Origin of the sequence: Cellulomonas sp. ACRRI (assembly GCF_022346185.1) — a bacterium.
Classification (GTDB): Bacteria; Actinomycetota; Actinomycetes; order Actinomycetales; family Cellulomonadaceae; genus Cellulomonas.
On record NZ_JAKRMS010000019.1, the window covers coordinates 1 to 43,208 of the forward strand.

At 75.7% G+C, this 43,208-nt stretch carries 38 protein-coding genes; 8 read left to right on the forward strand and 30 right to left on the reverse strand.

All coding sequences use genetic code 11. The annotated features are described in order from the left end of the window. Positions 1 to 883: translation initiation factor IF-3 (gene infC / locus MHY85_RS05980; protein ID WP_239194157.1), on the reverse strand; the 883-nt coding region annotated here is incomplete at its 3' end. Between the two features lie 352 nt (positions 884 to 1,235). Between infC and MHY85_RS05985 the strand changes: the two genes are divergently transcribed. The 3 genes from MHY85_RS05985 to MHY85_RS05995 all read left to right on the forward strand — a co-directional run bounded on the left by MHY85_RS05985 (position 1,236) and on the right by MHY85_RS05995 (position 3,925). Then, entirely contained in the window at positions 1,236 to 1,742 is a 507-nt protein-coding gene (locus tag MHY85_RS05985; RefSeq protein ID WP_239194159.1) for a Fur family transcriptional regulator, read from the forward strand. Positions 1,743 to 1,883: 141 nt separating this feature from the next. Further along, the gene (locus MHY85_RS05990; RefSeq protein ID WP_239194161.1) at positions 1,884 to 3,386 is read left to right on the forward strand and encodes a catalase; all 1,503 of its coding nucleotides are present in this window, start codon (positions 1,884 to 1,886) and stop codon (positions 3,384 to 3,386) included. Positions 3,387 to 3,568: 182 nt separating this feature from the next. Continuing rightward, positions 3,569 to 3,925 (forward strand): DUF1844 domain-containing protein, encoded by a 357-nt coding sequence (locus tag MHY85_RS05995; RefSeq protein ID WP_239194163.1) that lies wholly within the window; start codon positions 3,569 to 3,571, stop codon positions 3,923 to 3,925. A 120-nt stretch (positions 3,926 to 4,045) separates the two neighbouring features. On the opposite strand, the gene MHY85_RS06000 is transcribed toward MHY85_RS05995, so the two are convergent. Then, positions 4,046 to 5,347: an MFS transporter gene (locus tag MHY85_RS06000; protein ID WP_308191324.1), complete on the reverse strand. Its 1,302-nt coding sequence runs from the start codon at positions 5,345 to 5,347 to the stop codon at positions 4,046 to 4,048. Between the two features lie 137 nt (positions 5,348 to 5,484). On the opposite strand from MHY85_RS06000, the gene MHY85_RS06005 reads away from it, so the two are divergent. The 3 genes from MHY85_RS06005 (at position 5,485) to MHY85_RS06015 (ending at position 7,745) form a co-directional block, all read left to right on the forward strand. Continuing rightward, positions 5,485 to 6,192 (forward strand): hypothetical protein, encoded by a 708-nt coding sequence (locus tag MHY85_RS06005; protein WP_239194165.1) that lies wholly within the window; start codon positions 5,485 to 5,487, stop codon positions 6,190 to 6,192. Further along, positions 6,189 to 6,929, forward strand: coding sequence for a S1C family serine protease (locus MHY85_RS06010; protein WP_239194167.1), 741 nt, complete (start codon positions 6,189 to 6,191; stop codon positions 6,927 to 6,929). The genes MHY85_RS06005 and MHY85_RS06010 overlap by 4 nt, the downstream gene beginning before the upstream one ends. Positions 6,930 to 7,001: 72 nt before the next feature. Then, positions 7,002 to 7,745, forward strand: a complete 744-nt coding sequence (locus MHY85_RS06015) for a hypothetical protein (protein ID WP_239194169.1) — start codon at positions 7,002 to 7,004, stop codon at positions 7,743 to 7,745. 270 nt (positions 7,746 to 8,015) lie between these two features. Here MHY85_RS06015 and MHY85_RS06020 read toward each other — a convergent pair whose 3' ends face one another. The 6 genes from MHY85_RS06020 to MHY85_RS06045 form a co-directional block, all read right to left on the reverse strand. After that, positions 8,016 to 8,897 (reverse strand): SseB family protein, encoded by an 882-nt coding sequence (locus tag MHY85_RS06020; protein WP_239194171.1) that lies wholly within the window; start codon positions 8,895 to 8,897, stop codon positions 8,016 to 8,018. Further along, the gene (gene priA / locus MHY85_RS06025; RefSeq protein WP_239194173.1) at positions 8,894 to 9,634 is read right to left on the reverse strand and encodes a bifunctional 1-(5-phosphoribosyl)-5-((5-phosphoribosylamino)methylideneamino)imidazole-4-carboxamide isomerase/phosphoribosylanthranilate isomerase PriA; all 741 of its coding nucleotides are present in this window, start codon (positions 9,632 to 9,634) and stop codon (positions 8,894 to 8,896) included. Before priA ends, MHY85_RS06020 begins: the two co-directional genes overlap by 4 nt. 60 nt (positions 9,635 to 9,694) lie before the next feature. Further along, positions 9,695 to 10,342 carry an imidazole glycerol phosphate synthase subunit HisH gene (gene hisH, locus MHY85_RS06030; protein WP_239194175.1) on the reverse strand — a complete coding sequence of 216 codons (648 nt, stop codon included), beginning with the start codon at positions 10,340 to 10,342 and terminating at the stop codon, positions 9,695 to 9,697. Positions 10,343 to 10,445: 103 nt separating this feature from the next. Then, positions 10,446 to 11,069, reverse strand: a complete 624-nt coding sequence (locus tag MHY85_RS06035) for a hypothetical protein (protein ID WP_239194177.1) — start codon at positions 11,067 to 11,069, stop codon at positions 10,446 to 10,448. Further along, positions 11,066 to 11,680, reverse strand: coding sequence for an imidazoleglycerol-phosphate dehydratase HisB (gene hisB / locus MHY85_RS06040; RefSeq protein ID WP_166940715.1), 615 nt, complete (start codon positions 11,678 to 11,680; stop codon positions 11,066 to 11,068). Before hisB ends, MHY85_RS06035 begins: the two co-directional genes overlap by 4 nt. Further along, positions 11,677 to 12,807 carry a histidinol-phosphate transaminase gene (locus tag MHY85_RS06045; protein WP_239194179.1) on the reverse strand — a complete coding sequence of 377 codons (1,131 nt, stop codon included), beginning with the start codon at positions 12,805 to 12,807 and terminating at the stop codon, positions 11,677 to 11,679. Before MHY85_RS06045 ends, hisB begins: the two co-directional genes overlap by 4 nt. Before the next feature lie 101 nt (positions 12,808 to 12,908). Between MHY85_RS06045 and MHY85_RS06050 the strand changes: the two genes are divergently transcribed. Beyond that, positions 12,909 to 15,098: a RecQ family ATP-dependent DNA helicase gene (locus MHY85_RS06050; protein WP_239194181.1), complete on the forward strand. Its 2,190-nt coding sequence runs from the start codon at positions 12,909 to 12,911 to the stop codon at positions 15,096 to 15,098. 124 nt (positions 15,099 to 15,222) lie between these two features. Here MHY85_RS06050 and MHY85_RS06055 read toward each other — a convergent pair whose 3' ends face one another. Both MHY85_RS06055 and hisD read right to left on the reverse strand, forming a co-directional pair. Next, the gene (locus tag MHY85_RS06055) at positions 15,223 to 15,897 is read right to left on the reverse strand and encodes an HAD family hydrolase (RefSeq protein WP_239194183.1); all 675 of its coding nucleotides are present in this window, start codon (positions 15,895 to 15,897) and stop codon (positions 15,223 to 15,225) included. Between the two features lie 11 nt (positions 15,898 to 15,908). Further along, positions 15,909 to 17,231, reverse strand: coding sequence for a histidinol dehydrogenase (gene hisD / locus MHY85_RS06060; RefSeq protein ID WP_239194185.1), 1,323 nt, complete (start codon positions 17,229 to 17,231; stop codon positions 15,909 to 15,911). Between the two features lie 64 nt (positions 17,232 to 17,295). Here hisD and MHY85_RS06065 point away from each other — a divergent pair, with 64 nt between their 5' ends. Further along, complete coding sequence (locus MHY85_RS06065; protein WP_239194187.1) at positions 17,296 to 17,514, forward strand: RNA-binding S4 domain-containing protein; 219 nt, start codon at positions 17,296 to 17,298, stop codon at positions 17,512 to 17,514. Between the two features lie 133 nt (positions 17,515 to 17,647). On the opposite strand, the gene MHY85_RS06070 is transcribed toward MHY85_RS06065, so the two are convergent. The 20 genes from MHY85_RS06070 to rsmH all read right to left on the reverse strand — a co-directional run bounded on the left by MHY85_RS06070 (position 17,648) and on the right by rsmH (position 43,160). Further along, positions 17,648 to 18,490 (reverse strand): metalloregulator ArsR/SmtB family transcription factor, encoded by an 843-nt coding sequence (locus MHY85_RS06070; RefSeq protein WP_239194189.1) that lies wholly within the window; start codon positions 18,488 to 18,490, stop codon positions 17,648 to 17,650. Between the two features lie 168 nt (positions 18,491 to 18,658). Further along, positions 18,659 to 22,237, reverse strand: a complete 3,579-nt coding sequence (gene dnaE, locus MHY85_RS06075) for a DNA polymerase III subunit alpha (RefSeq protein ID WP_239194191.1) — start codon at positions 22,235 to 22,237, stop codon at positions 18,659 to 18,661. A 76-nt stretch (positions 22,238 to 22,313) separates the two neighbouring features. Continuing rightward, complete coding sequence (locus tag MHY85_RS06080; RefSeq protein ID WP_239194193.1) at positions 22,314 to 23,249, reverse strand: RluA family pseudouridine synthase; 936 nt, start codon at positions 23,247 to 23,249, stop codon at positions 22,314 to 22,316. Beyond that, on the reverse strand, positions 23,242 to 23,961 hold the full coding sequence (locus MHY85_RS06085) for a signal peptidase II (protein ID WP_239194195.1): 720 nt from the start codon (positions 23,959 to 23,961) through the stop codon (positions 23,242 to 23,244). The genes MHY85_RS06080 and MHY85_RS06085 overlap by 8 nt, the downstream gene beginning before the upstream one ends. A 95-nt stretch (positions 23,962 to 24,056) precedes the next feature. After that, complete coding sequence (locus tag MHY85_RS06090) at positions 24,057 to 24,509, reverse strand: TraR/DksA family transcriptional regulator (RefSeq protein WP_374233003.1); 453 nt, start codon at positions 24,507 to 24,509, stop codon at positions 24,057 to 24,059. A 124-nt stretch (positions 24,510 to 24,633) separates the two neighbouring features. Beyond that, complete coding sequence (locus tag MHY85_RS06095; protein ID WP_147793779.1) at positions 24,634 to 25,290, reverse strand: DivIVA domain-containing protein; 657 nt, start codon at positions 25,288 to 25,290, stop codon at positions 24,634 to 24,636. A 157-nt stretch (positions 25,291 to 25,447) separates the two neighbouring features. Then, positions 25,448 to 25,738: a YggT family protein gene (locus MHY85_RS06100; RefSeq protein WP_239194197.1), complete on the reverse strand. Its 291-nt coding sequence runs from the start codon at positions 25,736 to 25,738 to the stop codon at positions 25,448 to 25,450. 24 nt (positions 25,739 to 25,762) lie between these two features. Then, positions 25,763 to 26,248, reverse strand: coding sequence for a cell division protein SepF (locus MHY85_RS06105; protein ID WP_147793781.1), 486 nt, complete (start codon positions 26,246 to 26,248; stop codon positions 25,763 to 25,765). A gap of 123 nt (positions 26,249 to 26,371) precedes the next feature. After that, entirely contained in the window at positions 26,372 to 27,133 is a 762-nt protein-coding gene (gene pgeF / locus MHY85_RS06110; protein ID WP_239194199.1) for a peptidoglycan editing factor PgeF, read from the reverse strand. 4 nt (positions 27,134 to 27,137) lie between these two features. Beyond that, positions 27,138 to 28,391 (reverse strand): cell division protein FtsZ, encoded by a 1,254-nt coding sequence (ftsZ, locus tag MHY85_RS06115; RefSeq protein WP_158373190.1) that lies wholly within the window; start codon positions 28,389 to 28,391, stop codon positions 27,138 to 27,140. A gap of 141 nt (positions 28,392 to 28,532) precedes the next feature. Then, complete coding sequence (locus MHY85_RS06120; RefSeq protein ID WP_239194201.1) at positions 28,533 to 29,396, reverse strand: FtsQ-type POTRA domain-containing protein; 864 nt, start codon at positions 29,394 to 29,396, stop codon at positions 28,533 to 28,535. Between the two features lie 242 nt (positions 29,397 to 29,638). Then, complete coding sequence (gene murC / locus MHY85_RS21750) at positions 29,639 to 32,716, reverse strand: UDP-N-acetylmuramate--L-alanine ligase (protein ID WP_308191325.1); 3,078 nt, start codon at positions 32,714 to 32,716, stop codon at positions 29,639 to 29,641. Between the two features lie 105 nt (positions 32,717 to 32,821). Further along, positions 32,822 to 34,054, reverse strand: coding sequence for a putative lipid II flippase FtsW (ftsW, locus tag MHY85_RS06135; RefSeq protein ID WP_239194203.1), 1,233 nt, complete (start codon positions 34,052 to 34,054; stop codon positions 32,822 to 32,824). An 11-nt stretch (positions 34,055 to 34,065) separates the two neighbouring features. After that, positions 34,066 to 35,517: a UDP-N-acetylmuramoyl-L-alanine--D-glutamate ligase gene (gene murD / locus MHY85_RS06140; RefSeq protein ID WP_239194205.1), complete on the reverse strand. Its 1,452-nt coding sequence runs from the start codon at positions 35,515 to 35,517 to the stop codon at positions 34,066 to 34,068. Between the two features lie 2 nt (positions 35,518 to 35,519). Beyond that, positions 35,520 to 36,596 (reverse strand): phospho-N-acetylmuramoyl-pentapeptide-transferase, encoded by a 1,077-nt coding sequence (mraY, locus tag MHY85_RS06145; protein ID WP_239194207.1) that lies wholly within the window; start codon positions 36,594 to 36,596, stop codon positions 35,520 to 35,522. Further along, complete coding sequence (murF, locus tag MHY85_RS06150) at positions 36,593 to 38,080, reverse strand: UDP-N-acetylmuramoyl-tripeptide--D-alanyl-D-alanine ligase (protein ID WP_239194217.1); 1,488 nt, start codon at positions 38,078 to 38,080, stop codon at positions 36,593 to 36,595. The genes mraY and murF overlap by 4 nt, the downstream gene beginning before the upstream one ends. After that, positions 38,077 to 39,687: a UDP-N-acetylmuramoyl-L-alanyl-D-glutamate--2,6-diaminopimelate ligase gene (locus MHY85_RS06155; RefSeq protein ID WP_239194219.1), complete on the reverse strand. Its 1,611-nt coding sequence runs from the start codon at positions 39,685 to 39,687 to the stop codon at positions 38,077 to 38,079. The genes murF and MHY85_RS06155 overlap by 4 nt, the downstream gene beginning before the upstream one ends. Before the next feature lie 94 nt (positions 39,688 to 39,781). After that, entirely contained in the window at positions 39,782 to 41,512 is a 1,731-nt protein-coding gene (locus MHY85_RS06160) for a penicillin-binding protein 2 (RefSeq protein WP_239194221.1), read from the reverse strand. A gap of 134 nt (positions 41,513 to 41,646) precedes the next feature. Beyond that, on the reverse strand, positions 41,647 to 42,057 hold the full coding sequence (locus MHY85_RS06165; RefSeq protein ID WP_239194223.1) for a hypothetical protein: 411 nt from the start codon (positions 42,055 to 42,057) through the stop codon (positions 41,647 to 41,649). Beyond that, entirely contained in the window at positions 42,054 to 43,160 is a 1,107-nt protein-coding gene (rsmH, locus tag MHY85_RS06170; RefSeq protein ID WP_239194224.1) for a 16S rRNA (cytosine(1402)-N(4))-methyltransferase RsmH, read from the reverse strand. The genes MHY85_RS06165 and rsmH overlap by 4 nt, the downstream gene beginning before the upstream one ends. Positions 43,161 to 43,208 lie beyond the last annotated feature (48 nt).

Genomic DNA, 43,208 nt, shown 5'->3' on the forward strand with positions numbered 1-43,208 from the left:
GCGTCGCCGTGGACCCGGCGGCGGGGCCGGGCGTCGGGCGGGGCGTCGAGGTCGGCCGCGAGGCCGGCTTCGGGGCGGTGGCGGGCTTCGGCGCGGCGGCCGCGCCCCGGCTGGCCGCGGGACGCGGAGCCGTCGCCGGCTTCGGCGCGGTCTGCGGGCGCGGAGCAGCGGCCGGGGCCGGAGCAGCGGCCGGGGCGGCGGCAGCCGGAGCGGCGGCCTCCACCAGGGCGTCCGTCTCCGTCTCCTCGACCTCGGGGGCCTCGGGTCGCGGCTCGCGCTGGGCGCGGGCACGGCGCTGCTCGTTCTTCTGCTCGGCCTTCTTCTTGGTCGGGCCGAGCACCATGATCATGTTGCGGCCGTCCTGCTTCGGCATGCTCTCGATGAAGCCGAGCTCCTCGACGTCAGCGGCGAGCCGCTGCAGCAGGCGCACGCCCATCTCCGGGCGCGACTGCTCGCGGCCGCGGAACATGATCATGACCTTGACCTTGTCGCCCGCCGACAGGAACCGCTCGACGTGGCCCTTCTTGGTGCCGTAGTCGTGCGGGTCGATCTTGAGGCGGAAGCGGATCTCCTTGAGAACCGTGTTGCTCTGGTTCCGCCGGGCCTCGCGGGCCTTCATGTCTGCTTCGTACTTGAACTTGCCGTAGTCCATGATCTTGCAGACGGGCGGGCGGGCGTCCGGCGCGACCTCCACGAGGTCGAGGTCGGCGTCCTGGGCCAGGCGCAGCGCGTCCTCCACGCGGACGATGCCGACCTGCTCGCCGTTCGGGCCGACCAGGCGGACCTCGGCGACGCGGATCCGATCGTTGATGCGGGGCTCGCTGATGTGGTGCTCCTCGAAGTCGAAGGGGGTGACCTCCAGGAACGAGGAAGGCCCTCGCACCTGGGCACAGGTGGAGGGCCGACACGATCCACGGCACCCGTCGGAACGGTGCGCCGTCGGGCCACGGTCCCCGCGAGGGGCTCGTGACCTGGACCGATGACCTGGACCCTGCTGCCGGCGGACCGGGCGGTCGGGACTCAGGTGGGAGTGGCCTCCACTTGTGCACCCGGGCCGTCGTCGCCCCCGCGGTGAGGCGGTGACACACGTCGACCCAGGCCAGTCGTGAATGACTCTACCAGAACACCGGGGGCCGGCTCACTGTTCCCCGGGTCACCCGCGGACCGCGCACCCGACGTGACATTCCGTCAGATCCCTGCTTGAACAGTTCCAGAAAACATGTCAGGGTGGCGGCATGCCCGTCGACCAGCACGCACCCGCCGCCGGCGGCGCGACGAGCGCCGGCCACCCGCACCCCGCGGTCGGCCACGCCGACCGCGCGACCGACCCCGCGGAGCTCCTGCGCACCCGCGGGCTGCGGGTCACCGCGCCGCGGCTCGCCGTGCTCGGCGCCGTCGGCGACCTGCCGCACGCGGACGCCGAGGCCGTGCTCCGGCGGGCCCGCGAGGCGGTGCCGACGGTCTCGGTGCAGGCGGTCTACGACGTCCTGCACGCGCTGACCGACGTGGGCATCCTGCGGCGCATCGAGCCGGCCGGGCACCCGGCGCGGTACGAGCGCCGGGTGGGCGACAACCACCACCACGTGGTGTGCCGCTCCTGCGGCGCGGTCGACGACGTCGACTGCGTCATCGGCGAGGCGCCCTGCCTCGTCCCGAGCTCGACGTCCGGCTTCACCGTCGAGACCGCCGAGGTCACCTTCTGGGGCCTGTGCCCCGACTGCCGCAGCCGCGCGACCGACTGACCGCAGCCCCGGGGCGAGCCGCCGCCCCGGCCCGACTCCCCCGCACCACCGACCACCCACGACTCCCGGTCGGGCGACCCCGCCCGACCGGTCCCCGGCACGCCCTCGACCGGCCTGCCGACGACCCGGAAGGACACCCCCGTGACCCAGGTCCACCCGACGACCACCAACTCCGGCGCCCCCGTGGCGTCCGACGCCCACTCGCAGTCGGTCGGCGCCGACGGCCCGATCGTCCTGCACGACCACTACCTGGTCGAGAAGCTCGCGCAGTTCAACCGCGAGCGGGTCCCGGAGCGGGTCGTGCACGCCAAGGGCGGCGGCGCCTTCGGCACCTTCACCACCACCGGCGACGTGAGCCGCTACACCCGCGCCGCGCTGTTCCAGCCGGGCGTCGAGACCGAGATGCTGGCGCGGTTCTCCTCCGTCGCCGGCGAGCACGGCTCCCCCGACACCTGGCGCGACCCGCGCGGCTTCGCGCTGAAGTTCTACACGTCCGAGGGCAACTACGACCTCGTCGGGAACAACACCCCGGTGTTCTTCCTGCGCGACGGCATCAAGTTCCCCGACTTCATCCGCTCGCAGAAGCGCCTGCCGGGCTCGAACCTGCGCGACAACGACATGCAGTGGGACTTCTGGTCGCTGTCCCCCGAGTCGGCGCACCAGGTCACCTGGCTCATGGGCGACCGCGGCCTCCCACGCTCCTGGCGGACGATGGACGGCTTCGGCTCGCACACCTACCAGTGGATCAACGCGGCCGGCGAGCGGTTCTGGGTCAAGTACCACTTCAAGACCCAGCAGGGCATCGACAACCTGACCGCCGACGAGGCCGCGCAGCTCGCCGGCTCGGACGCCGACCACCACATCCGCGACCTGTTCGAGCACATCGCCGACGGCGAGTTCCCCCGCTGGACCCTGTCGGTGCAGGTCATGCCGTACGAGGACGCGAAGGCCTACCGGTTCAACCCGTTCGACCTGACGAAGGTCTGGCCGCACGCCGACTACCCGCTGATCGAGGTCGGCGTGATGGAGCTCAACCGCAACCCGGAGAACTACTTCGCGCAGATCGAGCAGGCGACCTTCGCGCCGAGCAACTTCGTGCCGGGCATCGCGACCAGCCCGGACAAGATGCTGCTCGCGCGGATCTTCTCCTACGCGGACGCCCACCGGTACCGCGTCGGCACCAACCACGCGCAGCTCCCGGTGAACGCGCCGAAGTCCGAGGTGCACTCGTACTCCAAGGACGGCGCGGCGCGCTACCACTTCAACGCGCCCGAGGTCCCGGTCTACGCGCCGAACTCGGTCGGCGGTCCGGCGGCCGACCCGGCCCGCGCCGCGGAGTCGGCCGGGTGGGAGGCGGACGGCGAGCTCGTGCGCGCCGCCGCGACCCTGCACCCCGAGGACGACGACTGGGGTCAGGCCGGCACCCTGTACCGCGAGGTGTTCGACGACGCCGCGCGCGCCCGGTTCCTCGAGACCATCACCGGCCACGTCGGTGCGGTGAAGAGCGACGTCATCCGCGCCCGCGCGATCCAGTACTGGACCAACGTCGACGCCGGCCTCGGCGCCGCGCTGGCCGCCGCGCTGCAGGGCACGGCGCCGGTCGAGAACGGCGAGCCCGCCACCGCCAGCACGCCCGTCGCCTGATCCGTCGCGGGTCGGGCGGTTCCCCCCACCGCCCGACCCGCGACCGCACCACCCGCGGCGCGGCCGGCACTCGCTCCGGCCGCGCCGCCACCTTCGGGGTGGCGGCCCGCCCGGCAGGTCGCACGCCCCCGTGGGCGCCCCGCTCGTCGTCCGTCCGGCCGCGCGGTGAGAGGATCGGCGGCATGAGCGAGACCCCCGACCCCACGACCGCCACCCGCGACATCGCCGACGTGGCCGCGGTCGAGGTCATCACGACCGCCGCCGTGCACCTGATGAGCGCCGCCGCCGTCAAGTGCGGCCTGTCCCCCGACACCGACGAGCACGCCGGCAGCGACTTCCTCGACCTGGACGAGGCCCGCAAGCTGATCACCGCACTGGCCGCGCTGGTCACCGCGTCGGCCCCGGACATCGGCAACCAGCACGCCCGCTCGCTGCGGGACGGCCTGCGCTCCCTGCAGCTCGCGTTCCGCGAGGCCAGCCCCTTCCCCGACGCCCCCGGCGAGGGCCCGGGCGAGAAGTTCACCGGCTACGTCTCCTGACCCCGCGCACCCCCGCACGCCTTCCCACGCCGAGTCTCCGGTCCGCGCCCGTCCCGTGATCACGGGCCGCAGACGCGAACCGGAGACTCGGTGCCGCGCGCCGGCGCGCGGTGCGGGGCGTCAGCGGGCGGTCGGCTCCGGGGTCGGGCGCGCCGGGACGTCGTCGGCGCCCGCGGGGGCCGGCGTCGGGACCACGCCCTCGGGCGCCGTGCCCGGGGCCGCGCCGGTCACGACCGGCACGCGGCCGGCGACCCGTCGCCTCGCCAGGGCCAGCACCGCCAGGCCGAGCACCGACAGCAGCAGCCCGACGCCGCCCGCGGCCGCGAAGCCGCCGCCGGGGCCGGTCGAGTCGATCACCGCGCCGACGACGGGGGCGCCCAGCGCCGCGCCGACCGTGTTCGCCGTGCCGCTCCAGCCCATGATCTCGCCGCGCCGGTGCTCGGGGACCATCCGGACCAGCGACGCGTTGATCGCGGACAGGCTCGCGGCGCACGGCAGGCCCGCGACGACCACCGCGAGCGCCAGCTGCCACTGCGTCTGGGCGAACGCGGCGGGCAGCGTCGCCGCGCCGAGCAGCGCCACCAGCGCGAGCGGGTGCAGCTCCCGCTTCTGCGCGCCGTACACCAGCCCGCCGAGGACGGACCCGACGCACCACAGCGCGATCATCCAGCCGACCGCGGTCTCCCGGTCCCAGCCCTCGAGCGCGGCCACGATGCCCACGTCCGTGCCGTTGAGGATGAGCGCGGCGGCGGAGGCGGCGGCCAGGACCACGAGCAGCCCGGGCGTCAGCAGCCTCGGCCGTCGGCCGCCCTCGGCAGCGGCGGCGGCCGACGTGCCCTCGGGCGACCGCGTCGGCGGGTTGAACCACATCAGCAGCAGGCCCGCCGCCACCGTCGCCACGCCCACGAGGGTCAGCGCCGCGGTCGTCGAGACCTGGGTCGCCACCAGCACCCCGAGCGTCGGCGCGAGCATGAACGTCATCTCGGTGCCCACGGAGTCGAGGGCGTAGGCGGTGCGCTGCTGCTCGGCCGGCACCAGCACCGCGAGCGACTGCCGCACGACCGAGAACACCGGCACGAGGAACACGCCCGCGACCACGGCGGCGACGAGCAGCGCCTCGTAGCCGAGCCGCGGGGCCACCAGCCACACCGCCGACTCCACGACGACCGACGGCAGCAGCGCCCGCCGCAGCCCCAGCCGGTCCACCCGGCGGCCGCGCCACGGCGACCCGATCGCCACGCCCACGGTCATCGCCGCGGCGACCAGCCCGGCACGCGCGTACCCGAGGCCGAGCGGGCCGACGACGTGCAGCGTGAGCACGACGCCCGTCATCGCGTGCGGGATGCGCGCGACGAACGAGACGAGGACCAGGGGCAGGACACCGGGCAGGCGCAGCAGGCGGCCGTAGGGGGCGAGGGACACGCCGAGGATTCTCGCCCGTGCCCGGCCTGTCGGGCGACAGGAATCGGCCGTCCGCGGGGCGGCGCCGACGTGACGTCCGCCACCGACGGCGTCGCGCGCCGGGCACCGCGCGCGCTGACTCCCCGTAAGGTGGTCCCGTGACGTCTGCCACCGGGCCGCACGACCCGAACGGCCCGCCGCGGCCGGCCGGGCCCTCGTCGTGGTCCGACACCGCCACCCGCCCCGACGCCGTGCCGCCCGTCGAGCACCCCGCCACGCACCCGGACGACCGCCCGGCCGGGCGGCACCCCGAGCACAGCCACCTCGCCCCGCCGCCCCCGCCGCGGCGGCGCCGTCGGCCGTGGGCGGTCGTGGCGCTGTCGGTGCTGCTGGTGCTCGTGACCGCGCTCGCGGCCTACCTGTGGGTCCGCACCGTCCGGTTCGAGGAGTACGCCGACGGCCTCGAGGCCGAAGGGCGCGCGATCGGCACGGAGCTCGCGACCCTGCGCACCCAGCACGACGGGACCGTCGCGGAGCTGTCCGCGGTCACCGAGCAGCTCGCGACCGCGCAGAGCCGGATCACCCAGCTCGCCGACGAGAAGGCGCAGGTCGGCGACGACCGTGAGGTGCAGCGCCAGCTCGTCGACTACCAGGAGCGCATCTCCCAGGCCGCCGCGAACGTCGCGTCCGCCCTGTCCACCTGCATCGACGCCCAGAACCAGCTCATCACCTACCTCGAGGACGCCGCCGCCTACGACCCGGCGGACCTGCAGCGGTTCAAGAGCGACGTGCAGGGCGTGTGCAACGCCGCGACCGTCGCGAACACCGAGCTGCAGCGCCAGCTCGCCGCCGGGGCGACCGGGTGACCCGCGCGACCGCCCGCCGCGCCGCCCTCGGCGCCGCGGCCGTGCTGCTGCTCGCCGGGTGCGGCGTGCTCCCCGCGATGCCCGGCCCCGTGCCGACCGACCTGGTGCCGTCGAGCGTCCCGGCACCGACGCCGACGTCCTCCGGCAACCTGTCCCCGGACGGCTTCGACGCCGCGCAGCGGATGGCGGTGCGGATCCGGAACGTCGGCTGCAACTCCCTGTCCACCGGCTCGGGCTTCGCGATCGACGAGACCACCCTCATCACGAACCGGCACGTGGTGGCCGACTCGGCCGACCTGCAGCTGAGCACCTACGACGGGCGGGACGTCGCCGTCACGGCGTCCTCGACCGCCGCGCTGGCGGACCTGGCCGTCGTCCGCACCGCCGATCCGCTGCCCTCGGCGCCCGGCCTCGCCGACGCCGACCCCAACCCGGGCGACCAGGTGACCGTCGTGGGGTACCCGCAGGGCGGCCGGCTCACGGTCACCAGCGGCCAGGTCATCGGCGCCACCACCGACCCGCTGAACGAGAACCTCGGCCAGGTGCTCGTGACGAACGCGGAGGTGGAGCCCGGGAGCTCCGGGTCCGCCGTGCTGGACGCCGAGGGCCGCGTCGTCGGCGTCGTCTACGCCAAGAACTCCACGGGGCAGAGCTTCGTCGTCCCCGTCAGCACCCTGCGCCAGCTGCTCGACGACGAGGCCGCGTTCACCGACAGCACCTCCTGCACCGCCGGCTGAGCCGGCGGCCCTGGTGGCGTGCGACCCGCCGTGCAACCGTGGGCGCACGGACACCCACCGAGGAGGACGACGATGACGGACGAGACCCACCCCGACCTGCCGGGGCTCACCCGGGCGGCGAGCGACATCATCTCCGTGCGACGCGTGTTCGGGGAGCCCTACGAGCTGGGCGGCACCCTGGTGGTGCCGGTCGCGAAGGTGCTGGGCTGGCACGGCGTGGCGGGGGCGCACGCCGACGCCCGGCTGGGCGTCCGCGGCGGGCACGGCGGCCACGGCGGACCCGGGCAGGGCGGTTCCGGCTCGGGCGGGACGGACGCGGGCGGGACGGACGCGGGCGGCACCGGCGACGAGGGACCCGACGGGCAGCGCGGCCCCTCGGCGGAGGGCGCGCCGGGCGCCGGAGGGCCCGCGCCGGACGCCGGGCAGGACGCCGGCCACGGCGCCCACGCGGGGTCACCCGCACCGGAGGACGGCCCGTGGGCGCGGTCCGGGCCGGTCGCCTGGGCGGGTCCCGGTGGCGACCGGCCGCACGGGCCGGGGCGCGGCGGCTGGCACGGCGGGCTGGGGCGCGGGCCGCTCCTGCGCGGGCCGCTGTGGCCGTTCGGCGCGGGCCGGCCCGGCGGACGCGGGGTCGGCGCGGCGGACGCCGGCGGCTACGCCACCCGGGTCAAGCCGCTCGGGGTGTTCGTCGTCGACGACGAGGGCGCGCACTGGCAGCCGGCGCTCGACCTCAACCGCATCATCCTGGGCGGGCAGGTCGTGGGGGCGGTCGCGACGGTCGCCCTCGCCTGGGCGCTGCGCCGCCGCCGGCGCTGAGCCACCACCGGCGCCGAGCCACCACCGGCGCCGAGCCACCACCGGCGCCGAGCCGCCACCGGCGCTGAGCGGCGACCCGGTCCGGTCCGGTCCGGTCCGGGAGCCCGGCGCGCCCGGGGGCGTCCGCGGCACGACGCCGCCGCGAGTGTGCATGCGACACGTCGAGCGAGCATCCGCCGGGTACTCGCTCGACGTGTCGCATGCACACTCGGCGTGCCCGGCGTGCCCGGCGCGCCCGGCTGCCCGGCGGGGCCGGACCGGCCCTGCGGGTCAGCGGAGGCGGACCTCCACCGAGTCCACCCGCCGGGTGACCGTGTCGTCGGCGGCCAGTGCCTCGCCGACGCGGCGCAGCACGCCGTCCAGCGTCGGCCGGTCGAGCCCGGGGACGAGCGTGAGGACCACGGCCACCTCGGCCCGGGAGCCCGGGAGGGCGTCGACGTCGACGACCGGGCCGGGCGTCCCCGGCGTCGGCGCGGCGGCGGGCTCCGCACGACGGCGGCGGAACCACGACCGACCCGCGGAGCCGGACCCGCCGCCGGACGTGCCCGCACCCCCGGACGCCGCGGCGCCCGGGCCGGCGTCTGCCGGGACCGCGCCCAGCACCGCCGCCCGGATCGCCTCCCGGACCTCGGGGTCGACCGACGGCACGGCGGCGCCGTCGGAACCGGGGAGCACCGCCGGCCGCCACGACTGCTGCTGCGCGAGCGCCCACACCGCGGGCCGCGGCAGCAGCGCCGTGTCCGGGCCGCCCGCGTCGAGCACGAGCAGCTCCCAGCCCTCGCTCACCGCCGACAGCGCGGCGCGCACCACGTCGGTCGGCACCGGGCGCGCGTCCCGCCGCCACGCCGCCATCGCCGCGACGGAGGAGAACACCGGCAGCGCCGTGCGCCCGTCCGGCGCCTGCAGCGCCACGATCCCGGCGGACGCCTCCTTGTCGACGGTGTGCGCGTGCCCGCCCACCTCGACCGTCTCGGCCGCCTCGAGCTCCGCCAGCACCGGCACCAGCACCCGGGTGCCGGCCAGCGCCTCGACGACGCCGGCGAGCGTGCCGGTCCCGTCGCCGAGCGCGGCCAGCGCCGCCGCGACCCGGGGGTCGGCGCTGCCGTCGTCCCCCGCGAACGCCGAGGTGGGCGGGAGCTCGCGCCCGGTCACGGGCGCCCGGCGACGTCCAGGGCCTCGGGCAGCGTGAACGCGCCCGCGTACAGGGCCTTGCCCACGATGGCGCCCTCGACACCGACCGGGACCAGCTCGCGCAGCACCCGCAGGTCGTCGAGGGAGGAGATGCCGCCGGACGCGACGACGGGCGCGTCGGTGCGCGCGCAGACCTCGCGGAGCAGGTCGACGTTCGGGCCGCGCAGGGTGCCGTCCTTGGTCACGTCGGTGACGACGTACCGCGAGCAGCCCGCGGCGTCGAGGCGGGCCAGGACCTCCCAGAGGTCCCCGCCCTCACGGGTCCAGCCCCGGGCGGCGAGCGTGGTGCCGCGCACGTCCAGGCCGACGGCGATCGCGTCGCCGTGCCGCGCGATCGCGTCAGCCGTCCACTCCGGGTCCTCCAGCGCGGCGGTGCCGAGGTTCACCCGGGTGGCGCCGGTGGCGAGCGCGCGCTCGAGCGACGCGTCGTCGCGGATGCCGCCGGAGAGCTCGACCTTGACGCCCTTCGCCGACAGGACCTGCGCCACGTCCGCGAGCAGCGCGGCGTTCGACCCGCGCCCGAACGCGGCGTCCAGGTCGACGAGGTGGATCCACTCCGCGCCGCCGGCCTGCCAGTCGAGCGCCGCGGCGAGCGGGTCGCCGTAGGAGGTCTCGGAGCCCGCCTCGCCCTGGACGAGCCGGACGGCCTGGCCGTCGGCGACGTCGACGGCGGGCAGGAGCTGCAGACGGTCGGACATGGGTCTCCTCGTTCGGGGCGTGCGGTGGTGCGCCGGCGCCGGGCGGCTGCGCGGCGGGCGTCAGTCGAGCGAGCCGACCCAGTTCTCGAGCAGCTGGGCGCCGGCGTCCCCGGACTTCTCCGGGTGGAACTGCGTGGCGGCGAGCGGCCCGTTCTCGACGGCGGCGACGAACCGGCCGCCGTGCTCGGACCAGGTCACGAGCGGCGGGGTCAACCGGTCGGCGTCGACCTGGTCGGACAGCGGGAACGTCCGGGCCGCGTACGAGTGCACGAAGTAGAACCGCTGGTCCTCGATGCCGGCGAACAGTCGGGTCCCCGCGGGGGCGTCGACGGTGGACCACCCCATGTGCGGGACGACCTCGGCCTCGAGCCGGTCGACGGTGCCGGGCCACTCGCCGAGCCCGTCGGTCTCGACTCCGTGCTCGTCGCCGCGCTCGAACATGACCTGCATGCCGACGCAGATGCCGAGCACGGGGCGGCCGCCGGCGAGGCGCCGGTCCACGATCTGCTCGCCGCGGACGCCGCGCAGCCCGGCCATGACGGCCGCGAACGCACCGACGCCGGGGACGACGAGCCCGTCGGCGTCGGCGGCGTGCTGCGCGTCGGACGTCAGCTCGACCTGGGCGCCGACCCGCTCGAGGGCGCGCACGGCCGAGCGGACGTTCCCGAATCCGTAGTCCAGGACGACGACGCGAGGCTGGCTGGGCACGTCCCCCAGGCTACCGGCCGCGGGCCGGAGCACCCGCTGGCGTCCGGTGCGCGGGACGTGCGCTCCGTCACCCGGCGGCCCGGCGCGGTGGCGCGGGCGCGGGTCAGTCCCGCTTGCGCCGCCCCCCGGACAGCGCGCGCATGGCGGCCCACCGGGACATGCCGACGCTGGTCTCGACGCCGTCGACCTCGCCGACCGGCGTCCCGCCGACCAGCAGCTCGTCGAGCACGTCGGGCGCCCCGGAGAGCACGAGGCCCGCCGCGAGGTCGTCCTCCTTCTCCCCCGCGGACCACCGGCTCGCCTGGATGCGGCCGGCGCGCCGGTCCATCAGGATCACCGGCGAGGTCCGCAGCATCCGGGAGATCGCCGCGGCGGCCTCGGCGGTGCGGGCGGCGTCGGCGGCGTCGCGCAGGACCGCGAGCGCCCCGACCGGGGAGGGCACCGCGTCGACGTCGACCCCCGCCAGCGAGCAGGCGGCGGCCAGCGGGCGCGCGCCCGCGACCTGGGTCACGACGACGGCGACGACGGGCTCGTCCGGCTCCGCCGCGGCGGCCTCGAGCCCGGAGAGGTCGTCGGGGACCTCGACGGACGGGCCGTCGCCGGCGCCCGGCTCGCCCGGTGCCGCGTCCAGGCCGTCCAGGCCGGACAGGTCGTCCGGGACCGTGAACCCGAGGTCGTCGTCCGGGCGGTCCCCCGCGCCGGGCGTGCCGGCGCCGTTCGCGGTCACAGCGCGCCCTTCGTGCTCGGGATGCCGTCCACGCGCGGGTCCAGCGCCACCGCGAACCGCAGCGCGCGGGCGAGCGCCTTGAACTGCGCCTCGACGATGTGGTGGGGGTCGCGGCCGGCGAGCACGCGGACGTGCATCCCGAACGCGGCGTGGTGCGCGATCGACTCGAGCACGTGCCGGGTCAGGGAGCCGGTGAAGTGCCCGCCGATCAGGTGGTACTCCTGGCCCTCGGGCTCGCCGGAGTGCACGAGGTACGGGCGGCCGGACACGTCGACGACCGCCTGCGCCAGCGCCTCGTCGAGCGGCACGGTCGCGTCGCCGAACCGCGCGATGCCCCGCTTGTCGCCCAGCGCCTGCCGGAGCGCCTCGCCGAGGCAGATCGCCACGTCCTCGACGGTGTGGTGCGCGTCGATGTGCGTGTCGCCGGTGGCCCGGACGGTGAGGTCGATGAGCGAGTGCTTGCCCAGCGCGGTGAGCATGTGGTCGTAGAACGGCACCGTGGTGCTGATCTCCGTGCGCCCCGTGCCGTCCAGGTCGACCTCGACGACGACGCTGGACTCGCTCGTCGTGCGCTCGACCCGGGCGGTGCGCCCGCCGGTCGTCGTGCTCAAATCCCCAGCACCTCCCACAGCGCGGCGGTGAACGCCGCGGTCTCCTCCGGGGTGCCGACCGACACCCGCAGCCATCCTTCCGGGCCGACCTCGCGGATCAGCACGCCCCGGTCCAGCAGACCCTGCCAGACCTCGTGGCGGTTCTCGCCGACCTGGAACAGCACGAAGTTCGCGTCGGACTCCGCGACGCGCAGCCCGCGGTCACGCAGGTCGAGCACGAGCTGGTCGCGCTCGGCGCGCAGCGACCCGACCTGCGCCATGAGCTCCGGCGCGTGCCGCAGCGCCGCGCGGGCCGTCGCCTGCGTCACCGCCGACAGGTGGTAGGGCAGCCGCACGACCCGCAGCGCGTCCACGAGCTCCCGCGACGCGGCGAGGTAGCCGACGCGGGCCCCCGCCAGGCCGAACGCCTTGGACATCGTGCGGCTGACGGCGAGGTGCGGGTGGTCCGCGAGCAGGGTGAGCGCCGACTCGACGCCCTCCCGGCGGAACTCGCCGTACGCCTCGTCGACGACGACCACGCAGCCGCCCGGCACCTCGGCCGCGGCCGCGAGCACCGCGCGCACCGTGTCGAGCTCGAGCGCGGTGCCGGTCGGGTTGTTCGGGCTGGTGAGCAGCACGACGGACGGCGTCTCGCGGGCGATCAGCGCGCGGGCCTCCACCGGGTCGACGTCGAACTGCTCGGTGCGCCGGCCGGCGACCCAGCGGGTGTGGGTGTCGCGCGCGTACTCCGGGTACATCGAGTAGGTGGGCGCGAACGACACCGCCGTGCGCCCGGGACCCCCGAACGCCTGCAGGAGGTGCAGCATGACCTCGTTCGACCCGTTGGCCGCCCACACCTGCTCGGGGGCGACGCGCACGCCCGACTCGACCGCGAGGTAGTCGGCCAGGTCGGAGCGCAGGGCCAGGAACTCGCGGTCCGGGTACCGGTTCAGCCCGTGCGCGGCCTCGGCGACGGCGGCGGCGATGTCGGCGACGACCTGCGGCGACGGCGGGTACGGGTTCTCGTTGACGTTGAGCAGCACCGGCACGTCGAGCTGCGGGGCGCCGTAGGGCACCTCACCGGCCAGCTCGGGGCGCACCGGCAGCACGGGCCGCGCGGCCTGGGGGACGGTGTCGGGTGCGGTCACCCGGCGATCGTATCCGCGCTCCGGCCGCGGGACGGCGGTCGTCCACAGGCGGTTGCCCCGGGGGCGCGTCGTGTCGGGGGCGGTGGCTAGGGTCGGGGGCGATGACTGACGTGGACCAGCAGACACCGACCGGGCCCGATGCGGCCGAGCGCGCCGCCCTGCGCGAGGAGGCGGAGGCGGTCCTGCGCCGGCTCGTGGGGCGGGACGACGCCCGCCTGCGGGACGACCAGTGGCGGGCGATCGACGCGCTGGTGAGCGACCACCGGCGGGCGCTCGTCGTGCAGCGGACCGGGTGGGGCAAGTCCGCCGTGTACTTCGTCGCGACCGCCCTGCTCCGGGCGCGGGGCGCCGGCCCGACCGTGCTGGTGTCGCCGCTGCTCGCCCTCATGCGCAACCAGGTGGCCTCGGCGCAGCGCGCGGGCGTCAAGGCGGCCACGCTGAACTCCGCGAACGTCACCGAGTGGGACGACGTGCACGCGCAGATCGCCGCGGGCGACGTCGACGTCCTGCTCGTCTCCCCCGAGCGGCTCACCCACCCGCAGTTCCGCGACGAGGTGCTGCCGCGGCTGGCCGCCGACGCCGGGCTCGTCGTCATCGACGAGGCGCACTGCATCTCCGACTGGGGCCACGACTTCCGCCCGGACTACCGCCGCATCCGGACCCTGCTGGGCGAGCTGCCCGCCGGCATCCCGGTCCTCGCCACGACCGCGACCGCGAACGCCCGGGTGACGGCCGACGTCGCCGAGCAGCTCGGCACCGCGGTGCGCGACGACGTCCTGGTGCTGCGCGGCCCCCTCGACCGGTCCAGCCTCGACCTGTCGGTCGTCCGCCTGCCCGACACGGCCGCGCAGCTGGCGTGGCTGGCGCAGAACCTGCCGGCGTTCGAGGGCTCCGGGATCATCTACTGCCTCACCATCGCGGCCGCCCAGCAGGTCACCGAGCACCTGCGCGCGGCCGGTCTCGACGTCCGCACGTACACCGGGCAGACGGACCCGGCCGAGCGGGAGGTCGCGGAGGCCGACCTGCTCGCGAACCGGGTCAAGGCGCTGGTCGCGACCTCCGCGCTGGGCATGGGGTTCGACAAGCCGGACCTGGGGTACGTGATCCACGTCGGGGCGCCGTCCTCCCCCATCGCCTACTACCAGCAGGTCGGCCGCGCCGGTCGCGCCGCGGAGGCGGTCGGCGGGCGCGCGGCGGCCGTGCTGCTGCCGGGCCGCGAGGACCGCGCCATCTGGGAGTGGTTCGCCTCGACGGCGTTCCCGCCCGAGGACGACGTGCGGGCCGCCCTGCGGGCGCTGCGCGAGGGCGGCACGCTGTCGACGGCGGCCCTGGAGACGCACGTGTCGCTGCGCCGGTCCCGGCTGGAGCAGATGCTCAAGGTCCTCGACGTGGACGGCGCGGTGCGCCGGGTGCGCGGAGGCTGGGAGGGCACCGGCGAGCCGTGGTCCTACGACGCCGAGCGGTACGACCGCGTCACCGCGACCCGCAAGGCCGAGCAGCAGCTCATGGTCGACTACGTCACCACCGACGGCTGCCGGATGGCGCACCTGCGGCGGGCGCTCGACGACCCGGAGCTCGCCGGGCCCGCGGGCGAGGCCTGGCGGTGCGGGCGGTGCGACCGGTGCACCGGGACCGCCGTGGGCGTCGCCCCGGACGCCGAGCACGTCGCGGGCGCGCAGGCGCTGCTCACCGCGGCCGGCGTCGCGGTCGACCCACGGCGGCAGTGGCCCACCGGCATGGCCACGCTGGGCCTCGACCTGCGGGGCCGCATCCCCGCGGAGGAGAACGCCGAGCCCGGGCGCGCCGTCGCGCGCCTCGACTCCGTCGGCTGGGGCGGGCTGCTGCGGGACCTGTTCGGCGGGGAGCCGGACCCGGCCGCAGGGCTGCCGCCCGCGCTGCGGGACCCGGTGCTCGCGACCCTGGACGCGTGGCGGCCGGAGCACCGGCCCGAGGGCGTCGTCGTGGTCCGGTCCGCCACCCGGCCAGCGCTCGTGGAGCACCTCGCCGCCGGCGTCGCCCGGCACCTCGGCGTCCCGCTGGTGGGCGCCGTCGCGCCCCGCCCGGACAGCCCGCCCACGCGGCACGACGTGAACTCGGCGCACCGGCTGGCGGGGGTCGCCCGCCGGCTGGAGCTCGACCTCGCGCCCGCCGCCGCGGCCGGGCTGCCCGGTCGCACGGTGCTGCTGGTCGACGACCGGACCGACTCGGGCTGGACGCTCACCGTCGCGGCGCGGCTGCTCCGGCAGGCGGGGGCGGCGGCGGTGCTGCCGTTCGTGCTGGGCGTGGGCTGACCAGCGCCGTCGCGCAGTGCCCCTGTGCGGCACGGGACTGCGGCGCACGGCACTGCACGGCGCGGGTGTCCAGCACCGGGCAGAGATGCCGGCCCGCGGGTGCGACCCGACCCTCGGCGGCGGATCAGCGCGGCAGCGCGAGGTCCAGCACGCGGTGCAGCCGGCACTCCTGCGGGGAGGTCAGCGGCGGCAGCACCAGCGCGGTCAGCCCCTGCTCGGCGGCCGCGCCGTCCCACGCCCCACGGTCGCCGACCATGAGGGCGTCGGCGGCGGGTACGCCCAGCGCGTCGAGCGCCGCCCGGAACACCCTCGGGTCCGGCTTGGCCGCGCCGACCTCGAACGACAGCACCCAGGCGCTCACCAGATCGGCGAGCGACCCGCCGCCGGGTGCCCGCTGAGCGGCGAACGCAGGGCGGAGGTCGACGTGGATGTCGCTCACCACCGCGAGCGCCACCCCCGCCGCCGAGAGCGCGGACAGCACCGGCGCCACGTCGTAGGCGAACGGCGCCGCGGCCACGTCGGACTCGACCGCGTACAGCGCAGCGGCAAGGTCGTCGTCGAGCCGCGCCGTCCGGAACCAGTGGTCGTGGGCGGCTCGGTGCCGCTCCACATCCGTGTCGACGTCCGGCGCGTCCACCAGCGAGCGGTCGCCGGCACGCAGCAGCGTGAGCACCGCCTCGACGTCGTCGGGCTCCGTCGGCCGTCCGACCCGCGCCAGCCCACCGCGGACCAGGTCGCGGTAGGTCGGCGCGGGCACCAGCGTCCCCCGGAAGTCCAGCAGGACCGCCCGGAACCCCACGACGTGTCGCGTCAGAACCGCGCGCGGACGGCCTCGCCGTGCGCGGGCAGCCCCTCGGCGTCGGCGAGCGCCACGATCCGGCCCGCGACCTCCCGCAGCGCGTCCGCGTCGTACTCCACCACCTGCACCGCGCGCACGAACGAGTGCACGCCCAGCCCGGAGGAGAAGTGCGCGCAGCCGCCGGTCGGCAGCACGTGGTTCGACCCGGCCATGTAGTCGCCGAGCGACACCGGAGAGTACGCGCCCACGAAGATCGCGCCCGCGCTGGTGACGCGCTCGGCGACCGCGGCGGCGTCGGCGGTCTGGATCTCGAGGTGCTCCGCGCCGTACGCGTTCACGACGTCGAGGCCGGCGTCGAGGTCGTCGACCAGCACGATCGCGGACTGCCGCCCGGACAGCGCCTGCGCGACCCGCTCGGCGTGCCGGGTGGACTGCACGCGGTGCACGAGCTTGGACTCGACGGCGCCGGCGAGCTCGATGGACGTCGTGACCAGCACCGACGCCGCCAGGGGGTCGTGCTCGGCCTGGGACACGAGGTCGGCCGCGACGTGGTCGGCGTCGGCGGTGCCGTCGGCGAGCACCGCGATCTCGGTCGGGCCGGCCTCCGCGTCGATCCCGACCGCGCCGCGGACCAGGCGCTTGGCCGCCGCGACGTAGACGTTGCCCGGGCCGGTGATGACGTCGACCGGCTCGCACAGCGTCTCGCCGTCGGAGGGCTCCGAGCCGGCCGCACCGTACGCGAGCATGCCGATCGCCTGGGCACCGCCGACCGCGTAGACCTCGTCGACGCCGAGCAGGGCGCAGGTCGCCAGCACCACCGGGTCGGGCAGGCCGCCGTTGTCCTGCTGCGGCGGGGAGGTGACGGCGAGCGAGCCCACGCCCGCCTCCTGCGCGGCGACGACGTTCATGATGACCGACGACGGGTAGACCGCCAGGCCACCGGGCACGTACAGGCCGACCCGGCGGACCGGGATCCACCGCTGCCGCACCTGCGCGCCCGGCGCCACCTGCACGGTGTGGTCGGCGGGCCGCTGCGCGGCGTGCACCTGACGCACCCGGCGGATGGTCTCCTCCAGCGCCGCCCGGACGTCGGGGTCCAGCACGGAGACCGAGGCCGCGATCGCGTCCGCCGGCACCCGCAGGTGCTCGGGCCGGACGCCGTCGAACCGCTCGGCGAGCTCGCGCAGGGCGGCGGCGCCGCGCGCGCGGACGTCCGCGAGGATCGGCTCGACGGCCGCGGCGGCGGACTCGACGTCCAGCTCGGGCCGCGGGAGCGTCTCGAGCAGCTCGCGACGGGACAGGGTGCGACCACGCAGGTCGATGCGGGAGATCACGCCCCGAGTCTATTCGCGCGGGCCGACGCGGGCCGCCCGCGTCCGCCCCTGGCAGGATGACCCGGTGACCATCGTGCCGATCTCCGACGACTCCATCCGCCTCGGGCAGTTCCTCAAGCTGGCCGGCCTGGCCGACTCGGGCGCCGACGCGCGCACGCTGCTCGACGAGGGCGAGGTCAAGGTCAACGGCGAGCCCGAGTCCCGCCGCGGCCGCCAGCTGCACAGGGGCGACGTGGTCGAGGTCGACGACCCCCGAGGGTCGAACTCCGCCGAGGTCGGCTGACCCGCGCCGCGCACCTCGCGCGCCCCGCGGCCGCGCACCTGGCACCGTCCCGTCGCCGAGACGGCAACTCTCGGCTCTGGCGACCCGTGCCCGCACAGTCGAGAGTTGCCATCTCGGCGAGAGGCGGGTCGGGTCAGCGTGGGGCGAGGGCGCGGTAGCGCGGGAGCAGGGCGGTGAAGCGCGCGTCCCAGTCGCGGGGCTCGGCACCGACGACGGCGTCCGCCAGCCGGTCCAGGGACGTGTGCCAGCCCGCGCCGTAGCCGATCGCCTGCGCGTCCTCGAGCCGGGTGTGCACCAGCAGCAGCACCGCGCCCTCCCCCGGCGCGCCCGCCTCCACGCGGATCTCGACCTCGCTCGGCTCCTCGCCGGGGAACCGCCACTCGACGGCGAACGACCGGGGCGGGTCGCACGACCGCACCACGCCCGTCGCGTTCTGGTCGGAGCCGGGCTCGTCGGCGCCCATCCGGAGCTCGTACGACCCGCCCGGCGTCAGGTCGCCGAGCACCGGCCCGAGCCAGCGCGCCAGCCGCTCCGGCGTCGTCACCGCGTCCCAGAGGTCCGCGGCGTCCGTGGGGTACGACCGGCGGAACGTCACCGACGCCTCGCCGCCCAGCCGCAACGCCCCGAGCGGGCTCGTCCCGGCGGCTCCCGGGCCCGCCCCGCCGCGCTCCCGGCGCCCGCGCGCGACCTCCGTGCCCAGCGCGTCGAGCCGCTGGTCCCAGAACCGCCGGACGCCGCCGACCCAGGCCTGCACGTCGTCGAGCGCCTCGGGCCGGACGGCGTACAGCCGCCGGGCTCCGTCGGGCTCGGCGGTGAGCAGCCCCGCCTCGCGCAGCACGCGCAGGTGCCGGGACGCGGCGGGCTGGCTGATGCCGAACTCGGCGCCGACCGCCGCGGCGAGCTCACCCGCGGGGCGCGACCCGTCGGCGAGCAGCTCCACGAGCCGCCGCCGCACCGGGTCCCCCAACGCGTCCATCACCTGCACACCACGTACGTTTCCACCCTGCGTTATATAACGCAAGGGTTAACAACGCCGAGTCTCCACGTCGCGTCTGCGTCGCGACGCCGCGCCACAGACGCGACGTGGAGACTCGGCGAACAGGCGAGCGCGAGCGAGCGCGGCCCGGGCCGCGCCGCGCGCGCGTCAGACCGGGACCGGGGTCGCCGTCTGGAGGCAGCCCGGGCCGAGGAGCGCCTTGAGGTCGCCGTACAGGGCGGGCGACCGCTCGACCCGCCAGCCGTCGCTCGGCACCACCAGCGACCGCCGGCCGTTGGCGCGCGCCACGCGCAGGTGCAGCTCCGTCATGCCGGGGTGGGTCTTCATCACCTCGAGCAGCCGGTCCACCACGGGCGGCGTCAGCCGCGCCTCGGACAGCGTCACCACGACGGGCGCGTCGGCCACGGCCGACAGGTCGGGCAGCGACACCTCCATCGCCTGCAGCTGCATCGCGTCGTCCCGGCGGCGCACCCGCCCGCGGACCACGATGACGGCGTCCTCGGCGAGCACGGTCGAGTAGGCCAGGTAGGTCTCGCCGAAGAACATGATCTCGACGGAGCCCTCCATGTCCTCCAGCGTCACGGCGGCCCACGGGTTGCCCTGCTTGGACATCTTGCGCTGCAGCGAGGTGATCAGGCCGGCCACGACGACGGTCGAGCCGTCGGGGCGCGCCTCGTCCGCGTTGAGCGTCGCGATCGAGACGTCGGCGGCGGCCGACAGCACGTGCTCCAGGCCCGACAGCGGGTGGTCGGAGACGTACAGGCCGAGCATCTCCCGCTCGAACTGCAGGCGCTGCTTCTTGTCCCAGTCCGGGACGTCCGGCACCTGGACCGAGAACCCGGGGCCGTCGTCGGTGCCGAGGTCGGCGAACAGGTCGAACTGGCCCTCCGCCTCCTTGCGCTTGACGCCGATGACCGACTCGACGGCCTGCTCGTGCACGAGCAGCAGGGCGCGGCGCGCGTGGCCGAGCGAGTCGAACGCGCCGGCCTTGATCAGCGACTCGATGGTCCGCTTGTTGCAGACGACGGCCGGCACCTTGTCGAGGAAGTCCGTGAACGACGTGAAGTCGCCCTTCTCCTCCCGGGTGCGGACGATCGCCTCGACCACGTTGGCGCCGACGTTGCGGACGGCGGTGAGGCCGAACCGGATGTCGTCGCCGACGGCGGTGAACAGCGCCGACGAGGAGTTGACGTCCGGCGGCAGGACGGTGATGCCCATGCGGCGGCACTCGCCGAGGTACAGCGCGGACTTGTCCTTGTCGTCGCCGACCGAGGTCAGCAGGCCCGCCATGTACTCGGTCGGGTAGTTCGCCTTGAGGAACGCGGTCCAGTAGGAGACGACGCCGTACCCGGCGGAGTGCGCCTTGTTGAAGGCGTAGCCGGCGAACGGGACGAGCGTGTCCCACACGGCCTGGATCGCGGGCTTGGAGTAGCCGCGCTCCTTCATGCCGGCCTCGAAGGGGACGAACTCCTTGTCGAGGATCTCCTTCTTCTTCTTGCCCATCGCGCGGCGCAGCAGGTCGGCCTGGCCGAGCGAGTAGCCGGCGAGCACCTGGGCGGCCTTCTGCACCTGCTCCTGGTACACGATGAGGCCGTAGGTGCCGTCGAGGACCTCCGCCAGGGGCTCCTCGAGCTCCGGGTGGATGGGCGTGATCGGCTGCAGGCCGTTCTTGCGCAGCGCGTAGTTCGTGTGCGAGTTCATGCCCATCGGGCCGGGCCGGTACAGGGCGATGACCGCGGAGATGTCCTCGAAGTTGTCGGGGCGCATCTGGCGCAGCAGGGACCGCATGGGGCCGCCGTCGAGCTGGAACACGCCGAGGGTGTCGCCCCGGGCGAGCAGCTCGTACGTCGGCTTGTCGTCGAGCTCGATGTCCTCGAGCTCGATCGGCGGTTTGCCGTTCATCGTGATGTTGCGCAGGGCGTCGTCGAGGATGGTCAGGTTCCGCAGCCCGAGGAAGTCCATCTTGATCAGGCCGAGGCCCTCGGACGTCGGGTAGTCGAACTGCGTGATGACCGCGCCGTCCTGCGGCCGCTTCATGATCGGGATGATGTCGATCAGCGGCTCGCTGGACATGATGACGCCGGCGGCGTGCACGCCCCACTGCCGCTTGAGGTTCTCCAGGCCGCGGGCGGTCTCGAGGACGCGCTGCGCCTCGGGGTCCGCGGCGACGACCTGGCGGAACTCCTCGGCCTCGGCGTAGCGGGGGTGCTCCGGGTCGTACATGCCGGACAGCGGGATGTCCTTGCCCATGACGGGCGGCGGCATCGCCTTGGTGAGCTTCTCCCCCATCGCGAACGGGAAGCCCAGCACGCGCGAGGAGTCCTTGAGGGCCTGCTTGGCCTTGATCGTGCCGTAGGTGACGATCTGCGCCACGCGGTCGTCGCCGTACTTGTCGGTGACGTACCGGATGACCTCGCCGCGCCGGCGCTCGTCGAAGTCGACGTCGACGTCGGGCCAGGACACCCGCTCGGGGTTGAGGAACCGCTCGAAGATGAGCCCGTGCCGCAGCGGGTCGAGCTCGGTGATGCCCATGGCGTACGAGGCCATCGACCCCGCGGCGGAGCCACGGCCGGGGCCGACGCGGATGCCCTGCTCGCGCGCCCACTTGATGAAGTCGGCGACCACGAGGAAGTAGCCGGAGAAGCCGAGCTGCACGATGACGCCGGTCTCGTACTCCGCCTGCTTGCGCACGTCGTCCGGGACGGACCCGTGGTACCGCCGCTGCAGGCCGCGCTCGACCTCCTTGATGAACCAGGAGTTCTCGTCCTCGCCGTCCGGGACGGGGAACCGCGGCATGTAGTTGGCGCCGGTCGGGAACTCGACCTCGCACCGCTCGGCGATGAGCACGGTGTTGTCGACCGCCTCGGGCAGCTCCGCCCAGGTGCGGCGCATCTCCGCCGCGGACTTCACGTAGTACCCGTCGCCGCCGAAGGCGAACCGGGAGCCGCCCTGGTCGTAGGTCGGCTCGTCGAGGGTGGAACCGGACTGCACGGCGAGCAGCACCTCGTGCGCGTGCGCGTCGTCCTTGGTCGTGTAGTGCAGGTCGTTGGTGGCGACGAGCGGCGCGCCGATCTGCTCGGCCAGGCGGATGAGGTCCTTGATGGTCCGGCGCTCGATCTCGAGCCCGTGGTCCATCACCTCGACGAAGAAGTTCTCCTTGCCGAAGATGTCCTGCAGCTCGCCCGCCGCGCGCACCGCCTCGTCCCAGTGGCCGAGCCGGAGCCGGGTCTGCACCTCGCTGGAGGGGCAGCCCGACGTGGCGATCAGCCCCTCGGAGTACGTCTGCAGCAGCTCGCGGTCCATGCGCGGCCACTTGCCCATCTGGCCGTCCAGGGACGCCAGCGACCCCATCCGGAACAGGTTGTGCATGCCCTCGGTGGTGCGCGACAGCAGCGTCATGTGCGTGTACGCACCGCGCGCGGAGACGTCGTCGGACGCCTGGTGCGCCTCGCCCCAGCGCACGCGCGTCTGGTCGAACCGGGACGTGCCCGGGGTGACGTACGCCTCGACGCCGATGATCGGCTTGATGCCGAGCTTGCGGGCCTGGGAGTAGAAGTCGAACGCGCCGAACAGGTACCCGTGGTCGGTGATCGCCATCGCCGTCTGGCCGAGGCGCTGGGCCTCCGCGAGCATCTCCCCGACCCGCGCCGCGCCGTCCAGCATCGAGTACTCGGAGTGGACGTGCAGGTGGACGAAGTCGGACCCGTTGCTGCCACCTGATGCCATGCGAGCCATCCTAGGTCGAGGCCCCGACACGCCGGCACCGCCCCGCCGCGGCCCGGCGGACGTCACACCGCGGGGTTCAGCGGTACCCGTCCCGCAGCGTCTCCAGCGCGTGCGACAGGTCCGCCGGGTACTCGCTCGTGACCTCCAGGTGCCGCCCGTCGGCGGGGTGGGCGAAGCCCAGCCGGACCGCGTGCAGCCACTGCCGGGTCAGCCCGACGCGCTGCGCGAGGGCCGGGTCCGCGCCGTAGGTGAGGTCCCCGACCAGCGGGTGCCGCAGCGCCTGGAAGTGCACCCGGATCTGGTGGGTGCGGCCGGTCTCGAGGTGCACCTCGCACAGCGACGCGGCGGGCAGCATCTCGAGCACCTCGTAGTGCGTCACCGACGGCTTGCCCTCGGCCGTCACCGCGAACTTCCAGTCCTGGCTGGGGTGCCGCCCGATCGGGGCGTCGATCGTCCCCGTGGTGGGCTCCGGGTGGCCCTGGGCGAGCGCGTGGTAGACCTTGTCGACCGTGCGCTCCTTGAAGGCGCGCTTGAGCACCGTGTACGCGTGCTCGCTCTTGGCGACGACCATGAGGCCCGAGGTGCCGACGTCCAGCCGGTGCACGACGCCCTGGCGCTCGGCGGCGCCCGACGTCGAGATCCGGTAGCCACGGGCCGCCAGCACGCCGACGACGGTCGGGCCGGTCCAGCCCGGCGACGGGTGGGCCGCGACGCCGACGGGCTTGTCGACCACGACGACGTCGTCGTCCTCGTAGGCCACGCGCAGCCCGGGCACGTCGTCCTCGGTCGGCACCGTGGACACCTCGGCGACCGCCGGCAGCTCGACCTCGAGCCACGCGTCCCCGGGCAGCCGGGCCGACTTGCCCACCGCGACGCCGTCGACGCGCACGTGGCCGGCCTCGGCGAGCTCCGCCGCGCGGGTGCGGGAGAGCCCGAGCATGCGGGACAGCGCCGCGTCGACGCGCTCGCCGGCCAGGGCGTCCGGGACGGGCAGGGTGCGGACGTCAGCCATCGGCGCGCCCGCTCCCGGCCGCGTCGCCGGCCGCGTCACCGGCCCCGTCGGTCGCGGCGTCCTCCGCCGCCGGCTCCTCGCGGCGCTCGCGCGTCCCGTCGAGCCGCACGCCCATGAGGGACAGCAGCATGAGCAGGCCCGCGGCGGCCACGATCGCGATGTCCGCGACGTTCCCGACGAACAGGTCGCCGTACGCGATGAAGTCCACGACGTGCCCCACGAAGACGCCCGGCTCGCGGATCAGGCGGTCGACCAGGTTGCCGAGCGCGCCGCCGAGCAGCAGGCCCAGCGCGATCGTCCAGCCCGTCGACCCGAGCCGCCGGGACACCCGGACGATCACCACGACGACGGTGATGGCCACGACCGTCAGCAGCCAGGTCGTGCCGGTGGCCAGCCCGAGCGCGGCGCCCGGGTTGAACAGCAGCTGCAGGCCGAGCAGGTCGCCGAGCACGGGGTGCCGGACGCCCTCGTCCAGGCCGGCGAGCGCCCAGGCCTTGGTCGCCTGGTCGAGCACCAGCGTCACCGCGGCGAGGGCGACCAGCGTGGCGACGAGGCGCCGACGGCGCGCCGGCGCGACGACCACGGGGGTCGAGGCGGGCGCCTGGGGCGCACCGGCCCCGGGCGCGGCGGGGTGGGACGCGGGCGGCACGGGGGCGGCGGACGCGGCGTCGCGGCGCGCGTCGTCGGCCGCGGGGCCGGAGGTGGCGGACATCGCGCAGGAGTCTACGGGCGCACGGGGCCCCGGACGCACGACGGCCCCCCGGCGTCGCGCCGGGGGGCCGTCGTCACGCGGTCGATCGCGAGGCGTCAGCGGCGCTCCTCGCGCTGCTTGCACGACACGCACAGGGTCGCCCGCGGGAACGCCTGCACGCGCGCCTTGCCGATCGCCTCGCCGCAGGAGTCGCAGCGGCCGAACGTGCCGGCGTCGATGCGGGCCAGGGCGCGCGTGGTCTGCTCGAGCATGTCCCGGGTGTTGTTCACCAGCGTGAGCTCGTGCTCGCGCTCGAGCGCGCTGGAGCCGGAGTCCGCCTGGTCGTCGCCCGCGCCGTCACCCGAGTTGCGGAGCAGGTTCGACAGCTCCTCGTCGGCGGCGGCGAGCTCGGAGGTCAGGCGGTCGATCTCGCTGATCAGCTCGGTGGCGACCTCCTGCACCTCCTGCTCGGTCCAGGGCTCCTCACCGGCGCGGACCGGGAACCGGGTGGCCGCGTCCGTCAGGTCGGGCAGCGGTCGGGCAGCGGGCGCGTCGAGCGAGTCGTTGATGGCCACGTCGGGTCCTCTTTCCTCAGATGAGTCCGCAGAGACTAATCGCCCGTGACCTGGACGCACAACACACCACGCCCGAGAGCCGGGCGTGGTGTGTCGTGGGTGACGAGCGTGCGATCCGTCAGACGGACGGGGTGGCACCCTGGGCGCCGCGCTGCGGGAGCGCGCTCGCCCGGTTGTCGAGGTCGCCGAGCAGGTTCTCGAGGTAGCTCTTGAGGCGGGTGCGGTAGTCGCGCTCGAAGACGCGCAGCTCGTCGATCTTCCGCTCGAGGATCGACCGCTCCTGCTCCAGCTCCGAGAGCGTGCGGGCCGAGGTCTCCTCCGCCTCGCGGACGATGCGCTGGGCCTGGCCCTTCGCCTCGTTGACGATGCGGTCGCCCTCCTCCTGGCCGCTGCGCACGTAGTCGTCGTGCAGCTTCTGGGCGAGGGCGAGCATGCCGGTGGCCGACTCGGGCTCGCTCTGCCGCTGCGGCGCGACCGGCGCGGTGGCGACCGGGGCCGGCGCCGGGGCGGCGGCCGGGACCGGGGCGGGCGCGGGCTTCTCGGCCTCCGGCTTCGGCGCCTGGGCGGCCTGCGCCCCCTGGCGGCTCAGCTCGGCGATCCGGCGCTCGGCCGCGGCGAGCTTGGACTTGAGGTCCTCGTTCTCGCTCTGGGTCTCCCGGAGGGTGTTCACGACCTCGTCGAGGAAGTCGTCGACCTCGTCCTGGTCGTACCCCTCGCGGAACTTCGTCGCCTGGAACTTCTTGTTCAGGACGTCGTCTGCTGTCAGCAGTGCCATCGTCGTCACCTCTTCGGTCGTACTGGGTCGAGCCGGTGGCAGTCCGCCGACCACCTCGGGCCACCGTAGCGGACATTCCGGTTTGTGCACGCGACCCGGTCGGCGGGGCGCGGGCGGGTGCCGGCCGCCGGGCCGGCGAGCTGCGCGCGGGTGCGCGTCATGCGGCGAGCGCCCCCAGCAGCGAGAGCAGGAACGAGCAGCCGAGCATGAGCACGAGGAACGCCAGGTCGAGGCGCACCGAGCCCAGGGTCAGCGGCGGGATGAGCCGCCGCAGGGCGCGCAGCGGCGGGTCGGTCACGGAGTACGTGATCTCCGCGACGACGAGCGCCGCGCCGCGCGGGCGCCACTCCCGCGCGAAGTACTGCACCCAGTCGAGGACGAGGCGCACGAGCAGGACCAGGATGAAGGCCAGGACGACGATCTGCAGCAGGCCGAGGACGAGGGTCACGCGTCCCAGTCTCCCCGATCCCCGTCAGCTCTGGTTGAAGAAGCCGGCGCGGGAGCCCTCGGGGGCGCGCCCGTCGCCGGTGATCTCCACCGACTGCGGCGACAGCAGGAAGACCTTGTTGGTCACCCGCTCGATCGCGCCGTGCAGGCCGAAGATCAGGCCGGCCGCGAAGTCCACCAGGCGCTTGGCGTCGGCGTCGTCCATGTCGGACAGGTTCATGATCACCGGGGTGTTCTCGCGGAACGCCTCGCCGATCTTGCGCGCGTCGTTGTACGAGCGCGGGTGGATCGTGGTGATCCGCCGCACCTCGCCGTCGTGCCGCGGCGCGGGGGCGGCGGCGGCGACGGGTCGCTCCGGCGCCGGCTCGCGGCGCAGCGGCGTGACCTCGGCCTCGTAGTCCTGTCCCACCGTCGCCTCCGGCTCGTCGTACTCGTCGACGTACTGGTCGTGCTCGCCCCGGTCGTCGGCAAGCCCGAGGTACAGCATGGTCTTGCGCAGCGCTCCGGCCATCGCGATCACTCCATCCCCGAATTGCTCACATCTCCTGCGCCGTCACGCTAGCAATGCGCCTGGATGCGGCCGGGTTCCGACACGCGGCGTGTCGCCGTGTCGTGGACAGGATTTCCGGACATATCAGTCGCCCGGCATTTCCGCGAGCGCGACGACCCCCGCGAACCGCCCCGTGGTCGTCCCGGCGTGCTGAGCGCGCCGGTGCGAGTAGAACCGGTCGTCCGCGTCGGTGCACCACCCGGTGAGCCGCACGTCGCCCACCCCCGCGGCGCGCAGGACCGTCGCGACGCCGCCCGGCAGGTCGAGCCCGGGCGTGCCGGCGTCCGTCGTGCAGGCGGTGCCCGGCACCGCGGCGTCGACCTCGTCGCGCATCGCGGCCGGCACCTCGTACCGGGCGCCGCTGATCGCGGGGCCGACGACGGCGCGCACGCGGGCCGGGTCGGCGCCGCGGGCGACCATCGTCGCGAGCGCGGCCTGTACGACCCCGGCGACCAGCCCGCGCCGCCCGGCGTGCACCGCTCCGACGACGCGGGCGACCGGGTCGGCCAGGAGCACGGGCACGCAGTCGGCGACCAGCACGCCGACCGCGGTGCCGGGGACGGCGGACACCAGTGCGTCGGCCTCCCCCACGGTGTCGGCCGCGGCGTCGCCGGGACCCCGCACCAGGTGCACGTCCGCGCCGTGCACCTGGGTGGCCCACGCCACGGGCGCACCGGCCCAGGCCGCGACGCGCGCACGGTTCTCCCGCACGTGCGCCGGGTCGTCGCCGACCAGCAGCCCCAGGTCCAGCTCCGCCCACGGCGGCTCGCTCACGCCGCCCGCGCGGGTGGTGAACCCCGCGCGGACGCCCGGGCCGAGGTCGACCCCGAGGACCGGCAGCGCCATGGGGCTACTTGAGGAAGTCGGGCACGTCCAGGTCGTCCTCCTTGCGGCGGGCGACCTCCTCCTCGAAGATCCGCGGGACCTCGAGCTGGCTGGTGCCCGCGGCCTGGTCCGGGGTGAGGAACGCCGGGACCTCGGCGGCCTGGCGGCGCTCCTCGTCCGGGCCCACGGGACGCGGCGGGACGGCGGCGTGCGCCGCGGTCGTCGTCGGCACGGCGGCGGCCGGCGGGATCGAGGCGGGGACCTGCGGCGCGGCCTGGCCGCCGCCCGCGCTCACCTGGCCGAGCCCGCGGGCGTCGCGGCGGACCACCGGGGCACCGCCGTCGAAGCCGGCGGCGATGACGGTCACGCGCACCTCGTCGCCGAGGGCGTCGTCGATGACCGCGCCGAAGATGATGTTGGCCTCGGGGTGCGCGGCCTCCTGCACCAGTCGGGCGGCCTCGTTGATCTCGAACAGGCCGAGGTCGGAGCCGCCCTGGATGGACAGCAGCACGCCGTGCGCGCCGTCGATGCTGGCCTCGAGCAGCGGCGAGGAGATCGCCAGCTCGGCCGCCTGCACCGCGCGGTCCTCCCCGCGGGCCGAGCCGATGCCCATGAGGGCCGACCCCGCCCCCTGCATCACGGACTTCACGTCCGCGAAGTCCAGGTTGATCAGGCCCGGGGTCGTGATGAGGTCGGTGATGCCCTGGACACCGGAGAGCAGCACCTGGTCCGCGGAGCGGAACGCGTCGAGCACCGACACCGAGCGGTCGGAGATCGACAGCAGGCGGTCGTTCGGGATCACGATGAGGGTGTCGACCTCGGCGCGCAGCGCCTCGATGCCGGAGTCCGCCTGCACCGTGCGGCGGCGGCCCTCGAAGGTGAACGGGCGCGTCACCACGCCGATGGTCAGCGCGCCGAGCGAGCGGGCGATGCGGGCCACGACGGGCGCGCCGCCGGTGCCGGTGCCGCCGCCCTCGCCCGCGGTCACGAAGACCATGTCGGCGCCGCGCAGGACGTCCTCGATCTCCTCCGCGTGGTCCTCGGCGGCCTTCTTGCCGACCTCGGGGTCGGCGCCGGCGCCGAGGCCGCGGGTCAGCTCGCGGCCGACGTCGAGCTTCACGTCGGCGTCCGACATGAGCAGGGCCTGCGCATCGGTGTTGATGGCGATGAACTCGACACCCTTGAGGCCGACCTCGATCATGCGGTTCACGGCGTTCACGCCGCCACCACCGATGCCGACGACCTTGATGACCGCCAGGTAGTTCTGCGGAGCTGCCACGGTGGGTGCCTCTCGTCTCGCGATGTCGACGAACCTTCACCCTCAAGTTGAGGGTTATAGTTATGTCAGTTCTGTCTAGGTGTGACGGTATGTGGCGTGCGGGGGTCGTTCAACGACCGGTGCGCGCGTGTCGGGGCGGGATCACCCGACGACCGGCATCGTCGGCGCGGTCACGTCGTACCGCGCGGAGCCCGCCGTCTCGGGCGCCGCGCGCAGGGCCTGCAGGACCGCCACCTTCAGCGCCGAGTCCTGCGCGCTCCCCCACTCCACGGTCGCCCCGTCCCGCAGGGTGAACCGCACGGTGTCCTGGGTGCCGGCGGACACCTGCCCGATGGCCGCGAGCAGGTCCTCGGGGAGCGCCTCGAGCACGCCGAGCGCCGCGGACAGGATCCGCGCGTCCCCCACCGGCACCTCGACGACCGGCAGGCCCTCCGGCGGGACGTCGGACCGGCCGACCTTCACGCCGTCCTGGTCCACCAGGGCGTAGCCCGCCCCGGACGCGTCGTCGCCCTCGGCGTGCTGGGCGACGTCGGCGGCCTCGGGCACCGCGGCGACCGGCTCGCGGGACACGAGCTGCACGGCGAGGCCGTGCGGCCAGTCCCGGGTGACCGTCGCGTCCCGGACGCCGGGGACGTCGAGCAGCCGCTGGCGCAGCGCGGCGGTGTCCAGCCGGGTCAGCGGGGTACCTCCCTCGTCGTCGACGACGGCCCGCACCTGGTCGACGGCCACCACGGTCCCGGCCCCCGCGACCCGCACCTGCTCGGTGTCGAGCGCGAACGCCGGCGACAGCAGCATCAGCCACGCGAGCGCCGCGACCACGACCACGGAGCCGGCGGCGATGAGGATCTGCCGCCAGGCCAGACGGCGGCGGGCGCGGGCGCGCTCGGCGAACCGCGCGGCCGAGCCCTGGCTGACCACCGGCGGACGGACGGGGAACGCGCCGGTGCGCGGCGCGAGCGCGGTGGAGCCGGAGGTGCGGCGGCCGACCGCGGCGGGCGCCGACACGGGGGTCTCCGCCGTGCGCGCGGGACCGCCGGTCCCGGCCGGCCGGGGTGCCGCGGGCCGCGGGGCCGCGGGACGGCCGTCCGCGCGCGGGGTCGCGGCGCGGCCGGCCGAGGGCACCGCCGCGGTGGGGGCCGTGGCGCCGTCGACGTCCGCGGTCGCCCCGGCCGCCGGCCGGCGCGCGGGAGCGGGCCGGGGCGCCGCGGGACGTGGCGGCTGCGGCGGGCGGGGGCGCTGCGGGGGCGTCACGCCTGCTCCGCCTCCGGGGCGTCGTCGTGCACGGCCGCGGCGCCGGCCTCCGCGGCACCGGCCTCCGCGGCACCGGCCTCCGCGCCACCGGGCGCGGGCGCACCGGCGGCCGCCAGCGCCGCCAGCACCTCGGCCCCGAGCTCGGTCACGTCCCCGGCCCCCACGGTCAGCACCAGGTCGCCGGGCGCGGCGGCGGCCGCGACCGCCCGCGCCGCCGCGTGCCGGTCCGCCACGAACCGCGCGCGGCCCGGCGTGGGCACGCGCTGCACGATCGTGTCGCCGGACACCTCGGGGTCCGGGTCCTCGCGCGCGGCGTACACGTCGGTCACCACGACGGTGTCCGCCAGGTCGAGCGCCGCGCCGAACTCCGCGGCGAACGTGCGGGTCCGCGAGTACAGGTGGGGCTGGAACAGCACGTGCACCGCGCCGTCCCCGGCGACGCCGCGCGCGGTCCGCAGCAGCGCGGCGACCTCGGTGGGGTGGTGGGCGTAGTCGTCGACCACGCGCACGCCGGCGGCCGTGCCGCGGTCCTCGAACCGGCGGCCGGTCCCGCGGAACTCCCCGAGCCCGCCGGCGACCGCGGCCGGGTCGGCGCCCACGGCCCAGGCCGCGAGGTACGCGGCCGCCGCGTTCGCGGCGTTGTGCTCCCCGGGCACGGCCAGGGCGAGGTCGGCGCCCGGCACCTCGGCCGACCGGGAGGTCAGGGTCGTGCGCCAGGTTCCCCCCGCGGCGACGACGGGGCCGACGACGAGGTCGGGGCCCAGCTCGCCGATCGAGGCGTCCGTGCCGTAGGTCAGTACGCGCACGCCGCGCCGGGTCAGCCGCTCGCCGACCTCGGACACGAGGCGCGCGGCGCCCGGGTCGTCCAGACACGCGACCAGCGCGCCGCCGTCCAGCACCCGGTCCGCGAACGCGGCGAACGCCGCCTCGAACGCCTCGGTGGTGCCGTAGTGGTCCAGGTGGTCGGGCTCGACGTTGGTGACGACCGCCACCGCGGGCGCGTAGGCCAGGAACGAGCCGTCGGACTCGTCGGCCTCGGCGACGAACGCCTCCCCGGCGCCGGTCCGGAACCCGGGGGTGGCCCCCTCGGGCGTGAGCACCGTGCCGCCGATGGCGTACGACGGGTCGAGCACGTCGTCCTCGCGGCCGGCCGCGGCCAGCGCCGTGGCGACCATCGCGGAGGTCGTGGTCTTGCCGTGCGCGCCGGCGACCGCGATGCCGATGCGGCCCGCCATGAGCGCGGCCAGCGCCTCGGAGCGGTGCAGCACCGGCAGCCCGCGCTCGCGCGCCCGGGCGAGCTCGGGGTTGGACTCGCGGATCGCGCTCGACAGGACGACCGAGTCGACGTCCTCGACGTGCGCGGCGTCGTGGCCCACGTGCACGGTGACGCCGGCGGCGCGCAGGCCGTCCAGGGCCGGGCCGTCCTTGGCGTCGGAACCGGACACCGTCAGGCCGCGCGCGGCCAGCAGGCCGGCGACCGCGGACATGCCGGCGCCGCCGACGCCGACGAGGTGCACCCGGCCCAGGTCGGCGAGCGCGCCGGCGGGCGCGGGCCGGTCGCCCGCGTCCGGGCGCGGTGCGTCCGGCTCGACCGCGGGGGTGGCGACCGTCAGGGGCGGCGCGGCGACGCCGGCGGACCCGGTCGCGCCGCCGTCGGGCGCGTCCGTGCCGTCGGGCGCGTCCGTGCCGTCGGGCGCGTCCGTGCCGTCGGCGGCGTCCTCGGCGGGCTCACCACCCGGGACGTCGGCCGCCGCCGCGACCCGCTCCTCCGCGGCCCGCTCGGCCTCGGCCCGCTCGGCGGCGAGCCGGTCCTGCTCGGCCCGCTCCGCGCGCTCGGCCTCCTGCGCCGCCGCCCGCTCGGCCGCCGCCCGCTCCGCCTCGGCACGCTCGGCGGCGAGCCGCTCGCCCTCGGCGATCGCGTCCTCGACGAGGTCCGCGACCCGGCCGGCCGCGTCCGGCACGCCGACGCGGGCGGCCGCCTCGCCCATCTCCCGGCGCCGGTCGGCGGCCTCGGGCGCGAGCAGCGGCAGCAGGTTCGCCGCGATCCACTCCCCCGTCAGCGCCTCGTCCGCCACCAGCACGCCGCCGCCCTCGGCGACGACCGGCTGCGCGTTGAGCCGCTGCTCGCCGTTGCCGACCGGCAGCGGCACGTAGACGGCGGGGATGCCGAGGGCCGCGAGCTCGCTCACGGTCCCCGCCCCGGACCGGCAGAGCACCAGGTCGGCCACGGCCAGCGCCTGCTCCATCTCCGCCAGGTACTCGCGCACGTGGTACCGCTCGGCGCCGGGCACCCCGCGGACGGCGGACCGCACCTCCTCCGCCTTGCCGGTGCCGGTGAGGTGCAGCACCTCGGCGCCGGTGGCGAGGATCGCGCGCGCCTGCGCCGCCACGGCGCGGTTCACGGAGAGCGCGCCGAGCGAGCCGCCGGTGACCAGCAGCGCGACCCGATCGGGGTCGAAGCCGAGCTCGGCGGCGGCCCGGCGCCGGGTGCCGCCCGCGTCCGTGGCGCGCGCGGCCAGCAGGTCGACGATCTCGGGGCGCAGCGGCAGGCCGGTCACCTGCGCGCGCGGCAGCCGGGTCCCCGGGAAGGTGACCGCGACCGCGGCGGCGCGGCGGGCGCCCAGCCGGTTCGCCAGCCCCGCCCGGGCGTTCTGCTCGTGCACGACGACCGGCACGCCGCGGGACCGCGCGGCCAGGTACGCGGGCGTGGACACGTAGCCGCCGAAGCCGACGACCGCGGCCGCGCCGATCTCGTCGATCGCGGCACCCGCGGCGTCCACGGCCTCGCGCAGCAGCCGCGGCAGCCGGACCCAGTCGAGCGTCGGCCGCCGGGGCAGCGGGACCTTCGGCACCACGAACATCTCGAGCCCGCGCTCCGGCACCAGCCGCGCCTCCAGGCCCTCCGCGGTGCCGAGCGCCGCGACCCGCAGCTCGGGGTCGCGGGCGCGCAGCTCCTCCGCCACCGCGAGCAGGGGGTTCACGTGCCCGGCCGTGCCCCCGCCGGCGAGCAGGACCGCGCGCGGACGGGGCTCGGCGCCCTCCGCCGGGCCGGTGGGGGCGTCGGGTGCGGTCACGGGGTCCTCCGGGGTCACGGGCAGGCGGGTCGGGCGCGGCGGGTGGCCGCTCAGGTCGGGGTGGGGCGCGCGCGGCGCCGGGTCACGGCGGCGCGACGGCGGCGGTCAGGCACGGGTCCGGCCGATCACGGCGAGGGACCTGCGGACCACGCTCGGCCGCGCGGCGAGCGCCTCCGCGGCGCCGGGCTCGGTGCGCGCGAACGAGATGACGACGCCGAGCGCGACCAGCGTGGTGATCAGCGCCGAGCCGCCCGCCGACACCAGCGGCAGCGGCACGCCGATGACGGGCAGCAGGCCGACGACCACGCCCATGTTCACCAGCGCCTGGCCGATGATCCACGCCGCGACGCCGCCGGTGACGATCTGGGCGAACGGGTCGCGGTGCCGGGCGATCACCCGGATCATCGCGAACGCCAGCACGCCGAACAGCGCGAGCACGAGCAGGGTGCCGATCAGGCCGAGCTCCTCGCCGATGATCGCGAAGATGAAGTCGTTGTGCGCCTCGGGCAGGTAGGACCACTTCTCGCGGCTCTGGCCGAGGCCGAGGCCGAACCAGCCGCCCGTGGCCAGGGCCTGCAGGCCGTGCTTCGTCTGGTAGCAGCCCGCTGTGGGGTCGCACGTGCCGCTGAAGAAGTTGAGGATCCGGTCGACCCGGTTCCGGCTGCCGATCGCCAGGGCGGCCACCACCACGGCCGCGAGCACGCCCGCGCCGGCGAAGATCCGCATCGGCACCCCGGCGACGAACAGGGCGCCGGCCACCAGGACGATCATGATCATCGCCGTCCCGAGGTCGTGCCCGAGCAGCACCAGGCCGATCGCGCCGCCCGCGATGGGGACCGCCGGGATCGCCGCGTGCTTCCAGTCGTCGAACATCGGCTGCTTGCGGACCAGGATCATCCCGAGCCAGACGACCAGCGCGAGCTTGAGCGCCTCGGACGGCTGCGCGGAGAACCCGGGCAGGTAGATCCACCCCTGGTTGCCGCCCTTGCTCCGGCCCAGCGGGGAGAACACCAGCAGCTGGCCGACCACGCCCAGGCCGAGCAGCGGCCACGCGAGCCGCTTGTAGGTGGCGGGCTTGATCCGCGACGCCACCCACATGAGCGGCAGGCCGATCAGGGCGTACTGCGCCTGCCCGATGAACACCGTGTACGGCGACTTCTCCGAGGCCAGCGAGTCCACCGACGACGACGACAGCACCATGACCAGCCCGAGGACGAGCAGCACCATGGTGGCGCCGACGAGCAGGTAGTAGCTCGTGACGGCGCTGTTCCACTGCCCGAGCCGCGAGGGCCGCGGCGCGGCGGCGCGGGGTGCCGGGGCGTCGGTCGTCTGGGCCATCGGCGCCGGGGTCACCCCCTCGGGTGCAGGGCGCGCACCTCGGCGGCGAACGCCTCGCCGCGCGCGGCGTACGAGGCGAACTGGTCCATCGAGGCGGACGCGGGTGCGAGCAGGACCGTGGTGCCGGCCGCGCCGCGGGTGTCCGCCAGGCGGCGGGCCTCGGTCACGGCGCGGGACATCACGGTCCCAGTGTCACCGGGATCCACGCGGACGACGGGGACCTGCGGCGCGTGTCGGGCGAGCGCGTCCGCGAGCGGCGTGGGGTCCTCGCCGATGAGCACCACGGCGTGCAGCCGGTCCGCGCGGCGGGCGACCAGGTCGTCGAACGTGGCGCCCTTGGCGAGCCCGCCGGCGATCCACACGACGCTGCCCTCGGCGAAGGAGGCGAGCGAGGCGGCGGCGGCGTGCGCGTTGGTGGCCTTGGAGTCGTCGACGTAGCGGACGCCGTCGACCTCGGCGACGGTGGCGATCCGGTGGGCCCCCGGGGCGTAGGCGCGCAGACCCTCCCCCACGGCCTCGGGCGGGACGCCGTGCGCGAGCGCGAGGGCCGCGGCCGCGAGGGCGTTCTGCACGACGTGCGGCGCGAGGCCGTCCGGGCCGGCGAGGTGGGCCAGGTCGTCGAACGTCGCGAGCTCGGCCGCGTGCGTGTGCCGGAGGGTCGCGAAGCCGCGGTCGACGAGCATCCGGTCGACGAGGCCGACCTGCCCGACCCCGGGCGACCCGAGGGTGAACCCGACCGCGACCGCGCCGTCGGCCACCTCGGCCTCGCGGACCAGGTCCTCGGTCGTCCGGTCGGCGGCGTTGTAGACGCAGGCGACCTCGACCCCGGAGTAGATCCGCCCCTTGTCGGCGGCGTACGCGTCCAGGGAGCCGTGCCAGTCCAGGTGGTCCGCGGCGACGTTGAGCACGACCGCCGCCTGCGCGGCCATCGACTCGGTGTGGTGCAGCTGGAACGACGACAGCTCGACCGCGAGCACGTCGAGCGACGGGTCCGTGGCGGCCAGCACCACCGGCGTGCCGACGTTGCCGACCGCGGCGGTGCGCCGGCCGGCCGCGCGCAGCACCGAGGCCAGCATCTCGACCGTCGTGGTCTTGCCGTTGGTCCCCGTCACGGCGAGCCACGGCGCGGGGCCGTCCCCGGAGTCCCGGTCGACGCGCAGGCGCCAGGCCAGCTCGACCTCGCTCCACACCGGCACGCCGGCCGCGCGGGCGGCGGCGAGCAGCGGGTGCGCGGGCGGCCAGCCGGGCGACGCCACGACGACGTCGACGCCGTCGAGGCCGCCGCCGGCGAGGAACGCGGCCACGTCGGAGGCGTCGGCGTCCGGGGCCCGGTCGTCGACTGTGGTCACGCGAGCCCCGAGGCCGGCCAGCACGTCGCGCGCGGCCCGCCCGGACACGCCGAGCCCCGCGACGACGACCCGCGCCCGGCCCAGCCCCTCGGCCCCTGTCAGGTCGGCAGCCACGGTCAGCCCGTCACCCACTCCGCGTAGAAGATCCCGATGCCGAGCGACACGAACAGCCCGGCGATCAGCCAGAACCGGATGACGATCGTGACCTCGCCCCACCCCGACAGCTCGAAGTGGTGGTGCAGCGGCGCCATCTTGAACACCCGCTTGCCCGTCAGCTTGAAGAAGCCGATCTGGATCACGTCGGACAGCACGATGATGACGAACAGGCCGCCGATGATCGCCGCGAGCACCTCGGTGCGGGTGACGATCGACATGCCGGCCAGCGCGCCGCCGAGCGCCAGCGAGCCCGTGTCGCCCATGAAGATCTTGGCGGGGCTGGCGTTCCACCACAGGAAGCCGAAGCACGCGCCGGTCACCGCCGCGGCGACCACCGCCATGTCCAGCGGGTCGCGGGTGGCGTAGCACTTGGCGCTCTCGATCAGCCCGCAGCGCTGGTTGAACTGCCAGACGCAGACGATGACGTAGGCGCCGAAGACGATCAGCGACGAGCCCGTCGCCAGACCGTCGAGCCCGTCGGTGAGGTTCACCGCGTTCGACCACGCGGTGATGAGGAAGTTCGCCCAGATCACGAACAGGATCGCGCCGATCGTCGCCCCGGCGAACGCGAGGTCCAGGCCGGTGTCCCGGATGAACGAGATGCTGGTGGACGCCGGCGTGCGGAACGTGGCGTCCGGGAACTGCAGCGCGAGCACCGCGAACGTGATGCCGACGAAGCCCTGGCCGACGATCTTCCACCGCGCGGACAGCCCGAGGCTGCGCTGGCGGGAGATCTTGATGTAGTCGTCGAGGAAGCCGACGAACCCCAGCCCGGTCATCAGGAACAGCACCAGGAGCGCGGACGCGCTGGGCAGGTTCCCCGTGACCAGGGCGGCGACGCCGAAGCCGATCAGCGTCGCGCCGATGATGACGACGCCGCCCATCGTCGGCGTCCCGCGCTTGGTGTAGTGCGCCGTGGGGCCGTCCTGGCGGATGAACTGCCCGTACTGCCGGTTGACCAGGAAGGTGATGAACAGCGGGGTGGCGAGCAGCGCGACCACCATCGCGACGCCGCCGGCGACGAGGACGGAGATCATGCCCGCACCCCCGTGTCCGTGAGCAGGTCGCCCAGGCGCCACAGGCCGGCGCCGTTCGACGCCTTGAGCAGCACGACGTCGCCCGCGCGCAGCTCGCGCTCGAGGAACGCGGTGGCCGCGTCGACGTCGTCGACCATGACCACCTCGTCGCCCCAGGAGCCCTCGCGCTGCGCGCCCGCGAAGATGCCCAGCGCGCCGGACCCGACCACGACGGTCAGGCCCACGTTCAGCCGCACCACCTGCAGGCCGATCGCCTCGTGCTCGCGGCGGGCGTCCTCGCCGAGCTCCATCATCTCGCCGAGCACGGCGACCGAGCGCCGCTCGCGCCCGGACACCACGGCGAGCGCCCGCAGGGCGGCCCGCATCGAGTCCGGGTTGGCGTTGTAGGAGTCGTCGATGACGGTGATGCCGTCGGGACGCTCCACGACGTGCATCCGGTGGGGGCTGATCGCGTCGGCGGCGGACAGGCCGGCCGCGACGTCCGCGAGCGGCAGCCCCACGGCGAGCCCGGCCGCGGCCGCGGCGAGCGCGTTGTGCACGTGGTGCTCGCCGACCAGGCGCAGCTCGACCTCGGCCGTCTCGCGCGAGCCGTCGCCCTCGACCGGCGGCACCCGCCCGGCGTCGATCGTGAACCCGGCGCGGCCGGCACGGTCGACCCGCAGGCCCACGGCCCGCACGTCGGCGCCCTCGGTGGTGCCGAAGGTGGCGACGGCGCCCGGCGCCTGCGCGGCCATGGCGAGCACGCGCGGGTCGTCGGCGTTCAGGACGGCGGTGCCGCCCGGGGCGAGCCCGGCGACCAGCTCGGCCTTGGCGCGTGCCACGGCCTCGATCCCGCCGAAGCCCTCCAGGTGCGCGTGGCCCACGACCAGCACCACCGCCACGTCGGGCGGCGCGATGTCCGTGAGGTAGGTGAGGTGCCCGATGCCGGACGCCCCCATCTCGAGCACGAGGAACCGGGTCTGCTCGTCGGCGCGCAGCACCGTCAGGGGCAGGCCGATCTCGTTGTTGAACGACTTCTCCGGCGCGACCGTCGGGCCCGCGGCGGCGCACAGCTGCGCCAGCAGGTCCTTGGTGGTCGTCTTGCCGACCGAGCCGGTGACGCCGATGACCCGCAGGTCCGTGCCGCCGGGCTCGACGGCCGCCTCGCGGAGCCGCTCGAGCACGACGCGGGCCAGGTCGCCCAGCGCCCGCTCCACGTCCGCCACCACGACCACCGGCAGCGCCGTCGGGCCGGCGTCGTCCGGGCCGTCCTGCGTCACCGGCCGCGAGCCGAGCACCAGCGTGGCGCCCGCGCGCACCGCGGCGGCCGCGAAGTCGTGGCCGTCGGCGTGCTCGCCGGGCAGCGCCACGAACAGCGAGCCGGGCTGGACCTGGCGGGAGTCCACCACGACCGGCCCGGTCACCACCGTGGCGGGGTCGAGGCCCTCCGGGGACAGCCGTCCGCCCGTCGCGGCCGCCACCTCCGCCGCCGTCATCGCGATCACGCGGTCTGCTCCCGCGCCTCGCGCGCCGCGAGGGCGGCGTCCGCCGCGCGCAGCACGTCGCGGTCGTTGTACCGGTGGAAGACCCCGGCGATCTCCTGGGTCGGCTCGTGGCCCTTGCCCGTGATGATGATGGTGTCCAGCTCCGTCGCGAGGTCGAGGGCGTCGTGGATGGCCTGGGTCCGGCTGACGGCCTCGTGCACGTCGGCCAGCGCGGGGCGCTCCTCGCGCACCCCGTCCAGGATGGCGGCCCGGATGGACGCGGGGTCCTCCGAGCGGGGGTTCTCGTCGGTGACGACCAGCACGTCCGCGAGCCGCGCGGCGATCCGGCCCATCAGGGGCCGCTTGCCGCGGTCGCGGTCGCCGTCGGACCCGAAGACGATGATCAGCCGGCCCGGCGTGATCGGCCGCACGGCCTCCAGCGCCAGGACCAGGGCGTCCGGGGTGTGCGCGTAGTCGACCAGGCACAGCGGCCGGGGGCTCGCCCCGCCGCGGCGCTCGATCACGCGCTCCATCCGGCCCGGCACCCCCGAGGCGGTGCCGACCGCGTCGATCGCGACGTCGAGCGGCACGCCGGCGCGGTGCGCCAGCACGACCGCCAGGGCGGCGTTCGACACGTTGACCAGGCCGGGCAGCGGGCTGGCCGCGCGGTGCTCCGTGCCGTCCGGCCCGCGCAGCGTGAACGTCGAGCCCACGCCGTCCAGGCCCACGTCGGCCTCGGTCACGGCCCAGTCGGCGGTCTCCCCCTCCGGGGCGCCGACGTGCGTCGCGACGGTGTCGACGGGGATCTCCGCATCGTCCGCCAGCCGGCGGCCCCACTCGTCGTCGACGACCACGACCGCGCGCCGCGCATGGCCCGGGCGGAACAGCTGGGCCTTGGCGCGGAAGTAGCCCTCCATGTCGCCGTGGAAGTCCAGGTGGTCGCGCTGCAGGTTCGTGAACCCCGCGACGTCGAGCTCCAGCCCGTTCATGCGGCCCAGCGCCAGCGCGTGCGAGGAGACCTCCATCGCGACCGCGCTCGCGCCCCGCTCCAGCCCGCGGGACAGGATCGACTGCACGACCGGGGCCTCGACCGTGGTCCGGGGGCTCTCGATCGCCTCCTCGCCGATCCTGAGCTCGACGGTGCCCATGACGATCGTGCGCTCGTGCACCCGGCGCAGCGCCGCCTCGACGAAGTACATCGTGGTGGTCTTGCCGTTGGTGCCGGTCACGCCGACGGTGGTCAGGCGGCGGCCCGGGTGGTCGTGCAGCTCGGCGGCCAGCACGCCCGCGATCGCCCGGGGGTCGTCGGTCACCAGCACCGGCACCGCGCGCACGGCCTCGTCGTCGGTCGCGGCCAGCACCTCGGCGCCGGCCCGGTCCGTGACGACCGCCACGGCGCCGGCCGCCACGGCCTGGCCCGTGTGGGTCGCGCCGTGGGTGTGGGCGCCGGGGACGGCGACGAACAGGTCGCCGGGGAGGGCGTCGCCGCTGGCGACCGTCACCCCCGAGACCGCGAGGTCCGCCGGAAGCGGCGCACCGGTCCTGACGAGCCCGAACGCGTCGGCGAGGTCGGCGACCCGGCGGCTGTGGGGGTGCTCCGGGCGCAGCCGGCCCTGCGGGGACGTCATAGGGAGAATCTACCGCGCGGCCCACGGGCCCCCGCGACCGGGACGGCCGGGCGGGCGCCCGCGGGGGCGACGGTGCAGGTGGCGCGCACGGGACTCACCACGTGGTCGGGAAGAGCTGCGGCTGCGTCCCGCTGGGGGCGATGCCGAGCTCGGTCAGCGCGTAGCCGGCCACGTCGGAGAACACCGGCGCGGCCACGGTGCCGCCCCACTCGGACGTCCGCGGGTTGTGCAGGACGACGCTCACGGCGATCTCCGGGTCGTCCGCCGGCGCGACGCCGATGAACGACGCCGTGATGCCCTGGGTGCCGTCGGCCGCCCAGGCCTGGGCGGTGCCGGTCTTGCCGGCCACGCGGTAGCCCGGGATCGCCGCCGAGGACCCGGTGCCCTCGTCGACCGCGCTCTCCATCATCGTGAGCACGGTCTGGGCGGTCTCCGGGGACACCACCTGGGTCGTCTCGGCCGCGGCGACCGGGGTGTACGTGCCGTCGGGGTCGGTCCAGCCCTTGACCAGGTGCGGGGTGACGCGGACGCCGCCGTTGGCGATCGTCGCGAACACGTCCGTGGCCTGGAGCGCGGTGACCGACAGGCCCTGGCCGAACAGCACCGCGTACTTCGTGCGGCCGTCCCACTTGTCCGCGTCCCACAGCCGGCCCGCCTGCTCGGCCGGCAGCTCGATGCCCGTCTTCTGGCCGAAGCCGAACTTGGCCAGGTAGTCGTGCCGCACCTGCTCGGGCAGGTCCTGGCCGATCATCACGGTGCCGGTGTTGGACGACTCGGCGAGGATGCCGGTCGTCGTCAGCTGCATGCCGGCGTGCTCGTGCGAGTCCTTGAACGTCTGGCCGTTCGCCGTCGTGTAGGTGTAGGGCACCGTGTACTGCTCGAGCGGGTCCGTGATGCCGGTCTCGATCGCCGCGGCCATCGTGATGATCTTGGCGGTCGACCCGGGCTCGAAGACGTCCGAGACCGCGCTGGACCCGCCCCACAGCGAGTCGTCGGCGCCGGGGTCGTTGGGGTCGACCGTGCGGGACTCGGCCATCGCCAGGACCTCGCCCGTCTTGACCGAGGTCATCACGATCGTGCCGGAGTCCGACCCCGTCGCGGCGACCTGCTGCTCGATCGCCTGCTGCGCCTTCCACTGGATGTCGGCGTTGATCGTCAGCTGCACGCTGCGGCCGTCGGTCGCCGGGGTCGACTCCTCGTAGCCGCCCGGGATCTGCTGGCCGCCCGCGCCGCGCTCGTACACGGTCTCGCCCGGCGTGCCGGAGAGCTGGTCGTCCAGCGTGGCCTCGAGGCCCTGGGCGCCGTTCCCCTCGGAGTTCACCCAGCCGAGCAGGTTGCCCGCCAGGTTGGCGTTCGGGTAGACGCGCTCGGCGACCTGCTCCGAGGTGATGCCGTTGATCCGCAGCTCGCGGACCGCCTGCCACACCTCGGGCAGCACGTTCTTGGCGACGTACCGGTAGCCGGAGTCGCCGTCGAGCTTGGCGCCCAGCTCCGCCGCGTTGACCCCGAGGATGGGGGCCATCAGCTGCGCGGCGCCGGCGGCGCCCGAGTAGGTCGTGCCGTCCTCGGTGGTCGACCAGGTCTTGACCAGGTGCTGGTTCACCACGATGTCGTACCGGTCGACGGAGGTGGCGAGCACCTCGCCCTCGCTGTCCGTGATGGTGCCGCGGGAGGCCACGAGCTCCGCGCGGGTCATCCGGTTCGCGAGCGCCTCGGCGGCGATCGCGTCGCCGCCCACGCCCTGCAGCCACAGCAGCCGCCCGGAGAACACGGTGAGCAGCAGCGCCACGACGACGACCAGCACCGTGCGACGGCGGTCCAGCATCGCGACGCTCGGCCCCCCGGGGCGCGGGGTCCACGGGCCGCGCGGACCGCGCTGGGTGGGCAGCCCGGCGGCCGGCCTCCGGGTCGCCCCGCGCACCGGGCGCGCCGGCGCCGACGTGCGGCGGGTGGGCGTGCTCACTGCCCGGCCCCGACGTCGCCCTGCACCGTCCCGTCCGACAGCCGCAACCACCCCGTCGACCCCGCGGGGACCATGCCGAGCGCCGCGGCGCTCTCCGCGAGCTTCGCCGGCGACTTGTTCGTGTCGAGCTCCGCCGACAGCGACTGCTCGTCGCGCGCGAGCTGCGCCAGCTCGACGTCCATCGACCGCTGCTCGTACGCGCCCGCCGCCAGCTGCGTGTTCAGCAGCAGGGCCGCGAGCAGCGCACCCGCCAGGATCGCCATGCAGGTCACCACGAACGGCACGTGCGTGCGCGCCTGCGCCGGCGGGCGGACCAGCCGGAGCCGGGGCCGCTCGGGCGCGGACGCCGGCGCGGCGGACGGGCGGGGGCGGACGCGCGGTGCGCGGACGGCCTGCTCGGCGCTCATGCGGTTCTCCTCGGTCCGTTCGGGGTGCGGGTGGTGCGGGGTGCGCGGCCGCGGTCCGGGCGGCGGGCGCCCGGACCGCCGGTACTGCCGGCGTCGCCCCGTCCGGGGCGCAGGTGCTCAGGGGTGGGGCGCAGCCGCTCGGCCGCGCGCAGCCGCACCGACTGGGCGCGCGGGTTGCGGGCGAGCTCGGCCGCGTCCGCCTCCTCCGCGCCGCGGGTGAGCAGCCGCAGGTACGGCGCGTGCGTGTCCGGGACCACGGGCAGCCCGGGCGGCGCGCTGATCTCGGCACCGGCCGCGAACGCGCGCTTCACGAGCCGGTCCTCGAGCGACTGGTACGCCTCGACCACGATCCGGCCGCCGACGACCAGCGACTCGACGGCGGCGGGGACGGCGCGGGCCAGGACCGCCAGCTCGTCGTTGACCTCGATCCGCAGCGCCTGGAACGTGCGCTTGGCCGGGTTCCCGCCGGTCTGCCGCGCGGCGGCGGGGATGCCCGCGCGCACCAGGTCGACCAGCTCGGAGGTCCGCTCCAGCGGCGCCTTCTCGCGCGCCTGCACGATCCGGCGGGCGATCCGGCCGGCGAACCGCTCCTCGCCGTACTCGCGGAGCACCCGGACCAGGTCGGCCTCGTCGTAGGTGTTCAGCACCTCGGCCGCGGTCCGGCCGCGGGTCGGGTCCATCCGCATGTCCAGCGGCGCGTCCTGGGAGTAGGCGAAGCCGCGCTCGGCCTCGTCCAGCTGCAGCGAGGACACGCCCAGGTCCATCAGCACGCCCTGCACGCCCGGCAGGCCCAGCCGCTCGACGACCTCCGGGATCTCGTCGTAGACGGCGTGCACCGGGGTGAACCGGTCGCCGAACGGCGCCAGCCGGGCCGAGGCCAGCCGCAGCGCCTGCGGGTCCCGGTCGATGCCGACGACGCGCACGTGCGGCAGCGCCGCGAGCACGCCCTCGGTGTGGCCGCCCATGCCGAGCGTGGCGTCGACCAGCACCGACCCGGGCTCGGCGAGCGCCGGGGCGAGCAGGTCGACGCACCGCTGCAGCAGCACCGGCAGGTGGCGGGAGGCGGCGTCGCGCTCGGGCGGGGTGTCGGGCGCGTCGGGCACGGGGGTCTCCTTCCTCCGGCGGTGCGGGCGTGGCGGGTGCTGCGGGGT

Coding starts and splice junctions, on each gene's coding strand:
- MHY85_RS05985 (WP_239194159.1), top strand. CDS start 1,236: ATGCCCGTCGACCAGCACGCACCCGCCGCCGGCGGCGCGACGAGCGCC.
- MHY85_RS05995 (WP_239194163.1), top strand. CDS start 3,569: ATGAGCGAGACCCCCGACCCCACGACCGCCACCCGCGACATCGCCGAC.
- MHY85_RS06015 (WP_239194169.1), top strand. CDS start 7,002: ATGACGGACGAGACCCACCCCGACCTGCCGGGGCTCACCCGGGCGGCG.
- priA (WP_239194173.1), bottom strand. CDS start 9,634: ATGTCCGACCGTCTGCAGCTCCTGCCCGCCGTCGACGTCGCCGACGGC.
- MHY85_RS06050 (WP_239194181.1), top strand. CDS start 12,909: ATGACTGACGTGGACCAGCAGACACCGACCGGGCCCGATGCGGCCGAG.
- MHY85_RS06070 (WP_239194189.1), bottom strand. CDS start 18,490: ATGGACGCGTTGGGGGACCCGGTGCGGCGGCGGCTCGTGGAGCTGCTC.
- dnaE (WP_239194191.1), bottom strand. CDS start 22,237: ATGGCATCAGGTGGCAGCAACGGGTCCGACTTCGTCCACCTGCACGTC.
- MHY85_RS06080 (WP_239194193.1), bottom strand. CDS start 23,249: ATGGCTGACGTCCGCACCCTGCCCGTCCCGGACGCCCTGGCCGGCGAG.
- MHY85_RS06085 (WP_239194195.1), bottom strand. CDS start 23,961: ATGTCCGCCACCTCCGGCCCCGCGGCCGACGACGCGCGCCGCGACGCC.
- MHY85_RS06095 (WP_147793779.1), bottom strand. CDS start 25,290: ATGGCACTGCTGACAGCAGACGACGTCCTGAACAAGAAGTTCCAGGCG.
- MHY85_RS06105 (WP_147793781.1), bottom strand. CDS start 26,248: ATGGCCGGAGCGCTGCGCAAGACCATGCTGTACCTCGGGCTTGCCGAC.
- pgeF (WP_239194199.1), bottom strand. CDS start 27,133: ATGGCGCTGCCGGTCCTCGGGGTCGACCTCGGCCCGGGCGTCCGCGCG.
- ftsW (WP_239194203.1), bottom strand. CDS start 34,054: ATGGCCCAGACGACCGACGCCCCGGCACCCCGCGCCGCCGCGCCGCGG.
- mraY (WP_239194207.1), bottom strand. CDS start 36,596: ATGATCTCCGTCCTCGTCGCCGGCGGCGTCGCGATGGTGGTCGCGCTG.
- MHY85_RS06155 (WP_239194219.1), bottom strand. CDS start 39,687: ATGACGTCCCCGCAGGGCCGGCTGCGCCCGGAGCACCCCCACAGCCGC.
- MHY85_RS06160 (WP_239194221.1), bottom strand. CDS start 41,512: ATGCTGGACCGCCGTCGCACGGTGCTGGTCGTCGTCGTGGCGCTGCTG.
- MHY85_RS06165 (WP_239194223.1), bottom strand. CDS start 42,057: ATGAGCGCCGAGCAGGCCGTCCGCGCACCGCGCGTCCGCCCCCGCCCG.